At 72.7% G+C, this 57,671-nt stretch carries 46 protein-coding genes and 2 pseudogenes (2 of these 48 cut by a window edge); 22 read left to right on the forward strand and 26 right to left on the reverse strand.

All coding sequences use genetic code 11. The features are described 5' to 3' along the window. A protein-coding gene (locus Asera_RS18095; protein ID WP_157034996.1) for a hypothetical protein crosses the window boundary here: on the forward strand, window positions 1-489 show its 3' portion. Its footprint begins 150 nt before the window's first position; only the last 489 of its 639 coding nucleotides appear in the window; its start codon lies beyond the left edge, outside the window; it ends in the stop codon at window positions 487-489. A 22-nt stretch (window positions 490-511) separates the two neighbouring features. On the opposite strand, the gene lipA is transcribed toward Asera_RS18095, so the two are convergent. Next, window positions 512-1,474, reverse strand: coding sequence for a lipoyl synthase (lipA, locus tag Asera_RS18100; RefSeq protein WP_030447877.1), 963 nt, complete (start codon window positions 1,472-1,474; stop codon window positions 512-514). Between the two features lie 205 nt (window positions 1,475-1,679). Then, the gene (locus Asera_RS18105; RefSeq protein ID WP_030447878.1) at window positions 1,680-2,567 is read right to left on the reverse strand and encodes a hypothetical protein; all 888 of its coding nucleotides are present in this window, start codon (window positions 2,565-2,567) and stop codon (window positions 1,680-1,682) included. Window positions 2,568-3,053: 486 nt separating this feature from the next. Between Asera_RS18105 and aspS the strand changes: the two genes are divergently transcribed. After that, window positions 3,054-4,355, forward strand: a complete 1,302-nt coding sequence (aspS, locus tag Asera_RS18110) for an aspartate--tRNA(Asn) ligase (protein WP_030447879.1) — start codon at window positions 3,054-3,056, stop codon at window positions 4,353-4,355. A 121-nt stretch (window positions 4,356-4,476) separates the two neighbouring features. Here aspS and lipB read toward each other — a convergent pair whose 3' ends face one another. Further along, window positions 4,477-5,142 (reverse strand): lipoyl(octanoyl) transferase LipB, encoded by a 666-nt coding sequence (gene lipB, locus Asera_RS18115; RefSeq protein WP_244844199.1) that lies wholly within the window; start codon window positions 5,140-5,142, stop codon window positions 4,477-4,479. A 443-nt stretch (window positions 5,143-5,585) separates the two neighbouring features. Between lipB and Asera_RS18120 the strand changes: the two genes are divergently transcribed. Beyond that, complete coding sequence (locus Asera_RS18120; RefSeq protein ID WP_030447881.1) at window positions 5,586-6,413, forward strand: ABC transporter permease; 828 nt, start codon at window positions 5,586-5,588, stop codon at window positions 6,411-6,413. Window positions 6,414-6,420: 7 nt separating this feature from the next. Next, window positions 6,421-7,164, forward strand: a complete 744-nt coding sequence (locus tag Asera_RS18125; RefSeq protein WP_030447882.1) for an ABC transporter ATP-binding protein — start codon at window positions 6,421-6,423, stop codon at window positions 7,162-7,164. Between the two features lie 30 nt (window positions 7,165-7,194). Here the strand turns inward: Asera_RS18125 and Asera_RS18130 are convergent, their stop codons facing one another. Continuing rightward, window positions 7,195-8,757, reverse strand: a complete 1,563-nt coding sequence (locus Asera_RS18130) for a hypothetical protein (protein ID WP_051802621.1) — start codon at window positions 8,755-8,757, stop codon at window positions 7,195-7,197. 441 nt (window positions 8,758-9,198) lie between these two features. Here Asera_RS18130 and Asera_RS18135 point away from each other — a divergent pair, with 441 nt between their 5' ends. After that, on the forward strand, window positions 9,199-11,907 hold the full coding sequence (locus Asera_RS18135; RefSeq protein ID WP_084132191.1) for a glycosyltransferase: 2,709 nt from the start codon (window positions 9,199-9,201) through the stop codon (window positions 11,905-11,907). Window positions 11,908-11,934: 27 nt separating this feature from the next. Here Asera_RS18135 and Asera_RS18140 read toward each other — a convergent pair whose 3' ends face one another. Next, window positions 11,935-14,145 (reverse strand): bifunctional glycosyltransferase/CDP-glycerol:glycerophosphate glycerophosphotransferase, encoded by a 2,211-nt coding sequence (locus Asera_RS18140; RefSeq protein ID WP_051802667.1) that lies wholly within the window; start codon window positions 14,143-14,145, stop codon window positions 11,935-11,937. A gap of 22 nt (window positions 14,146-14,167) precedes the next feature. Next, window positions 14,168-16,510 (reverse strand): bifunctional glycosyltransferase/CDP-glycerol:glycerophosphate glycerophosphotransferase, encoded by a 2,343-nt coding sequence (locus tag Asera_RS18145; RefSeq protein WP_051802622.1) that lies wholly within the window; start codon window positions 16,508-16,510, stop codon window positions 14,168-14,170. A 608-nt stretch (window positions 16,511-17,118) separates the two neighbouring features. Here Asera_RS18145 and Asera_RS18150 point away from each other — a divergent pair. After that, window positions 17,119-17,262 carry a hypothetical protein gene (locus tag Asera_RS18150; protein ID WP_157034997.1) on the forward strand — a complete coding sequence of 48 codons (144 nt, stop codon included), beginning with the start codon at window positions 17,119-17,121 and terminating at the stop codon, window positions 17,260-17,262. 38 nt (window positions 17,263-17,300) lie between these two features. Beyond that, on the forward strand, window positions 17,301-18,173 hold the full coding sequence (locus tag Asera_RS18155) for a PhzF family phenazine biosynthesis protein (protein WP_030447887.1): 873 nt from the start codon (window positions 17,301-17,303) through the stop codon (window positions 18,171-18,173). A gap of 149 nt (window positions 18,174-18,322) precedes the next feature. Here Asera_RS18155 and sucB read toward each other — a convergent pair. From sucB to lpdA, 3 genes and pseudogenes are all read right to left on the reverse strand, one after another. Continuing rightward, window positions 18,323-19,840, reverse strand: a pseudogene (sucB, locus tag Asera_RS18160) (2-oxoglutarate dehydrogenase, E2 component, dihydrolipoamide succinyltransferase); the annotation flags it as partial. A 185-nt stretch (window positions 19,841-20,025) separates the two neighbouring features. After that, window positions 20,026-20,193, reverse strand: a pseudogene (locus Asera_RS33985) (biotin/lipoyl-containing protein); the annotation flags it as partial. Window positions 20,194-20,246: 53 nt separating this feature from the next. After that, window positions 20,247-21,689 carry a dihydrolipoyl dehydrogenase gene (lpdA, locus tag Asera_RS18165; RefSeq protein ID WP_035297653.1) on the reverse strand — a complete coding sequence of 481 codons (1,443 nt, stop codon included), beginning with the start codon at window positions 21,687-21,689 and terminating at the stop codon, window positions 20,247-20,249. 166 nt (window positions 21,690-21,855) lie between these two features. Here lpdA and Asera_RS18170 point away from each other — a divergent pair, with 166 nt between their 5' ends. After that, window positions 21,856-22,176 (forward strand): hypothetical protein, encoded by a 321-nt coding sequence (locus Asera_RS18170; RefSeq protein ID WP_030447890.1) that lies wholly within the window; start codon window positions 21,856-21,858, stop codon window positions 22,174-22,176. 459 nt (window positions 22,177-22,635) lie between these two features. On the opposite strand, the gene Asera_RS18175 is transcribed toward Asera_RS18170, so the two are convergent. Further along, window positions 22,636-24,126, reverse strand: a complete 1,491-nt coding sequence (locus Asera_RS18175) for a leucyl aminopeptidase (protein WP_030447891.1) — start codon at window positions 24,124-24,126, stop codon at window positions 22,636-22,638. Between the two features lie 134 nt (window positions 24,127-24,260). Here Asera_RS18175 and gcvT point away from each other — a divergent pair, with 134 nt between their 5' ends. From gcvT to Asera_RS18190, 3 genes are read left to right on the forward strand one after another with little or no spacing between them, the layout of a single operon-like run. Further along, entirely contained in the window at window positions 24,261-25,364 is a 1,104-nt protein-coding gene (gene gcvT / locus Asera_RS18180; RefSeq protein ID WP_030447892.1) for a glycine cleavage system aminomethyltransferase GcvT, read from the forward strand. Continuing rightward, window positions 25,361-25,717, forward strand: coding sequence for an MmcQ/YjbR family DNA-binding protein (locus tag Asera_RS18185; RefSeq protein WP_030447893.1), 357 nt, complete (start codon window positions 25,361-25,363; stop codon window positions 25,715-25,717). Before gcvT ends, Asera_RS18185 begins: the two co-directional genes overlap by 4 nt. A gap of 38 nt (window positions 25,718-25,755) precedes the next feature. Then, window positions 25,756-26,046 (forward strand): hypothetical protein, encoded by a 291-nt coding sequence (locus Asera_RS18190; RefSeq protein WP_030447894.1) that lies wholly within the window; start codon window positions 25,756-25,758, stop codon window positions 26,044-26,046. A 39-nt stretch (window positions 26,047-26,085) separates the two neighbouring features. Here the strand turns inward: Asera_RS18190 and Asera_RS18195 are convergent, their stop codons facing one another. Further along, the gene (locus Asera_RS18195; protein ID WP_051802624.1) at window positions 26,086-26,910 is read right to left on the reverse strand and encodes an adenosylcobinamide-GDP ribazoletransferase; all 825 of its coding nucleotides are present in this window, start codon (window positions 26,908-26,910) and stop codon (window positions 26,086-26,088) included. Further along, window positions 26,903-28,948 carry a bifunctional adenosylcobinamide kinase/adenosylcobinamide-phosphate guanylyltransferase gene (locus tag Asera_RS18200; protein WP_169745878.1) on the reverse strand — a complete coding sequence of 682 codons (2,046 nt, stop codon included), beginning with the start codon at window positions 28,946-28,948 and terminating at the stop codon, window positions 26,903-26,905. Before Asera_RS18200 ends, Asera_RS18195 begins: the two co-directional genes overlap by 8 nt. Before the next feature lie 150 nt (window positions 28,949-29,098). Between Asera_RS18200 and Asera_RS18205 the strand changes: the two genes are divergently transcribed. Continuing rightward, the gene (locus Asera_RS18205) at window positions 29,099-29,302 is read left to right on the forward strand and encodes a hypothetical protein (RefSeq protein ID WP_030447897.1); all 204 of its coding nucleotides are present in this window, start codon (window positions 29,099-29,101) and stop codon (window positions 29,300-29,302) included. A 105-nt stretch (window positions 29,303-29,407) separates the two neighbouring features. Here the strand turns inward: Asera_RS18205 and Asera_RS18210 are convergent, their stop codons facing one another. Beyond that, a complete protein-coding gene (locus tag Asera_RS18210) occupies window positions 29,408-30,406 on the reverse strand; it encodes an aldo/keto reductase family protein (protein ID WP_030447898.1) in 999 nt (332 codons plus the stop codon). A 249-nt stretch (window positions 30,407-30,655) separates the two neighbouring features. Between Asera_RS18210 and Asera_RS18215 the strand changes: the two genes are divergently transcribed. The 4 genes from Asera_RS18215 to Asera_RS18230 are packed head-to-tail and all read left to right on the forward strand — an operon-like array spanning window position 30,656 to window position 34,893. Next, window positions 30,656-31,714 (forward strand): LacI family DNA-binding transcriptional regulator, encoded by a 1,059-nt coding sequence (locus tag Asera_RS18215; RefSeq protein ID WP_030447899.1) that lies wholly within the window; start codon window positions 30,656-30,658, stop codon window positions 31,712-31,714. A gap of 49 nt (window positions 31,715-31,763) precedes the next feature. Beyond that, the gene (locus Asera_RS18220; protein ID WP_084132196.1) at window positions 31,764-33,146 is read left to right on the forward strand and encodes an extracellular solute-binding protein; all 1,383 of its coding nucleotides are present in this window, start codon (window positions 31,764-31,766) and stop codon (window positions 33,144-33,146) included. A 3-nt stretch (window positions 33,147-33,149) separates the two neighbouring features. Then, complete coding sequence (locus Asera_RS18225) at window positions 33,150-34,058, forward strand: carbohydrate ABC transporter permease (protein ID WP_211255673.1); 909 nt, start codon at window positions 33,150-33,152, stop codon at window positions 34,056-34,058. Then, a complete protein-coding gene (locus Asera_RS18230) occupies window positions 34,045-34,893 on the forward strand; it encodes a carbohydrate ABC transporter permease (RefSeq protein WP_211255674.1) in 849 nt (282 codons plus the stop codon). The genes Asera_RS18225 and Asera_RS18230 overlap by 14 nt, the downstream gene beginning before the upstream one ends. 36 nt (window positions 34,894-34,929) lie before the next feature. On the opposite strand, the gene Asera_RS18235 is transcribed toward Asera_RS18230, so the two are convergent. Further along, window positions 34,930-36,132: an RNA-guided endonuclease InsQ/TnpB family protein gene (locus tag Asera_RS18235; RefSeq protein WP_030447903.1), complete on the reverse strand. Its 1,203-nt coding sequence runs from the start codon at window positions 36,130-36,132 to the stop codon at window positions 34,930-34,932. Window positions 36,133-36,284: 152 nt separating this feature from the next. Here Asera_RS18235 and Asera_RS18240 point away from each other — a divergent pair, with 152 nt between their 5' ends. Next, the gene (locus tag Asera_RS18240; protein ID WP_030447904.1) at window positions 36,285-37,607 is read left to right on the forward strand and encodes a sulfatase family protein; all 1,323 of its coding nucleotides are present in this window, start codon (window positions 36,285-36,287) and stop codon (window positions 37,605-37,607) included. 27 nt (window positions 37,608-37,634) lie between these two features. On the opposite strand, the gene Asera_RS18245 is transcribed toward Asera_RS18240, so the two are convergent. From Asera_RS18245 to Asera_RS18260, 4 genes are all read right to left on the reverse strand, one after another. Beyond that, window positions 37,635-39,002 (reverse strand): WG repeat-containing protein, encoded by a 1,368-nt coding sequence (locus Asera_RS18245; RefSeq protein WP_157034998.1) that lies wholly within the window; start codon window positions 39,000-39,002, stop codon window positions 37,635-37,637. Between the two features lie 120 nt (window positions 39,003-39,122). Then, window positions 39,123-40,121 carry an alpha/beta hydrolase gene (locus Asera_RS18250; RefSeq protein WP_030447906.1) on the reverse strand — a complete coding sequence of 333 codons (999 nt, stop codon included), beginning with the start codon at window positions 40,119-40,121 and terminating at the stop codon, window positions 39,123-39,125. Window positions 40,122-40,277: 156 nt separating this feature from the next. Beyond that, window positions 40,278-41,054: a polysaccharide deacetylase family protein gene (locus Asera_RS18255; protein ID WP_244843933.1), complete on the reverse strand. Its 777-nt coding sequence runs from the start codon at window positions 41,052-41,054 to the stop codon at window positions 40,278-40,280. A gap of 23 nt (window positions 41,055-41,077) precedes the next feature. Then, entirely contained in the window at window positions 41,078-42,283 is a 1,206-nt protein-coding gene (locus Asera_RS18260; RefSeq protein WP_157034999.1) for an MGDG synthase family glycosyltransferase, read from the reverse strand. A 328-nt stretch (window positions 42,284-42,611) separates the two neighbouring features. Here Asera_RS18260 and Asera_RS18265 point away from each other — a divergent pair, with 328 nt between their 5' ends. Together Asera_RS18265 and Asera_RS18270 are read left to right on the forward strand one after the other, a co-directional pair. Further along, window positions 42,612-43,244 carry a DedA family protein gene (locus Asera_RS18265; RefSeq protein WP_051802629.1) on the forward strand — a complete coding sequence of 211 codons (633 nt, stop codon included), beginning with the start codon at window positions 42,612-42,614 and terminating at the stop codon, window positions 43,242-43,244. Window positions 43,245-43,368: 124 nt separating this feature from the next. Next, window positions 43,369-44,052, forward strand: a complete 684-nt coding sequence (locus tag Asera_RS18270; protein WP_244844201.1) for an HdeD family acid-resistance protein — start codon at window positions 43,369-43,371, stop codon at window positions 44,050-44,052. A gap of 163 nt (window positions 44,053-44,215) precedes the next feature. Here Asera_RS18270 and Asera_RS18275 read toward each other — a convergent pair whose 3' ends face one another. Further along, complete coding sequence (locus tag Asera_RS18275; RefSeq protein ID WP_030447911.1) at window positions 44,216-44,635, reverse strand: hypothetical protein; 420 nt, start codon at window positions 44,633-44,635, stop codon at window positions 44,216-44,218. Between the two features lie 203 nt (window positions 44,636-44,838). Between Asera_RS18275 and Asera_RS18280 the strand changes: the two genes are divergently transcribed. Together Asera_RS18280 and Asera_RS18285 are read left to right on the forward strand one after the other, a co-directional pair. Continuing rightward, entirely contained in the window at window positions 44,839-45,495 is a 657-nt protein-coding gene (locus Asera_RS18280; protein ID WP_157035000.1) for a hypothetical protein, read from the forward strand. A gap of 142 nt (window positions 45,496-45,637) precedes the next feature. After that, a complete protein-coding gene (locus Asera_RS18285; RefSeq protein ID WP_157035001.1) occupies window positions 45,638-46,264 on the forward strand; it encodes a DUF6069 family protein in 627 nt (208 codons plus the stop codon). A 233-nt stretch (window positions 46,265-46,497) separates the two neighbouring features. Here Asera_RS18285 and Asera_RS33150 read toward each other — a convergent pair whose 3' ends face one another. The 5 genes from Asera_RS33150 to Asera_RS18315 all read right to left on the reverse strand — a co-directional run bounded on the left by Asera_RS33150 (window position 46,498) and on the right by Asera_RS18315 (window position 54,791). Beyond that, entirely contained in the window at window positions 46,498-50,490 is a 3,993-nt protein-coding gene (locus Asera_RS33150; RefSeq protein ID WP_084132204.1) for a glycoside hydrolase family 2 TIM barrel-domain containing protein, read from the reverse strand. Window positions 50,491-50,985: 495 nt separating this feature from the next. Continuing rightward, window positions 50,986-51,549 (reverse strand): isochorismatase family protein, encoded by a 564-nt coding sequence (locus Asera_RS18300; protein WP_030447915.1) that lies wholly within the window; start codon window positions 51,547-51,549, stop codon window positions 50,986-50,988. A gap of 123 nt (window positions 51,550-51,672) precedes the next feature. After that, on the reverse strand, window positions 51,673-52,254 hold the full coding sequence (locus Asera_RS18305) for a ClpP family protease (RefSeq protein ID WP_030447916.1): 582 nt from the start codon (window positions 52,252-52,254) through the stop codon (window positions 51,673-51,675). A gap of 165 nt (window positions 52,255-52,419) precedes the next feature. Further along, window positions 52,420-54,471 carry a hypothetical protein gene (locus Asera_RS18310; RefSeq protein ID WP_030447917.1) on the reverse strand — a complete coding sequence of 684 codons (2,052 nt, stop codon included), beginning with the start codon at window positions 54,469-54,471 and terminating at the stop codon, window positions 52,420-52,422. After that, entirely contained in the window at window positions 54,471-54,791 is a 321-nt protein-coding gene (locus Asera_RS18315; protein ID WP_030447918.1) for a PadR family transcriptional regulator, read from the reverse strand. Before Asera_RS18315 ends, Asera_RS18310 begins: the two co-directional genes overlap by 1 nt. A 135-nt stretch (window positions 54,792-54,926) precedes the next feature. On the opposite strand from Asera_RS18315, the gene Asera_RS18320 reads away from it, so the two are divergent. After that, complete coding sequence (locus tag Asera_RS18320) at window positions 54,927-55,970, forward strand: NAD(P)-dependent alcohol dehydrogenase (protein ID WP_030447919.1); 1,044 nt, start codon at window positions 54,927-54,929, stop codon at window positions 55,968-55,970. A gap of 61 nt (window positions 55,971-56,031) precedes the next feature. Here Asera_RS18320 and Asera_RS18325 read toward each other — a convergent pair whose 3' ends face one another. Both Asera_RS18325 and Asera_RS18330 read right to left on the reverse strand, forming a co-directional pair. Beyond that, window positions 56,032-56,754 carry a maleylpyruvate isomerase N-terminal domain-containing protein gene (locus Asera_RS18325; RefSeq protein ID WP_211255675.1) on the reverse strand — a complete coding sequence of 241 codons (723 nt, stop codon included), beginning with the start codon at window positions 56,752-56,754 and terminating at the stop codon, window positions 56,032-56,034. Between the two features lie 3 nt (window positions 56,755-56,757). Beyond that, window positions 56,758-57,671, reverse strand: the final stretch of a protein-coding gene (locus Asera_RS18330; RefSeq protein ID WP_084132206.1) for a 4-alpha-glucanotransferase. The gene runs 1,105 nt beyond the window's last position; the window shows 914 of its 2,019 coding nt (coding positions 1,106-2,019); its start codon lies beyond the right edge, outside the window; it ends in the stop codon at window positions 56,758-56,760.

Raw genomic sequence — 57,671 nt, forward strand, 5'->3', positions numbered from 1 at the left:
ACCTCGTTGGGCGGCGTGACCACCTCGGCGAGCGCCGTCGGCGTCGGCGCGTTCGTGCTGGTGCAGTGCGTGATGCTGGTGCCGGCGCTGCTGGTGGCGCTGGCCGGAACGCTCGACTCGACGGTCTGCCGGGTGCTGTACGCGGTGCTCGGCGTGCTGTGGCTGATCGTGCTGACGATCGTCGAGATCGCGGCCGGCGGCGTGGCCAGCGCCAACGGGTACCAGCTGCCCACCGCCGGGATCGGTGTGTCGGTGATCGTCGGCGTGCTGCTGCTGTGCTGGTTCGTCGGGTACGCGTTCCTGCGCGGCCTGGCGCTGCGGGTCGTGTCCGGGTTGTTGCTGCTGTTCGCCGCCGGAGCGTTCACTCTCGGCGCGGTCGGCCTGGCGCGGTACTCCGGCGTGCTCGCCGCCGGGGTCGGGCTGGCCGGCTTCGGCTACCTGCTCTGCGCGATCGGGTCGTTCGCCGGCCCCCGGTACGAGTACTACTGACCGGGCGCCGGCGTCGACCCGATCAGACGGACTGGATCGCGAGCTCGGGCGGCAGCGCCTCGCCGCGCGCCGTCTTGGCCTGCCGGAACAGCCGGCCGGCGCGGTACGACGAGCGCACCAGCGGCCCGGCCAGCACGCCGGCGAAGCCGATCCGCTCGGCCTCCTCGCGCAGCGCCACGAACTCCTCCGGCTTGACCCACCGGTCGATCGGGTGGTGTCGCACCGACGGGCGCAGGTACTGGGTGATGGTGAGCAGCTCGCAACCGGCGTCGAACAGGTCCCGCATCGCCTGCACGACCTCGTCGAACTCCTCACCCATGCCGAGGATCAGGTTGGACTTGGTGACCAGGCCGTCCTCGCGCGCCTTGGTGATCACCTCCAGCGACCGCTCGTACCGGAAGCCGGGGCGGATCCGCTTGAAGATGCGCGGCACCGTCTCGATGTTGTGCGCGAGCACCTCCGGCCGGGACGAGAACACCTCGGCCAGCTGGTCGGGCTTGGCGTTGAAGTCGGGAATCAGCAGCTCGACGCCGCAGCCGGGCACGTGCTTGTGGATCTGCCGGACGGTCTCGGCGTACAGCCAGGCGCCGCCGTCGGGCAGGTCGTCGCGGGCCACGCCGGTGATCGTCGCGTACTTCAGGCCCATGGTGGCGACCGAGTCGGCCACCCGGCGCGGCTCGTCGGCGTCGAACTCGGCCGGCCGCCCGGTGTCGATCTGGCAGAAGTCGCACCGGCGGGTGCACTGGTCACCGCCGATGAGGAAGGTGGCCTCGCGGTCCTCCCAACACTCGTAGATGTTGGGGCAGCCGGCCTCCTCGCACACGGTGTGCAGGCCCTCGCGTTTCACCAGGCCCTTCAGATCCGTGTACTCGGGACCCATCTTGGCGCGCACCTTGATCCACGGCGGCTTGCGCTCGATGGGCGTTTCGGAGTTGCGGGCCTCGATGCGCAGAAGTCGTCGGCCCTCTGGCTGAACCACGGTCACGCCGGCCAGCCTAACGCCGCGAACCGGTACGCACGGCGGTCCGTGACGTCACTCACCGCACGTTACGTGAGGTGCCTCACGTCTCCGGCGGGCTGCCCGGTTTGTGACCCGCTGGTACCGGCTTCACCCGGCCCTTGCGTCCCGCTCGGCCCGTGTCGCTGCCGGCGGCCCGCGGTGCTTCGCCCGTCCGTGACCGCGGCGGCGGTCAGCCGACCCGGCGGTAGCCGCAGACGTAGCCGTGCGGCAGGTTGGCCCGGACGAACTGCCACCGGGTCTTCTTGCCGGTCAGGTCGTCGGTCGACTCGTAGTAGTCGTGCTCGCCGACCGTCCACAGCGTCGCGAGCCCCTTCGGCCGGTACACCACCGGCGACGAGGCGTCCCGGTCCGCGTACAGGGTGACGCCCTCGAGCTGACGCATGTCGCCGTCGTTCAGCGCGCACTCGCGCACCGCGCCCTTCTCCGGCGTGCTGCGCATCAGGAAGCCGTCCCGCTCGACCACCGTGTAGCTGTACGGGGTGCGGCCGCGGTCGGAGTCCGCGCAGCTGCTGTCCGGAATGCCGAGCCCCACGGTGATCGCGAACGCGTGGTCGCGGTAGGCGACCGTCCGCACGTCGGAGCCGCAGTGCTCGCCCACCACCAGCGGCTGGTCGTCCTGCACCGCGGTGCGCCTCGCGGCGTCCCAGCGCCACACGTAGTACGCGGTGTACTCGTTGACCCCGGCGGCGCAGACCAGCCCGGCCGCGGCCACCTGGCTGCCACCGCCGATGTCGCCGTACACCGGGGCACCGGCGCCGCGGCAGCTGACCGGTCCACCGTCGGGGGTGCTGCCCTTGCCCCGGCCGTCGTGCAGCGTCAGCGTCCGGTCACCGCGCTGGGTCCGGGCCCGCAGCATCGCGTTGAGCATCGGGTGGTGCCAGGCCGCCGAACCGAATTCGAACCCGCGGATCGCGTCCGGCGCCGCGCTGGGCGATCCGGGGTGCGGCGACGCCGAGGCGCCGTGCGTGGCCGGCGGGGCACCGTCCGGGCCGCAGCCGGTGACCGCCAGCGCGCCGAGCGCCAGTATCCCCGCCGCGATGCACGTCCGCCGCCGCACTCGTACCCCCGGCCGTCGATCGTCGTCGATGTGTCCGGGAAAGGTAACAGCCCGCCGGCAATCTGGTTGCCGGTACCTGGTGCGTGCGCGCTATGGTCTGCGGCAACGGCACTGACGGAGCCAAGTAGCACGTGGACCCCGGAGCCGAGAGAGCCGCCTGCTGCTGTGACGGCGGCCTCCGGACCACGCGTGAAGACCCTCCCGAGCCGCGGGGAACAACGGCGCGACCGGCCCGGTCCGGGGCTGCGCCCCAAGCCCCGCCGGCCGGCCCCCGTGATCGGGCCAGCGATGCCGGTTCGCCGGCGTCGCGCAAGGCCGCCTCGTGGCGGCGAAGGTGTGGTGGCACCGCGACCTTGCCCCATCGCCCACACCAACAGGGCTGCGACAGGCGGCGTGTTGGTCGGCGAGGCACCTCTCCACCGTTCGCACACCTCCGGGCCGCAGCCCTCGCCAGGGGTCCGCGTATCCGTACGAGGAGGTGTTGTGGTGCAACGCATTCTGTCCACCGAGCTCGCCGCGCACGCCGGCGAGCAGGTTCGGCTGGCCGGCTGGGTACACCGGCGGCGGCTGCTGAAGTCCGTGGCGTTCCTGATCCTGCGTGACCGGGCGGGCCTCGCCCAGGTCGTGGTGTCCGACCCGGCCGCGCGGCAGCGCTTGGCGCAGCTGCCGGAGGAGACGGTCGTCGAGGTGACCGGCCGCGCGGTCGCGAACCCGGACGCCCCGGGCGGGATCGAGGTCGTCGAGCCGGGCTGGGAACCGCTGTCCGAGCCGGCCGAACCGCTGCCGTTCGAGCTGTACCGGCCGGAGCTTCGGGTGAGCCTGCCGACGGTGCTCGACGCGGCGCCGTTCGCGCTGCGCAACGCGCGGCAGCGGGCGCCGATCGAGCTGGCCGCCGCCGGGGTGCGCGGGTTCCGCGCCACCCTGGACGGCCTCGGCTTCACCGAGGTGCACACGCCGAAGCTGGTCGGCTACGCGACCGAGTCGGGTGCGAACGTGTTCGGCGTCGACTACTTCGGCCGCCGGGCCTACCTGGCGCAGAGCCCGCAGTTCTACAAGCAGGCGATGGTCGGCGTGTTCGAGCGGGTGTACGAGGTGGGCCCGGTGTTCCGGGCCGAGCCGCACGACACCGCCCGGCACCTGGCCGAGTACACCTCGCTGGACGCCGAGCTGGGGTTCATCGAGGACCACCGGGACGTGATCGGCGTGATCCGGGACGTGTTCGCCGGGATGGTGGAGGCGATGGCCGGCTCGGCCGGCGGCGCGGTCGCCGCGGCCGGGATCGCCCTGCCGGAGGTACCGGCCGAGCTGCCCGTGGTGCACTTCGCCGAGGCGCTGGAGCGCATCGGCGCGGCGGCGGGGGAGGACCTGTCGGGCGAGCAGGACCTGGCGCCGGCCCACGAACGGTGGCTGTCGGCCTGGGCACAGCGCGAGCACGGCTCGGAGTGGCTGATCGTCGAGGGGTACCCGACGGCGAAGCGCGCCTTCTACACCCACCCGGACCCGGCCCGGCCCGGCTACTCGCGCGGCTTCGACCTGCTGTTTCGTGGACTGGAGCTGATCAGCGGCGCGCAGCGGCTGCACCGGTACGCCGACTACGTGGCGGCGATCACCGCCCGCGGCGAGAGCATCGAGCCGTACGCGTCGTACCTGGAGTTCTTCCGGCACGGGATGCCGCCGCACGGCGGGTTCGCGATCGGGCTGGAACGGTTCGTGGCCCGGCTCACCGGCGCCGCGAACGTGCGCGAGGTCACGCTGTTCCCGCGCGACCTCCACCGCCTCACACCCTGACGCCCGCCGCCCCCGCGGAAGTTGATCAAGGGATCCAGGCACGTTTCGCCAGGACGGCGGGAACGGATCCCTTGATCAACATCGTCGGGCGGGCGGGCGGCGGGCGGCGGGCGGGCGGCGGTTACGGGAAGAGCATGTGGACGCGGGACTCGACCATCGGGAGCACCTCGGCGACGGTCACCTCGCGGCCCAGCTCGTAGCTCAGCGAGGTCACCCCGGCGTCCCGGATGCCGCACGGCACGATCCGGTCGTACCCGGTGAGGTCGGAGTTGCAGTTGAGCGCGAAGCCGTGCTCGGTGACCCCGTGCGAGACGCGCATCCCGAGGGCGGCGATCTTGCGGGTCGGTCCGCGGTCGTCGGCGAGCACCCACACCCCGCCGCGCATGTCCTTGCGGGTGGTGATCCGGGTGGTCGGCACGCCGAACTCGGCGCACACCGACATGACGAGGTCTTCCACCCGGTGCACGAACGCGATCACGTCGACCGGGTCGGGCAGCTTGATGATCGGGTAGCCGACGAGCTGCCCGGGGCCGTGCCAGGTGATCTTGCCGCCGCGGTCGACGTCGATGACCGGGGTGCCGTCGGTCGGGCGGTCCAGCGGTTCGGTGCGCTTGCCGGCCGTGTACACGCTGGGATGCTCCAGCAGCAGCAGCGTGTCCGGGCCGGTGTCGTCGATGCGGGCCTGCTGGATGCGGCGCTGCTGGTCCCACGCGACGCGGTAGTCGACGAGGCCGGCGCGGACGATTTCCAGCCGTTCGGCGGGAGCTGCCTGCTCCCGCAGCGCGATGTCGGTCACGCTGCGAGCCTAGTCTCGCTACCCGGTACCGGCCGGGCAGTGTGCGCCAGCAGACGGGTTCCCGCCGAGGGCCTGCGGTACGTACCAGGACAGTACGGTCGAATTCGGGTCGACTGGCCGCGCCGGCCGGGTGCCGGTTAGCCTTTCCCGCTGGTGGATGCGGCCGTACGAGGCGGGTGTCGCGACGCGCCGACCCGCGATCGGGCGGCCGGCGCGTAAACGATCTTGGGCCTACGGTTGAATCATCCGCGGCGAACATGGTGCTGGCTGACCGCCCGCCGAATGGGCGCTATACGATTCTGGAACATCTCGGGCTCCGCGGTGATACTCTGCGCCGCCACCTCGGGCGCGTGATGCTCCGGGTCGACTCGATCCCCTCGCCGGCACCCCTTCGCCGGCCGACGGCCCACGGGCAGGCGAAATCGGAGGACATCTTGACGGTGGAAGTCGGAACGCTCTGGCGACAACGCAGCGTCATGGGGATGTTGGTGCGCCGGGACCTGGCGGTCAAGTACCAGTCCTCGATGCTCGGGTACCTGTGGTCGCTGATCGATCCGCTCGTGCAGGCGCTGATCTACTGGTTCATCTTCGGGGTGCTCTACCACCGCAGCGGCGACGAGAACATGCTCGGCCACGCCGGCTATCCGCTGTTCATCGTCTCCGGCATCTTCGCCTGGATGTGGATGTCGGCCGGCATCACCGAGTCGGCGCACGCGTTGAGCTCGCAGTCCCGGCTGATCACCACGATGCGGGTGCACCGGCAGATCTTCCCGATCTCGAAGGTGTTCGCCCGGTCGGTCGAGTTCCTGGTCGGCATCCCGGTGGTGCTGGTGTTCGCGCTGATCTTCCACGGCTACTTCACCTGGCGGCTGCTCGCCATCCCGCTGGCCATGGTGATCCAGGGCGTGCTGCTGATCGGGGTGGCGCTGATCCTCGCCCCGCTCAACGTGCTGTTCCGCGACGTGGAGCGGATGACCCGGCTGATCGTGCGCATCCTGATGTACTCGGCGCCGGTCATCTACCCGCTCGCCCGGGTGATCGGCGCGCCGGGAGATCCGTCCTCCCTGCCCGGCTGGTTCCAGTTCCTCTACCAGTGCAACCCGCTGGTGGGGATCATGGAGTTGCAGCACGGCGCGTGGATCGCGCCGATGTTCCCCAGCGCACAGTTGGTGATCATGTCGGCGACCGGTTCGCTGATCGTGTTCATCCTTGGCTGGTGGGTCTTCAACCGGGCCGAGTCGGCCGTGCTCAAGGAGCTGTAGGAAGACGATGAGCACCATCATCGAGGCGCACGACCTGGGCATCCGGTTCAGCAAGAACCGGAAGCGGCAGCGCAAGCTGCGGGAGATGTTCATCTTCCGTGGCAAGAACCGCGGCCCGAAGATCAGCCACGACTTCTGGGCGTTGCGGCACATCAACTTCAGCATCGAAGAGGGCGAGGCCGTCGGCCTGATCGGCGCGAACGGTACGGGCAAGTCGACCCTGCTGCGGATGATCGCCGGCGTGCTCAGCCCGGACGAGGGCTGGGTGGAGTGCCGGGGCAAGGTGGCTCCGCTGCTGGCCCTGTCCGCCGGCTTCTCCGGCGACCTGACCGGCCGGGAGAACGTGCAGATCGTCGCGGCCATGCACGGCCTGAGCCAGCAGCAGATCCGGAAGCGGTTCGACGCGATCGTCGAGTACGCCGACGTGGCCGAGTTCATCGACACGCCGATCCGGCACTACTCCTCCGGGATGAAGGTGCGGCTCGGGTTCGCCGTGCTCACCCAGCTGGAGCACCCGGTGATGCTGGTCGACGAGGCGCTCGCGGTGGGCGACCGCAAGTTCCGGGAGAAGTGCTACAAGACCATCGAGGGGATGCTCGCCGAGGGCCGCACCCTGGTGCTCGTCTCGCACTCCGACAAGGATCTGCGCCGGTTCTGCAAGCGTGGCATCTACCTGCGCAAGGGTGAGCTGATCTCCGACGGCCCGATCGAGTCGGTCCTGGACGAGTACCACGACTACGCCAAGGCCTGAGCACGCCGGCCCGGCCCCGCGCCGGCCCGGTCAGCCGATCCGGTAGAGCCCGTCGCGCGGAAACAGCAGGCTGTGCGCCACCGAGGTCAGCCGCAACCCGGCGGCGCGCAGCCGGGCCGCGTGGCTGGGGTAGGCGACCAGCCAGTGCACCCGGTAGGCGCGCAGCAGCGCGGCCCGGCGCGCCGGTGGCGTGGCCGGGTCGAGCATCGTCGCCGCATCGTCGCGGCGGCGCTCGTCGCCGGGCAGCCACGGCTCCGGATACACCGACGCCACCGGGTAGATCCGGTACGCCGGGGCCATCCGCTTGGCGTGGTAGGTGTCGGCGAGGATCCGGGTCCCGGCCGGCAGCTCCCGGGCCAGCCAGCGGTAGTCCCCCCAGCTGTGCTTGACCTGCATCCGGGTCGCGAGCGCCGCCGGGATCGGGGTGCCGAGCTCGGCCACCCCGGCCTGGGTCCAGCCGCCGACCGCGAACACCGTGACGGCCAGCGCGCCCGCGTACAGCCGGGCCGTCCGGGTGCCGCTCGACAGCACCGTGACGAGCTCGATCCCGGCCGCGATCTGGCCGGCGAGCAGGAGCATCGGCCAGGCCCGGCCCCAGGCGTACGCGCCGGTCAGCAGCCCGTAGCCGACCGGCACGGCGGACAGCAGTGCGAGCAGCACCAGCGGGTCGGTGCGGCTGCGGCGAAACCGCAGCGCCAGCGCCGGGACGCCGACGACCAGGCCGAGCCCGTACAGGTCGAACATGTTGCGGTAGAGCGGGCGGTGGATGGCGTCGAGCTGGCCGGTGTCGCCCAGCAGCGACGTGATCGAGAAGTACGGCCAGGCCGCGACGAGCACCGCGGCGCCGACCGCGGCGCCGGCCAGCGCGAGCATCCGGCGCAGGGTGAGCCGGCGCCGGTGGGCGACGAGCAGCGCGATGGCGCCGAACCCGGCGCCCAGCGCGGTGAACTGGTGGTCGAGCAGGACGTCGGCCCCGAGCACCGCGGCCACCGGGTACGGCCACCAGCCGCGGCCACCGGCGAGCGCGTACGCGAGGACACCCCACAGGTGCAGGGTGATGCCGAGCGCGAAGGTGCTCGGGTAGTAGAGGGTCTGGCCGAGCGAGGCCAGACCGTACGCGCCGGACCAGAGCAGCAGCTGGGTGCCGTTGACCAGGACGACCGCGGCAAGCGCGCACAAGGGCGCCGCGGGGGCGCGGCTGAGCCGGCGGACGAAGTGGTGCATGCCGCTCGCGACCAGCAGCGCGTTGACCACCGCACTGATCCGGAAGATCGTCCACGGGTCGAGCCCGCCGAACCGGAACCCGAGCGCCTGTAGCAGCGTGAACGGCGAGTAGTAGACGCTGCCCGGCTCCGCGACGCCGGTCATCGGGTCGGGTGGATCGTGCAGGTTGCGGCTGAACTGTTCGATGACCGCCAGATGTATCCCGGTGTCACCGCTCCACGGCGGCCGCCGCGCGACCAGCAGGCCGAACGCCGCGGCGAGGACGTACAGGGCGATCACCGGCGCGAGGGTGGCGAGCCGGCGCCCGGGTGCTGCGGTCCCATCGGCGTCCGGACGGCTGGAGACCGCTGCGGACGGCACGCCTGCCATGCGCCCTCCTCGCCGCGCCGCGGCCGTACTGCGTCGAGAGGGTGCCCGGGATGGGCCGTTCCCCGTTTCCCGCCACCTCTCGGGTCGTTTTCGAGAATGTCTCAGCGCGTGGTCGGTCAGCAGCGGAACGTGGGAATTGGCCGACGGTTGGCGGAGCTTTTGCCGGCCCCACGGGGTAGTTCACGCTCCACTGGCACCGGCCTTACCAGGGGAGGTGACTCAAAGTACTTAAATGAGTCCGTTATTGTAATCAGGTCGGTTTGCCCTGCCGGGGCGACCGGTGCCGCGGGGGTGGCATCGGGCAGCCGGCCGCCCGGTTCGCCGGGACGTGCCACGTCCGGACGTGGCTGGACGTGTAGCGACTGCAACGTGCAGAAATCGCCGAGTGACCCTGCGCAGTGGGGTGCTGCGCTCGGCCGGTGGGGCGCGGGTGGGAGAGAGATGGCGCGATCGAGGTTCAGCGCGAAGTTTCGCCGGATCCGGCACCGCATCAAGATCATCAAAGACTTCGAGTCGCACGCGCACTGGCGCGCCGCGCCGATCCAGCACGACACCGTGCTGTACGAGTCGTTCTCCGGCAACGGGATGCTGTGTAACCCGGAGGCGATCTTCACCGAACTGCTCGCCGCGCCCGACCAGCAGCACCTGCAGCACGTCTGGGCGCTGTCGGACTTCCACCGCTACCGCCAGACGATCCAGCGCTTCGCCGGCTACCCGAACGTCAGCTTCGTCAAGACCAACTCCCGCGCCTACTACCGCGCGCTCGCGACCTCGAAGTACCTGATCAACAACGCCACCTTCCCGCCACAGTTCGGCAAGCGGGACGGGCAGGTCTACCTCAACACCTGGCACGGCACGCCGCTGAAGAAGATGGGGTACGACATCGAGGGCGGTGGGCCGGAAACGCGCAACGTCATCCGCAACTTCGTGATGGCCGACTACCTGCTGTCCGGCAGCGAGTTCATGACCCAGCAGATGTACCAGACCGCGTACAAGCTGCGCGGCATCTACCGCGGATCGATCGTCCAGGAGGGCTTCCCGCGCATCGACCGGCAGTTCTGCACCCCGGAGCAGGCTCGCCGGATCCGCGGCCAGCTGCGCGATCGCGGCGTCGTGATCGACCCCGGCCAGCAGATCGTGCTGTACGCACCGACCTGGAAGGGCAACTCCTTCCACCGGCCGCAGGACGATGCGGATGAGCTGCTCGCGCGGATCAGCGAGCTCAACGCGCGGATCGACACCAGTCGTTACCGGGTGCTGCTCAAGGTGCACCAGCAGGTCTACAGGTACGCGATGGACCGACCCGAGCTGCGCGGCCTGCTGGTACCCAACGACGTGCCGGCCAACGTCGCGCTCGGCATCACCGACGTGCTCGTCACCGACTACTCCAGCATCTTCTACGACTTCCTCGCGACCGGCCGGCCGATCCTGTTCTACGCACCGGATCTCGCCGACTACGACGGCGAGCGCGGGCTCTACGTCGGTACCGAGGCGTGGCCCGGGCCGGTGACCGACCGGATCGACGAGCTCGCCGCCGCGCTCGACAGCCTGGGCACCGACCACGACGTCACCGCCGCCAGCCAGTCCCGGTACGCCAAGGCCGCCGCCGACTACGTGCCGCGCGACGACGGGGGAGCGGCCGCGCGGGTGGTCGACGTGGTGTTCCGGGGCCGCCGGGACGGCTACGACGTGCGTACCGACCTGACCGACGGGCGTGAGTCGATCCTGATCTACCTGGGCGGCATGCGGACCAACGGCATCACCACCTCGATGCTCAACCTGCTCGACAACATCGACTACGACCGGTTCGACGTGTCCGCGCTGTACAGCTACCGGCGGCGCAGCCAGGACCGGGTGAAGAACGAGGCCCAGCTCAACCCGAACGTCCGGCTGTTCCCGTACATCGGGGGCATCAACGGCAGCAAGCGGTTCACCCTCGCGCGCCGGCGGCTGCTCGCCCGGGGACTGACCGCGCCGCGGGTCGACCTTGACGCGCAGAACCGGCTGTTCGCCGACGAGTTCCGCCGGGTGTTCGGCGATGCCCGATTCGACTACGTCGTCGACTTCAGCGGGTACGGGCCGTTCTGGGACTACGTGTTCCTGACCGCGCCGGCGCGTTGCAAGTCGATCTGGATGCACAACGACATGGCCGCCGACCGGCTGCGCGAGGTGAACGGGCGCCGGCCGCTGGAGGCCGGTCTCGGCGCGGTGGCCACCACGTACCGGTACTTCGACCGGCTGGTGTCGGTGTCGCCGGCACTGGCCGCGATCAACCGGGCCAAGCTCGGCGCGATCGCTGGCAACGCCGAGTTCACCGCCGCGGTCAACACCATCAACTACCGCGCCATCCTGGCCCAGGCCGACGCCGACCTGCTGGCCGAGCTGCCGGCGCCGGAGGGCGGCGAGGCCGGCGGCGAGGAGAGCGTCGTCCCCGACATGGGCGACGACCCGGTCGTGGAGGCGAAGCGGCAGGAGTCGCGGCGGCAGGCGGCGGAGCGGCGCGCGCTGATCGAGCGCATCATCGCCCCACCACCGGGGGTCACCACGTTCGTCACCGTCGGCCGCTGCTCGCCGGAGAAGAACCACGCGCGGCTGATCCGGGCGTTCGCCCAGGTGCACGCGGAGGAACCGGCGACCCGGCTGATCCTCGTCGGCAGCGGCCCGCTGTACCACCAGCTGGAGCAGCTGGTCGGGCAGCTGGGGTTGACCGACTCGGTGATCCTGACCGGCCAGCAGAACAACCCGCACGCGATCCTGCGGCGCGGCGACTGCTTCGTGCTGTCCAGCGACTACGAGGGGCAGCCGATGGTGATCCTGGAGGCGCGGGTGCTCGGCCTGCCGGTCGTGTCGACCGACTTCGCCTCGGTCCGGGGCTCGCTGCCGGACGGCGTCGGCCTGGTGGTGCCGCGCACCGAGGACGGGCTCGCCGACGGGATGCGGGCCCAGCTGCGCGGAGCCGTACCGAATCCGCCGTTCGACTACGAGGCCTACAACGCCGAGGCGGTACAGCAGTTCTACCAGGCGATCGGCGCGGCCCGCACCCGGCCGGCGCCGCACCGTTCGACCGCGGCCGTCGCGGCCGCCACGGACGCGATCGGGGCGGCGCCCACGCGACTGCTCGGGATACCCGGCGCCGCCCGCCGGCGCTGACGCGGCGACGGCACTGCCGCGCCGCGGTCAGCGCCCGGCCCGGTCGGCGGCGGCCCCGCGCGCCCCGGCCGGCAGCTCCGGCTCCTCGCCCAACATCAGCTTGCGTACCACCCGTTCCGCCGCCCGGCCGTCGTCGAAACCGCAGAACCTGTCCCGGAACGCGGCGAGCAGCTCCCGGGTCGCCGGGGTGTCCACCGCGCCGGTGCGGAACGCCTCGACCAGCTCGGCGTAGTCGCGGGTGAACAGCCCGGGTGGCGCCGCCGCCAGGTCGAAGTAGACGCCCCGGGTGTCCCGGTAGGCGTCCCAGTCCGGCGCGTAGATCACGATCGGCCGGTCCAGCACCGCATAGTCGAACATCGCCGACGAGTAGTCGGTGACCAGCACGTCGGCGACCAGGTACAGCTCCTCGACCACCGGGTACGCCGAGACGTCCAGCACCGCGCCGTCCGGCTCGCCGCCGGTGCCCTCGGCGTAGAAGTAGTGCGCCCGGGTCAGCAGCCGGTGTCGCGGGCCGAGCGCGGCGACGAACTCGGCCGGATCGAACAGCGGCCGGTAGTCGGGCTGGAACTCGCGATGGGTCGGTGCGTACAGCACGACGGTCTCGTCCGGGCCGATGCCGAGCCGCGCGCGCAGCGCGCTGACCCGGGCCGCCGTCGCGCCGACGAGGGTGTCGTTGCGCGGGTAACCGTATTCCAGGGTGCGGAAGTCGACCGGGTACGCCTGGTGCCAGATCGTGCTGCTGTAGCCGTTGGAGCTCAGGTCGTAGTCCCAGGCCGTGCAGCGGGCCAGCAGGCTCTGCCTGGTGGCGTGCTTGCCGGCCGGTGCGAGCGGGTTCGGCCGCTCGTCCACTCCCATCGACTTCAACGGGGTGCCGTGGTGGGTCTGCAGGAACACCGTGCCCGGCCGCTTCACCAGATAGTTGCCGAAGTTGTTGTTGTTGACCAGGTATTTCGCGGTGGCCAGGGCGCGGAAGAACGCCGGCGTGTCCTGCACGACGTACTCCACGCCGGATGGCATCGACCGTGCGCCCTCCGCGGTGACCACCCACACCCCGCGCACGTCCGGCGCGAGCTCCCGGGCCTTCTCGTAGATCGCCTTCGGGTTGCAGGCGTACCCGCGGCCCCAGTACGCGCAGTAGAGCGCCAGGTGTTCGTCGACCGGGCGGCGCAGCTGCGCGTGGTAGTAGCCGCGCAGCAGGCTCTTGCCGGCCAGGCTGCGGCCGCGGTGCGCGGCCCGGCGCGCCCGGCGGACGACCCGCCGGCCGTCCCGCGCGCCGCGGTACGCCGCCCGTACCGCGGCGACCGCCGGCCACGACCCGGACACCAGCAGCCGGTACCGGACGCCGTCGCCGCCGCCCGGCGGCACGAACCCGGTCGGTTTCGATCGCCGGGCCAGCGCGGACGCCTGCCGGAAGTACTCGCGGCGGTCGGCGGCACCGAGCCGGCCGGAACCCAGCAGCACGAACAGGTGCTTGACCATCACCCGGTACAGCACCGGTACCAGCGGCGCGGCGGCCTCACCGAGCGCGGCCAGCCGGGCGAACACCAGCTCGTACTGCCGGATCAGGTCGAGGTTGCGGGCGCCGCCGGTGGCGAGGATCGACCCGCCGCGCTGCCGGTAGTGGTAGCAGACCGCGTCGGTGGCGGCGATCGAGCCGGCCGCGGCGAGCATCGGATAGCTCACCGGCAGGTCCTCGTACCACCCGGTGGGGTAGTCGATTCCGAGCCTCAGCAGGAACTCGCGCCGCACCACCCGGTTCCAGGCGGACGGGAAGACCCGGAAGACCTCCGGCCGGTCGATCGCGGTGCAGCGCTCCGGCAGCCCGGCCAGCAGGGCATCGCCCGGGTCGCGCTGGATCCGCCCGTCGGGATGGTTGATCTCGTGGCCGAGCAGCAGCACGTCCGGCTCGGTGGCCGCCAGCCGCGCGGCGACCCGGGCCAGCGACCGCTCGTCCACCCAGTCGTCGCTGTCGACGAACCACACGTAGTCACCGGTCGCCTCGGCCAACCCGGCGTTGCGGGCTCCACCCAACCCCCGGTTGGCCGGCAGGTGCAACACCCGCAGCCGCGGCTCGCGGGCCGCGTACTCGTCCAGGATGCGGCCGGAGCCGTCCGGCGAGCAGTCGTCGACGCCGATCACCTCGAGGTCGTCGAACCGCTGAGTGAACAGCGAGTCCAGGCACTCGACGAGGTAGTCCTGCACGTCGAAGGCCGGCACGACGACGCTGAGCAGGGGCACCGTGCGCACATCTCCTCCGGCGTCAGTCGCTCACGGTCTCCGGCACCGGATCGGCACGGCGCTCCTCCTCCGACATCGGCCGCTCGCCGATCGCCGCGTCGTCGACGCCGGCCTCCTCCTCGGCATCGTCGATCGCCGAGCCGTTCGGCGGCGTCGGCCGGGTCGGGATCGCGTTCGGCGCGATGACCTGCTCGCCGAGCAGGACCGACCGCACCACCCGCTCGGCGGCGTGCCCGTCGTCGATGGCGGCGAACCGGCGCCGGAACGCCGCCCGCAGCGCCGTCGTCTCGGCCGAGTCGTACGCGCCGCTGCGCAGCCCGCCGACCAGGTCGTCGGCACTGGTCACGAACAGTCCGGGCGGCTCGGCGGCGAGGTCGAAGTACACCCCGCGGGTGACCTGGTAGACCGGCCAGTCCGGGGCGTAGATCACGATCGGCCGGTCCAGCACCGCGTAGTCGAACATGGTCGAGGAGAAGTCGGTGATCAGCACGTCCGCCGCGAGGTAGAGCTCCTCCACGCTGGGGTAGGTGGAGACGTCCTGCATGTACGGCGAGGTGATCGGCCCGTGCCCCTTGAACACGCCGTTGTAGAAGTAGTGCGCCCGCACCAGCACGCGGTTTCCGGGGCCGAGCCGGTCGGCGAGCTCGGACGGGTCCAGGAACGGGTTGAGCCGGCCCTGGTAGTCGCGGTGCGTCGGCGCGTACAGGATGACCCGCTCGTCCGCCTCGATCCCCAGGCCGGCGCGGATCTCCGCGATCCGCTCCGGCGTCGCCGTGCTCAGCACGTCGTTGCGCGGGTAGCCGTACTCCAGGGTGCTGAACGAGCACGGGTAGGCGCGCCGCCACACTGCCGTGCTGTACAGGTTGGAGCTGACGTTGAGGTCCCACTTGTCGCACCGCGACATCAGCCGTTTGAGCGCGTCGCGGTGCTCGGCGGCCGGCTGGCCCAGCGCCCGCTCGTCCACGCCCATCCGCTTCAGCGGCGTGCCGTGGTGGGTCTGCACGTACACCGAGCCGGAGCGCTTGACGTACTCGTTGCCGAAGTTGTTGTTGTTGACGATGTACTTGGCCCGGGCCAGCACCGAGTAGAACGCCGGGGTGTCGAACACGACGTACGGCACACCCGCCGGCATCTCGTCCACCGACTCGGGCCGGACCGCCCACACCCCGCGCACGTCCGGGACGAGTTCGCGGGCTTTCTCGTAGATCGCCTTCGGGTTGCAGGTGTAGCCGCGGCCCCAGTTCGCGCAGTACAGCGCGAGCTTGTCGTCCAGCGGCCGGCGACGCTGCACCGCGTAGTGCGTCATGAGTGCGCGCTGACGCAGCCAACCCTTGACGCCGCCGCCGACGCGACGGGTCCTGCGGTACGCCTTGCGGGCCTTCTGCTTGACCTTCTTGTACATCCGCCAGCCGCGCCGCAGGATGACCGCCGCCGGCCAGGAGCCGCTCAGCAACAGCCGGTAGCGGATCCCGACCACACCCTCCGGCGTCGGGAAGCCGGCCGGCCGGGTGTCGCGCACCAGCGCGCCCGCCCGGGTGAAGTACTCCTGCTGGTGGCGGCCGAGTCGGCCGGAGCCGATGATGTAGAACAGGTGCCGCACCATCCGCAGGTACAGCTCGGAGGTCAGCGCTTCGGGCAGCTTGCCGAGCGCCTGCACCCGGTCCCACACCAGCCGGTACTGGTCGACCAGCTCCATGTGCCGCTCGCCGCCGCTGCGCAGGATCGAGTCGCGCCGCTGCCGGTAGTAGACGCAGGTCATGTTGAGCACCGAGATCTTCTCGGCGGCCAGCAGCAGCGGGAAGGTGACCGGGATGTCCTCGTAGTAGCCCTTGGGGAACGGGATGTCGAGCCGGGTCAGCAGCTCCCGGCGAATCACCTTGTTCCAGGCGGAGGGGAAGACGTAGACGATTCGCGGGAAGTCCTCGGCCTTGAACGGCTCCTCGGGCATCCGCCGCAGCAGCCAGTTGTACCCGTCCCGGCCGGTCGAACCGTCCCACCGCGACTTGACGTGTCCGAGCATCAGCACGTCGGGCTTCTCGGCGTCGAGCCGCCGGGCGATCGTGGCGAGGCAGTTGGGGGCGACCCAGTCGTCGCTGTCGATGAACCAGACGTACTCACCGGTGGCCTCGGCCAGTCCCGCGTTGCGCGCGCCACCCAGACCGGCGTTCTCGGCCAGGTGCACGACGCGGACCCGGGGGTCGCGCGCCGCGTACTCGTCGAGGATGGCGCCGCAGCGGTCCGGAGAGCGGTCGTCGACGCCGATCAGCTCGATGTCGGTGAAGGTCTGGTCCAGCAACGAGTCGAGGCACGGACCCAGATACGCCTCGACGTTGTATGCCGGCACGACGATGCTCAACAGTGCCAAGGGTGGGCACCTCCCAGACACGGGTTTCGGTGATGGACGGACATCGGGCCCGCGGGTCGCGTTCGGTTAGGGTCACGCTCGCGATGCCGCCGGGTCAACCGCCAAGATTAAGATACAGCGGGCGCTCCGGCCCCTCGGCCTGGGCGGTCGCGCTGCGCTGGGTGAGCTGGCGACTTCCCTACGTGGGCGTGATCGTGGACGGCGCGTCGCGGAGTGCGACGTTGGGCCCACGGGGTGCGATTCGGCCCCTCCTCACGGTTGGCTCTCCCAGCTGTTGACGCGCTCGTCGCGTCGCGGGCTCCGAACGTGACGTTGACCGTACCTTTTGTACGCGTATGCAGTTCGCGCGGGCTCACCGGATCGGCTCGGCGCCGGACGCGCACACGCGGGCCCGCAGTCCCTTCTGCGCGGGCCGTTCGGAACCGTCACCGGCCCTCCCGCCGCGCCGCCGGCCCACGATACCCAGATCCACGTCGTGTGTCCGAGCCCGCTGTCGGAGTCCGTGGCGCTCCCGCCGGTCACGGCCGGAACGTCACCTCCTCGGCGCGCGCCAGCGTCACCGCGTGACGTGCGTACCCGATCGAGCCCAGCACGCGGACTGCAGGTCGATGATCAACAACGCGCGGTCCGGCACCGGCACATCGTCGCACGCGGGTATCGGCGCCGGCTACGCGAAGTCCCGCCACCGGCCGGCCCGCTCACCGGCGGGCGCCGCCGAACTCGCCCGTACCGCCCTCGCCGCGCCCGACTGACCGCGGGGCGGCCGGCCGGTGTGGTGCAGGATGGGCGGATGGAATTCGGCTACGTGGACGTCTTCGCGACGGCGCCCTTCACCGGCAACCCCGCCACCGTCGTGCTGGACGCCGACGACGCGGACGAGGCGACCATGCGCGCGGTGGCCCGCGAGTTCAACCAGTCCGAGACCGCGTTCGTCCTGGCCGGCGCGGCGGGGGCCGACTGGCGGCTACGGGCGTTCACCCCGACCGGAGCGGAGGTGTACGGCGTCGGCCACTTCGCGCTCGGCGCCGCGGCGCTGCTCGCCGAGCGTGGCCGGCTGCCGGCCGGCCGCACCGGCTACGTGCAGCAGATCGGGACCGGCAGCTACCCGACCGAGGTGACGGCGGCCGGTGACGGCCGGGCCACGGTGACGATCGGCCAGGCGGCGCCCGAGTTCGGCGGCGTGGTCGCCGACCGTACCGCGCTGGCCGCCGCGCTCGGCCTCGATCCGGCCGACCTGGCGCCGGACGGCATCGCCGAGGTGGTGTCCACCGGCGCCGGGCATCTGCTCGTCCAGGCGGTCGACCGGGCCGCCGTCGACCGGATCCGGCCGGTACCCGAGCGGTTGCTGCCGGTGCTCGACGCGGTCGGCGGGGAGGGCTGCGCGGTGTTCAGCCTCGATCCGGCCGAGCCGGACGCGCACGCGCACCTGCGCTTCGTCAACCCGCGGATGGGCATCGACGAGGACCCGGCCACCGGTACCGCGGCCGGCCCGCTCGCGGTGGTACTGGTCCGGGACGGGCTGGTCGATCCGGCGCGCCCGGTGGTCGTCGCGCAGGGACACTCCGTCGGCCGGCCCAGCCGGCTCACGGTCCAGGTGGCCGGTGACACCGTCCGGCTCAGCGGTACCGGCCTGGTCGTCGCCGCCGGGTCGTTGCGCCGCTGACCATCGCGCTGCATCCACCCGGCGGCGGTGATCCCGCGCCGTCGACCGGTCGTGGCGAACCGAGGGCGAACGCCGCCGGGGCGGCCCGCACTGCGGCGGGCCGCCCCGGCGGCTGGATCGGGTGTCGGTTGGCTGTCCCCACCGGCCTCCTACAGGCCGAGCGAGGACTCGAAGTCGCCGGCCTCCAGCCGCTCCTTGACCGTGGCCAGGTAGCGGGCCGCGTCGGCACCGTCGACCAGCCGGTGGTCGTACGACAGGGAAAGGTAGACCATCGAGCGCGGCACGATGATCTCGCCCAGGTTCGCGTCGTCGACCACCACCGCCCGCTTCACCACGGCGCCGGCACCGAGCATCGCCACCTGCGGCTGCGGGAAGATCGGCGTGTCGAACAGGACGCCGACGCTGCCGGTGTTGGTCAGCGTGAAGGTACCGCCGGCCAGGTCGTCCGGGCTGACCGTGTTGTCGCGGGTGCGCCCGGCCAGGTCGGCGATGTGCCGGGCCAGGCCGGCCAGGTTGAGGTCACCGGCGTTGTGGATGACCGGCACGATCAGCCCACGGTTGGTGTCCACGGCGATCGCCAGGTTCTCGGTGTCGTGGTAGGTGACCGTCTTCTGCTCGGTGTCGATCGACGCGTTGAGCTTCGGGTGCTCCCGCAGCGCCTCGACCGCGGCCATCGCGAAGAACGGCAGGAACGTCAGCTTGACCCCGTGCCGCGCCAGGAACTCGTCCTTGGCCCGGGCGCGCAACTGCGCGATCCGGGTCACGTCGACCTCGATCACCGTGGTCAGCTGCGCCGCGGTCTGCAGCGACTCGACCATCCGCTTCGCGATGACCTGCCGCATCCGGGGCAGCTTCTCGGTCCGGCCGCGCAGCGGGCTCGGCGCCGCAGTGGGCGCCGCCGGTGCCGAAGCCGCCGCCGGCGCGGCCGGCTTCGCGGCCGCCCGCTTCTTCGCCTCGGCGGCGTCCAGCACGTCCTGCTTGCGGATCCGGCCACCGACACCGGTGCCGGACAGCGACCCGAGGTCGATGTCGTGCTCGGCGGCGAGCTTGCGCACCAGCGGCGTGACATAGCCGGACGGACCGTCGCCGCTCGGCTGCTGGCCGGTCGAGGCGGGCTGCTCCACCTGCGGCGATGCCGCCGGCGCGGTCTGCTGCACGGGCTCCGCGGTCTGCGCCCGCTGGACGGGCTGGCTCGGCGCGACCGGCTGGGCCGGTGCGGGCGTCGCCGCAGCGGGCTGGCCGGCCGGTTCGCTCGGCGCCGGCTGGCTAGGCGCGGGCTGGCTCGGCGCGACCGGCTGGGCCGGTGCGGGCTGGCTCGGCGCGGGCTGGCTGGGCGCTGCCGACGGCGAACCCGAACCGACGATCGCCAGGACGGTGCCGACGTCGACGGTCTCGTCCTCCTGCACCTTGATGTCCAGCACGGTGCCGGCGGCCGGCGACGGGATCTCGGTGTCGACCTTGTCGGTGGACACCTCCAGCAGCGGCTCGTCCACCTCGACGGATTCGCCGACCTGCTTCAACCACCGGGTCACGGTGCCCTCGGTGACCGACTCGCCCAGTGCCGGCATCGCCACCTCGGTGCCCTCGGCGGCGCCGCCGGTCGGCGCCGGCGCCGCGGCCGGCTGCTCGGGCTGCGCCGGTGCCGCGGCGGGCTGCGCCGGCTCGGGGGACTGCGCCGGCTCGGGGACTGCTCTGGCGCGGCGGGCTGCGCCGCCTCGGGTGCCGGCTGCTCGGACGGCGCCTGCTGCGGTTCCGCGGCCGGCTGTGCCGGAGCGGACTCGCCGTCGCCGGAGATCTGCGCCAGCTCGGCGCCCACGTCGACGGTCTCGTCCTCGGGTACGACGATGCGGGACAGCACGCCGGCGGCCGGCGACGGGATCTCGGTGTCGACCTTGTCGGTGGAGACTTCGAGCAGCGGCTCGTCGACCTCCACCCGGTCGCCCTCCTGCTTGAGCCACCGGGTGACGGTGCCCTCGGTGACGCTTTCTCCGAGCTGCGGCATGGTGACCGAGGTCGGCATGGGTAGGACTCCTCGCTTGCGATTCTTCGCTGGGGCGTCGAACTCGGGCGCGCTCAGCTGTGGACGTGCAACGGCTTGCCGGCGAGCGCCATGTGTGCCTCGCCGAGCGCCTCGTTCTGGGTCGGGTGCATGTGGACGAACGGAGCGACGTCGGACGGGAACGCCTCCCAGTTGTAGATCAACTGTGCCTCACCGATCAGCTCACCGACCCGGGAACCCACCATGTGGATACCCACGACCGGCCCGTCGCTGGCCCGGACCAGTTTGACGAAGCCCTGGGTCTTGAGGATCTGGCTCTTGCCGTTGGCGCCCAGGTTGTAGGTGAGAGTCTCCACCCCGTCGGCCCCGTACCGCTCGCGGGCTGCGGTTTCGGTGAGCCCCACCGAGGCGACCTCCGGTTCGCAGTAGGTGACCCGCGGGATGCCGGTCTCGTCGATCGGCCGCGGAGCGAGGCCGGCGATGTCCTCGGCGACGAAGATGCCCTGCTGGAAACCCCGGTGCGCGAGCTGCAGGCCGGGCACGATGTCGCCCACCGCGTACACCCCGGGCAGGTTGGTGCGCAGCCGCTCGTCGGTGGGCACGTACCCGCGGTCCATGGTCAGACCGAGCTGCTCGAACCCGAGGTCGGCGGTGACCGGGCCGCGCCCCACCGCGACCAGCAACACGTCCGCGTCGAACGTCGTGCCGCCCTCGACGCTGACCCGCACGCCGTCGGTGGTCTTCTCGACTCCGGTGAACGGGCTGCCGGTGACGTAGCCGATGCCACGGCGGCGGAACGCGCGCTCGACCGCCTTCGACACGTCCTCGTCCTCGGCCGCGACCAGCCGGGGCAGCGCCTCGACGATCGTCACGTCGACCCCGAACGAGCGCCAGGCGCTGGCGAACTCGACCCCGATCACGCCGCCGCCCAGGATCACCGCCCGCTCCGGCAGCCGGTCCAGCGACAGCGCGTGCTCGGAGGTGATCACCCGATCGCCGTCCACGGCGAGCCCGGGCAGCGACTTCGAGTACGACCCGGTCGCGAGCACCACGTGCCGGCCGGTGACGCGCCGGCCGTCGACGTCCACGGTGTCCGGGGCGACCAGCCGGCCGGTGCCCTCGATCGTGGTGATGCCGCCGCGCGCGGCCAGCGTCGACTGCAATCCCTTGTACAGCCGGGTGACGACACCGTCCTTGTACTTGTTGACGCCGGCCATGTCGATGCCGTCCAGGCTGGCCCGCACGCCGAACTGGGCCGCCTCGCGGGCGGCGTCGGCGACCTCGCCGGCGTGCAGCAGCGCCTTGGTCGGGATGCAGCCGCGGTGCAGGCAGGTGCCGCCGACCTTGTCCTGCTCGACGACCGCGACGGTCAGCCCGAGGCTGCCGGCGCGCAGCGCGGTCGCGTACCCGCCGCTGCCGCCACCGAGGACGACCACGTCATAGCTGTCGGTTGCCTCGCTCACGTCATCTCCCGCCTCACCGTGCCGCAACGTTGCGTGCCCCGGCCATCTTGGCATCCGGACACGAACGCCCGTTCATGAGTCTCGTCATAGCGGTCGGCTCGACCCCGATGGGGTTGTTCCGGCCGGTATGCGGTGTTGTCGACGTGCGGCGAGCGCTGGGCCGTTCGCTGGCCGTACGCTGTGCGGCGACCGTGCTGGGTACGGCGAAGGAGGAGGAACGGTGGGACGGTTCGGGCGGCGCGTTCAGCGCGGTCGCGGAGTACGGGCCGAGCGGGCCGCGGATCCGGCGGACGTGGCGCACCTGGAACGGTTCGTGGCCAGTCGCATCGGCGTCGAGGCATACCTGGAGCCGGCGACGTTGATGACCGGGCAGACGGTGATCCTGATCGGGCACGACGGTGAGTGGACCCGCCGGCGCCTCACCCATCCCGCCGCCCTCGCCTTCGGCCGCCGCGTCGGCATCCCCGTGTACGACGTCGGCAAGCTCGGCTACCCCCAACGCATGCGCGACTACAACGCCCGCCAACGCACCTCCCACTGAACCTGGTGAGTCACCTCTCTGCGCCGAGGTGAACCCGAAGCGCCGGCCCCGCTCAGCGTGCGTTCGGAGTGCTGGCGCAAAGGCCAGAACCGGGGAACCGGCCCGGCCTTCCCACCACGACAACGCCCGCCTCGCAACGCATCGAGTCGCCTCGCGTCCGGGCGGCACGCGGGTGGGGGTTGGTTTGGTGTGGCGGGCTTGGCGGCGATGGGTAGGCCGTACCGACACCCTGTAGTTCCGAGGCGGGCCAGGCGGGGTCAGGATCTCGTCTCTGGTTTTCCGGTGGGGGATTGTCAAGGGGGCGGCTGCCCCCTTGATGGGGAGGGGTGTGGGGAGGGGCGAAGCCCGCTCCCCACGGTTCCCCCACGAGGGGTGAAAAGAGAAAACAGAGGTGGCCTTTACCCCAGCACCCCCGGCAGCGCTTCGGGAGCACCTCAGCGCAAGAGGTGGACCCCCGCCTCAGCCGTTCTCAGCGACGTCGCCGACCAGCTCGACCAACGTACGAAGCGGAACGGCGGTGGCGCCCTTCGGCAGGTAGCCGTACTCCTCGGACTCGTGGTACGCGGGCCCGGCCACGTCCAGGTGCGCCCAGTCGACGCCGTCGGCGACGAACCGGGAGAGGAAGTAGCCGCCCTGCAGCATGTGGCCGGAGCGGTCCATCCCGGTGGCGACCTGGGACAGGTCCGCGACGTCGGAGGTCATCAGCTTGGCGATCTCCTCCGGCAGCGGCATCGGCCACATCGGCTCGCCGACCCGCTCGCCGGCCGCGCGTACCCGCTCGTGCAGCGACTCGGAGCCCATCACGCCGCCGATCCGGTTGCCCAGCGAGGTGACCTGGCCGCCGGTGAGGGTGGAGGTCTCGAACAGGTAGTCGGGGTCGTCCTCGCAGGCCCGGGCGATCGCGTCGGCGAGCACCATCCGGCCCTCGGCGTCGGTGTTGAGCACCTCGACCTTCGTCCCGGAGTACATGGTGACGACGTCGCCCGGCCGGTACGCGGAGCCGGACGGCATGTTCTCCGCCATCGGCAGGTACGCGACGACCTCGACCTTGGGCTTGAGCGCGGCGATGGCGAGCATGGCGCCGGCGACCGCGGCGGCGCCGGCCATGTCGCTCTTCATCTCCCACATGCCCTTGGGCGGCTTGATCGACAGGCCGCCGGTGTCGAACGTGATGCCCTTGCCGACCAGCGCCACCTTCGCCGTGGCCTTGCCGCGCGGCGAGTACGCCAGCCGGACCAGCCGGGGCGGCTTGGCGGAGCCGAGCCCGACCGCGAGGATGCCACCGTAGCCGCCCTTGCGCAGCGCCTTCTCGTCGAGTACCTCGACCGCGAGGCCGGCCTTGGTGGCCGCCTTCGCCACCGTGTCGGCGAACGCCGGCGGGTGCAGGTCGTTGCCGGGGGTGTTGACGCAGTCGCGGGTGAAGGTGGCCGCGTCGGCGAGCGCGGTGGCCCGCTTCAGCTCCGCCCGCGCCGCCTTGTCCTTCGCGTCCGGCACGAGCAGCACGATCTTCGCCACCGGTGCCCGGTCGGCGCCGGACGCCGCGCGGTAGCGGGTGAACCGGTACCCGCCGAGGGCGGCGCCCTCCGCGGCCGGCCGCAGCGCCGGCAGTGCCAGCGCGACGGTGGCCGACCCGGCCAGGGCGCGGGCCGCGGCACCGGCGGCCCGGCGTACCGCCTCGTCGTCGGCGGCGTCGGCCGGGCCCAGCCCGACCGCGGCGACCAGCGGCGCCGGCACCGTACCGAGGCTGGCCAGCCGCGTCACCTCGCCGACCGCACCGGTGGCGCCGAGCAGGACCAGCGTGTCGACCAGCCGGTGGTCGAAGGCGGCGTCCAGCTCCACCGCGCCGGGCGCCAGCGTCGGCGCGCCGGCGGCCGACTGGTACAGCCCGACGACGACGGCGTCGGTGGACAGACTGGCAGGGTTGGTGTCGGCGAGAGCAAGCGAACTCACGCGAAGCCTCCGTAACGGTCACAGGGGTGACCACGTCGTTGTGGCGGTACCCGGATCGCGGTGCGTCGTGACGCCGTCGCGGCCGGGCCGGAGTCGATGCTAGAGGTCGACGGCCGGCGGGTAGGTTGCCACCCATGACCGACCTCAAGCATTCTCCGTTGCACGACCGGCACCGGGCGCTCGGTGCGAAGTTCGCAGCGTTCGGTGGCTGGGAGATGCCCCTGGAGTACGCCGGTGGCGGCGTGCTGGCCGAGCACAATGCGGTGCGCAACACGGTCGGCGTGTTCGACGTGTCGCATCTGGGCAAGGCGACGGTGCGCGGCGCCGGGGCGGTCGAGTTCGTCAACTCCTGCCTGGCCGGCGATCTGGACAAGATCACCGCCGGCCAGGCGCAGTACACGTTGTGCTGTGACGACGCGACGGGGGGAGTGGTCGACGACCTGATCGCGTACCGGTTCGCCGACGACGACGTGTTCCTCATCCCGAACGCGGCGAACACGGCCGAGGTGGTGCGCCGGCTGGCCGCCGCGGCGCCGGACGGCATCGAGGTCACCAACCGGCATGAGGACTACGCGATCATCGCGGTCCAGGGCCCGATGTCGGCCGACCTGCTCGCCCGGCTCGGCGCGCCGACCCGGCACGGGTACATGAGCTTCGAGCAGGGCACGATCGGCGGCCGGCCGCTGGTCGTCTGCCGCACCGGCTACACCGGCGAGCACGGGTACGAGCTGGTCGTCGAGGCGCACTACGCGGGTGCGGTGTGGGATGCGCTGGTGGAGGAGGGTGCCGACCTCGCGGTCCGGCCGGCCGGGCTCGCCGCGCGCGACACGCTGCGTACCGAGATGGGGTACCCGCTGCACGGGCAGGACCTGTCCATGCAGATCAGCCCGGTGCAGGCGCGGGCCGGCTGGGCGGTCGGCTGGAAGAAGCCGGCGTTCTGGGGGCGGGACAAGCTGCTCGCGGAGAAGGAGGCGGGCCCGGCCCGGCGGTTGTGGGGGCTGTCGGCCGCGGGCAAGGGCATCCCGCGCCCCGGCATGGCCGTGTACGTGGGGGAGCAGCAGGTCGGTGTGGTCACCTCGGGCACGTTCTCCCCGACGTTGAAGCGCGGGATCGGCCTGGCGCTGCTGGACACCGCCGCCGGGCTGGACTCCGGTGCCGAGGTGGAGGTGGACGTCCGCGGCCGGCGGGCGCCGATGAAGGTGGTCAAACCGCCATTCGTGCCGTCCTCGGTGAAATGATGGCCGGTGCCACGTTCGAGCAGGTCCGTGGGATCGCGCTCGGGCTGCCCGGCGCCGAGGAGGTCAGTACCTGGGGCACCGAAACGGTGTTCCAGGTCGGCGGAAAGATGTTCGCGGTGGCCGCACCGGACGAACCGCACGCCACGGTCAAGTCGACCCCGGACGAGCAGGCGTCGCTGGTGGCGCGCGACCCCGACACGTACGCGGTGGCGCCGACGACCGGCCGGTTCGGCTGGGTACGGGTCGAGCTGGCCCGGGTGGACCCCGCCGCGCTGCGGGCGCTGCTGGTCGCGGCCTGGCGGGCGGCCGCCCCGCGCCGCCTGACCACCGGCTACGACACCGAACCGACCTGACCCGTTGCCTGCGGAAGCAGCGGGAGAAGGCGGAGCGGGTGTTGCGGCGCGACAGCGCCGGTCTGGGCGCGGCGATCGACGCGGTCGACCTGGCCGCGCTTGCCGGCCAGCTGCGCGACGGCGCGTACGACCGTAACGGTGCGGCGCTCAGCGCCGCGTTCAGTGCCGCGTTCGACGAGCTGTTCGAGGTGGTCACGGCGGACGACTTCCCGGCCGGTCACGCCGGGTACGGCTGGGCCGTGATCGGCAGCAACCCGTTCCAGGTGGTCCTCAACGACGGTGCGTACAACCTCACCACCCGCGCCGAGGTGTGGTGGCGCGCCGACTGACCGAACCGAGCCGGGCCGGATCGGTGTGCAGCCGTGGGGTCAGCAGCTGAGCACGGCGAGGGCGACCGTCCCGGCCAGCTCGACGCAGGCGCCGAGCACGTCACCGGTGATGCCACCGAGCCGGCGGGTGACGTGCCGGACCAGCAGCAGCGCGGCGGCCAGGCCGAGCACCACCGCGAGCGGACCGAGCCACGGCCGGGTTGGGTCGGCGGCCAGGCCGATCGCGGCCAGCGGCACCGCGCCCACCGCCACCAGCCACGCCGGTACGGTGCCGGCGACCAGGGCGCCGAGCCCCTCCGGCCGGGCCGCCGGGACGCCGCGGCGGCAGGCCGCCGTTACCGCGAGCCGGCCGGTACCGGCCGCCACCAGCAGCGTGGCGAGCAGCGCCAGCGGTGGCCGGTCGCCGACCGCCACCACCGCCGCGACCTGCCCGGCCAGGGCCAGGACCAGCGCCACCACGCCGAACGGCCCGATGTCGGAGCGTTTCATGATGGCGAGCGCACGGTCCCGGTCGGCGTAGGAGCCGAGCGCGTCGACGGTGTCGGCCAGCCCGTCGAGATGCAGCGCGCGGGTCGCGAGCACGGCGCCGAGCACCACCGCCACCGCGAGCACGCCGACCGGTGCGCCGGCCAGCCGGAGCAGCAGTGCGAGCCCGGTCAGTACCGCACCGAGCGCCGCGCCCACCGTCGGCGCCAGCGCCATCGCGCCGCGCGCCGTCGCGCGGTCCACCCGGCCGACCGGTACCGGCAGCACCGTGAACGTGCTCACCGACAGGCGGGCCGCGGCGAGCAGCACGGCGCCGCTCGGCCCGCCGCCTGCCGGATCCGGCGGCGCGGTCGGATCGTGCGGGGTCGGATCAGGCATGTACCGCTTCGGCGGCGCCCGGCTCGCGCAGGGTGGCGGCGAGCGCGAGCGCCGGTTGCAGCACGCCGACCGCGGTCAGCGCGGTGCAGCCGTCGCCGAGGCCCAGGCCGAGGTCCAGCACGGTGTCGAAACCGAGCAGGTCGGCGACGGTACGCACCGCGGGGGAGCGGCCGTGGTCGGGGATCAGGCACCACCACGGCGAGCTCGGCGCGATGTCGCGCGCCAGCACCATCGCGGTCGCCGCCGCCGGGTTGTCGACCACCACCGGTACGTGCCGGACCGCCGCGCCGATGATCAGCCCGGTCAGCGCCGCGAGGTCCGGCCCGCCGAGCATCGCCAGCAGCGACCGGCTGTCGCGGGACCGCAGCCGGACCCGGTGCAGCGCGTCCCGCGCGGCGACACAGCGCTCGATCCAGGCCGCGTCGTCGACCCGGCCGGACTCGCCCACCACCCGGCCGAGCAGGCTGGCCGGCTCGTTGCCGGTCGCCGCCGCGAGCACCGCCGCCGACACCGTCTGCACCCCGGCCCCGCAGGCCGCCGGTACGAGCAGCTGCACGCCCTCGTCGGCGGCCCGCTCGGCGAGCGAGCGACCCAGCTCGAACGCCGCGTCGACCTGCTCGGCGGTCAGCACGTCGGTGGTCTCCATCGCCGGCACCGCCTCGGCTTCGGCGGGCAGGTCCGCCACGGTCACCGCGGCGCCGACCCGGTCGGCGAGCCGGGCCAGCGGTGCCGTACCGGCGCGGACCCGGTCGATCGTGCGCTGCGCCGGCGGGTCACCGGCCCGGGCGCCGCCGTCGTGGTCGGCGCCGACGACGACCACCCGGATCGAGTCCCACTCGCCGGCCAGGTCGCCGGCGCCGAGCGCCCAGGCGACCGGCTCGGTCAGCGCGCCGAGCCCGGCACCACCGGTGGCGAGCGCGGTCAGCCGCTCCTCGGCGGCGTTGATGGCGATCCGGTCCGGCGGCCGGATGCCGATGATGTCGTCGTCCAGCTCGGCCGGCCCGGCGTCGACCGGCTCCGGCATGTCGGCGCTGTCCGGCGCCGCGGCCGGCGTCGATGCCGAGCCGACCGGTTCGGTCCGAGCCTTGGCGGTGGCCGCGGCCGGTGCCGCCGAGGTCGCCGGGACGGCCGCGGCGGCGTCACCGTCGGCGGGCAGCCACAGGGTACGGCCGGCGACGACCAGCGCGACTCGGTCGCTGACGTCGGCGACCGCCCGGTTGATCGCGCCGAGCAGGTCGGCGAAGTGCCGCCCGGTCCGTGACGCGGGCACCACGGTCAGGCCGACCTCCGGGCTGACCAGGACGAGAGTGGCGGCCGGGCTCGCCGCGACCGCCGCGGCCAGCCGCGCCGGCGCGTCCGCGAGCACGGTCGTACCGGCGGCGCCGGTCTCGACCGCCCCGGTGCCGGTGGCGACCGGCTCAGCCGGCGCATCGCTGCCGGTCGCCGGCGCCGCGGCGTCCGACCCCGGGCCCGCACCCGCCGTACCGGTGCCCGTCGCCGGCTCCGTGCCGGACGCACTGCCGGTCCCCGTCGCCGGGACGGCGTCGTCGTCGCCCGTCGCCGGGACGGCCTTGTCGGTACCGCTCGCCGGGTCGGCGTCGCCACCGGTACCGGTCGCCGGGTCGGCGTCGGTCGTGGCGCGGGCGGTGGCGCTACTGCGCTTGCGGGTCGCCGCCGAGGTGCGCTTGGTGGGGCGCTTCGGCTTCGCCGGTGCGTCGTCGACGATGCCGGCCGCCTCGAGCAGCAGCCCGGCCCAGCCGCCGAGATCGTCGACCAGCACCGCGGCGCCGGCCGGTGCGTCGGCGAGCGCCTCGATCAGCGCGTCCGGGCCGGTGGAGCAGTCGACGGTCTGCCAGGCGTCGCCGCGGCGCTCGCGGTGTGCGGCGATCCGGCGCTGCCAGTCCGGGTCGTCGGGATTCTCCCGGCCGGTGGCCAGATAGCGTCGCTCGCCGGATGCGTCGGCCAGCATCCGTTCGGCCAGGCTCGACTTGCCGGAGCTGATCCCGCCCAGTACCAGTACCCGCTGCTCGGTGGTCACGGGAGACATCTTGACCCATGAATGGCTGCCACCGCGCGCCGGCCCGCTGCCGTCGTCGCCGCGGGACCGTACTCTTACGGAAGATTCCGGCGGCGACCCGGCGGAGTCACGCGCAGACCAGCGGCAGTCCAGTGACGAGGAGCGTGGCCGATGGCATGGATGTGGCGGTACCTGGACCAGGCCGGTGAGCCCGTCGAGGGGCCGACCGAGGTCTTCGGCAGCCAGTCGGACGCCGAGTCGTGGCTCGGCCAGTGCTGGCGTGAGCTGTCCGAGAAGGGTGTCACCACCGTCCGGCTGGTCGAGGACGACCGCCAGGAGTACGAGATGAGCCTGCGCCCGACCGGCGCGAACTGACCGCCGAGACGGCTGCGCCGCCGTGCCGGGGCACGGCGGCGCAGGCGGTGATTCTCGGCGCGGCGCTCGCGATGGGGGCGGCGGCCGCGGTGGTCCGGCCGGGGCTCAGGGACGAGACGCCGGGCTCTGGGTGCGGGCCGGGTCGCGCTCGATCACCGGGTCGAGGATCTCGTCGATCTTGGCGAGCAGACCCTTGTCCAGCTTGACGCCGGCGGCCTTGACGTTGTCGCGCACCTGCTCGGGCCGCGAGGCGCCGACGATCGCGCTGGCCACGTTCGGGTTCTGCAGCACCCAGGCGACGGCGAGCTGCGCCAGGCTGAGTCCGGCTTCGGCCGCGACCGGCTCCAGCTGCTCGACCCGGGACAGCACGTCGTCGCGCATCCAGCGGGAGATCATGTCTTTCCCGCCCTTGTCGTCGGTCGCCCGGGAGCCGGCCGGCGGCTGCTGACCCACCTTGTACTTGCCGGTCAGCACGCCCTGCGCGATCGGGGAGAAGACGATCTGGCTGAGTCCGAGGTCCTCACAGGTCGGTACGACCTCGGACTCGATCACCCGCCAGATCGCGTTGTACTGCGGCTGGTTGGACACCAGCGGGATGCGCAGCTCGGCGGCGAGCTTCGCCGCGGCGCGGATCTCCTCGGCCCGCCACTCGGACACGCCGATGTAGAGCGCCTTGCCGGACCGCACCACGTCCGCGAACGCGGTCATGGTCTCTTCCAGCGGCGTGTCGTAGTCGTACCGGTGGGCCTGGTACAGGTCGACGTGGTCGGTGCCGAGCCGGCGCAGCGAGCCGTTGATCGACTCCAGGATGTGCTTGCGCGACAGGCCGCGGTCGTTCTTGCCGGGCCCGGTCGGCCAGTAGACCTTGGTGAAGATCTCCAGCCCCTCGCGCCGCTCGCCGGCGAGCGCCTTGCCGAGCACGGTCTCGGCCCGGGTACCGGCGTACACGTCGGCGGTGTCGAAGGTGGTGATGCCCTCGTCGAGTGCGGCCCGCACGCAGGCGAGGGCGGCGTCCTCCTCGACCTGGGAGCCGTGCGTGAGCCAGTTGCCGTACGAGATCTCGGAAACGATCAGGCCGGATCGGCCAAGGTGTCGGAACTCCATGAACCCGACCCTATCGCCGTCGTGCTGCCGGCTCAGGCGGTCGTGACCGTTCCCATCGCCGCGGCCGCCGCCCCCCGTTTGGTTCGACGCCCGTCGTATGATGCGCGCACCGCATCCCCCTTTCCGGTCTCGCTTCCGGCCCGCCGACGCGGGGAGAGTTCCCTATGAAACAAGTAGGGTATTGACTCCCGGGCGGCGAGTGGGTAATCGTGTAACCAGCCATCGCGGACCAACCGGCGAGGGGGTGCGATGTCGGAGAAGACGGGCCGCGCGCCCACCCAGCGCGACGTCGCCGCCGCGGCCGGTGTCTCGACCGCGACGGTGTCGTACATCCTCAGCGGCCGGCGCGACCGCGTCACGCCGGTGACACCGGAGACCCGGGACAGGGTGCTGCGGGCGGTGGAGCAGCTCGGCTACCGGCTCGACCACTCCGCGAGGTCACTGCGGCGCCGGCGCACCGAACTGGTCTGCGTGGTGTACCGGATGCCGGACAGCCCGTGGGTCGAACGGCTCGCCGAGCAGGTGCAGGCGATCGGCGCACGGTCCGGCTACTCGATGATCGCGCTCCCGCTGCCGTCGAGCCCGCCGGCCGGGCCGGAGCAGGTGCCGCAGCCGTCGGCGCTGCGGGTGCTGCGGGAGCGGTACGTGGACGGGGCGATCGTTGCGAACGGCACCCTGATCGAGCCGGACGAGCTGCGCCGGCTCGCCGCGGGCGGCCTGTCGCTGGTGGTGTTCCACGACGCGTTGCCGCCGGCCGGGTTCGACGTGGTCGACCTGGCCCAGCGGGCCGCGCTGACCGATCTGGTCGCCCACCTGCTCGACCGGGGGCACACCCGGATCGGGTACCTCGCCCACGATGTGGAGCTCGCCGCGCCGGACGACGAGGTGCAGTCGCTGAAGTACCGGACGGTCGCGGCGGCGCTCGCCGCGGCCGGTGCACCGCTGGACCCGCGCCTGGTCGTGCCCGGCGCGGACGTGCGGGAACGCGCGTACGTCGAGACGCAGCGGTTGCTGCGCAACGAAAGGCCGCCGACCGCGCTGATCTCCTCTTCCGACCGCGGCGCGATCGACGCCATCTGGGCCGCCCGTGACCTGGGCGCCTCGGTGCCGGGCGACCTCGCGATCGCCGGCATCGGCAACGGTACCGAGGGGTCGGCCATCCGGCCGGCACTGACCACCGTCGGGCTGCCGAGGCTCGACTTCACCGTCCCGGTGACCCGGCTGTTCGAGCGCATCACGGCGCCGGACGAACTGCCGGGCGACCGGATACCCCAGCCGTGGCAGCTGATCGTGCGGGAGTCGACCTGACCCCACGGCCGATCGCACCGCCCGGCGCACCGGACGAAGGAGTCACACGATGAGTGAGCGGCATCGAGCAGAGCACGCCACCGCGGCCCCGGCACCGACCGGGCCGGAGCATTCGTGGCACGCCGGGAGTCCCGACTCCGCGGGGCCGGGCCGCGCGGCGGGCTGGACCCGGCGTGGCGTGCTCGGGTCCGCGGCGGCGCTGGGCGCCGGCGCGCTGACGGCGTGCGGCGGCAACGCACCGAGCGACCGCGGCGGCGGCAGCGGGGACAGGACCTTCACGCTGTACTGGAACGCCGGGCACGGCTACGCCGCCTACACGAAGCTGATCGAGAAGTTCGAGTCCGACCACGGGATCACGGTCAACTGGCAGAAGTTCCAGTGGCCGGACCTGCAGACCAAGCTGGCCGCGGACATGCAGTCGGGCCAGGTGGCGGACCTGGTCGAGGACGACGGCAGCGGCTGGCCGCTGTCCTACGCCGCGACCGGCGACGCGTACCCGCTGGACGAGTTCATCGCCGCCGACGGCGAGAAGATCGGCTACCCGAACGACTGGCAGGCCAACGCGCTGCGCAACAGCCGGTACCAGGGCAAGACGTACGGCATCCCGTTGCACCTGACCTGCAACCTGCTGTTCTACAACAAGACCATGTTCGCCGCCGCCGGCATCGAGGCGCCACCGTCCACCTGGGACGAGTTCCTCGCCGTGGCGCGCAAGCTGACCAGGGGCGACCAGTACGGCGTGGCGCTCAACTCCGACCCCGGCTACCTGTCCCCGTGGATGCTGCAGAACGGCGTGCAGTACTGGGATCCGTCGACCAGGAAGGTCATGACACCGGTACCGAAGGCGATCGAGGCGATGCGCTTCCAGCACGACCTGATCTACCGGTACAAGGTGTCGCCGGCGCCGTCGGCGACCGCCGACTACGAGGGCCCGGAGAAGCTGTTCGTGGCCAAGCGGGCCGCGATGATGATCAGCGGGCCGTGGGACTTCGTGCCGATCAAGAAGACCGCGCCGGACCTGGACTACGGCCTCGCGCTGCCGCTCAAGCGGGACGTGCGGGCCACCAACTTCGCCGGCAGCGGCGTGTTCATCCCGGCCAAGGCCAGGCACAAGGACCTCGCCTGGGACCTGATCAAGCGGCTCACCTCGCTCAGCGTGGAGAACGCGGTGACCCGGGAGACCGGCGTGACGATGCCGCGCAAGACCTGGGCGAAGCAGTCCTGGGTGCAGCAGGACAAGCAGGTCGGCGCGGTGGCCCGGGCACTGGCGTACGGGACGAGCTGGCCGAACGGGATCGACGCCACCGGCAAGGCGCCGCAGCTGGACGACGCGCTGCGCTCGGCGTACCAGTCGACCATCGTCAAGAACGGTGACCCGGCCGCCGCGGTGCGCAACTTCCGGGCCGCCGCGGCCAAGCTCGTCGGGGGCTGAGCCGTGGTCGCCACCGTCGAGCGCGCCCCCGCCCTGGCGCCGGTACGTCGGCGCGCGCCGATGCGGCGCCGGCAGGCCCGCACCGCGCTCGCCTTCCTCGCCCCGGCGCTGCTGTTCTTCGCGCTGCTGTTCTTCTACCCGCTGCTGCGGGAGCTGTACACCAGCCTGTTCAGCGGCCCCCGGGCCGACGTGTACGCCGGGGTCGGCAACTACACCAAGGCGTTCGGCGATCCGGTGGCGCGGCACGCGTTCTGGGTGACCGTCCAGTACGGGCTCGGGGTCGTGGTCGGTGCGATCGCGCTGGGGCTGGTGCTCGCGGTCATCCTGAACCAGCGGATGCGGGGCCGGTCGGTGTTCCGCGGCATCCTGCTGGTGCCGTACCTGACCTCGATCGCGATCGTGGGGCTGTTGTGGCGCAACATCCTCGACCCGGACACCGGCATTCTCAACCGGGTGCTGCACAGCCTCGGCCTGCCGACCCAGAACCTGCTCGCGCAGCACCCGCTGGCCACCCTGGTGGGGGTCGCGATCTGGCAGCAGGTCGGCTACACCACGGTGCTGTTCCTGGCCGGCCTGCAGGGCATCCCGGAGCTGTACTACGAGGCGGCGGAGGTGGACGGTGCCTCGGTGTGGCGCCGGTTCCGGCACGTGACGCTGCCGCTGCTGGCGCCGACCACGCTGTTCGTGTCGGTGATCGGCGTCATCTCGGCGATGCAGGAGTTCGCGCTGCCCTACCTGGTCACCCAGGGCGGCCCGGACAACGCCAGCGACCTGTACGTGTACCAGGTGTGGAAGACCGCGTTCGGCTTCCGCGACTTCGGGTACGCCTCGGCGCTGTCCTACCTGCTGCTGATCGTGATCCTGGTGCTGTCGCTCGTCCAGCTCAAGGTGGGTTCTCGTGGCGAGTCCTGAGCGCAACCGCAACGACCGGCTGTTCCCGGGCGCCCGCGGTGTCGGCTACGCCGTGGTGCTGGTGGTCTGCGTGCTGACGGTGATCCCGCTGGCGTACATGATCTCGCTGTCGCTACAGTCCGACGGCGAGATCCTGGCCGGCAACCCGGTGCTGTGGCCGGCACACCTGCACTTCGACAACTACCAGCGGCTGTTCGACGAGGTGCCGTACGCGCGGTTCTTCGTCAACAGCGTCGTGATGGCCGGCACGATCACCGTCGCCCATCTGGTCCTCGACCCGCTCGCCGGGTACGCCTTCGCCAAGTTCTCCTTCCCGTTCAAGCGGACGCTGTTCATCGCGGTGCTGGCCACGCTGATGGTGCCGTTCTTCGTGCGGATGATCCCGGTGTACGTGCTGTTCTCGCAGCTGGGCTGGCTCAACAGCTACCAGGGGCTGGTCGTGCCGTTCCTGTGCGACGCCTACGGCATCTTCCTGATGCGGCAGTTCCTCGCCGCGCTGCCGGACGAGCTGATCGACGCCGGCCGCGCCGACGGCGCCGGCGAGCTGCGCATCTTCGTGAGAATCGTGCTGCCGCAGGCGAAGCCGGCGCTCGCGGTGCTGGCGCTGTTCACCTTCGTGTTCCAGTGGAACAACTTCCTGTGGCCGCTGCTGGCCACCTCCACCACCGACATGCGCACGATGCCGGTCGGGCTGACCATGTTCAACCAGGAGTTCTTCACCCAGTGGAACCTGACCGCGGCCGGTGCCGTGGTGCTGTTCGTGCCCACCGCGGTGCTGTTCTTCTTCACCCAGCGATACCTCGTCCGCGGTGTCGCCCTGACCGGACTGAAGTGAGGCTCGTTGACTTCTCTCCCTCCGAAGGAGGGATTCTTACGGCTCACGCCGTGAGACTTTCTGCTTCGTCGCCGACTGCCTGCCCGGAGAACTCCGTTGAGGTGTTACGCCAGCTCCACAGACAGAAACCGCCAGCCCGGCGGCCAGAAGATTGTTCGCCGCGTTCACGTCCCGGTCATGGGTCGCTCCGCAGCACGGGCGCGTCCAGGTGCGGACGTTCAGTGGCATCTTCTCGTTGAGATGCCCGCATCCCGGCTTGGAACGCAGTTTGGAGGAGGGGAACCACCGGTCCACGGCGACCACTTTCCGCCCGTACCAGGTGGCCTTGTACTCCAGCATGCCCCGGAACTCGGCCCACGCCGCATCACTAATGGCGCGGGCCAGGGAATGGTTTGTGACCATGTTGCGTACGGTCAGGTCCTCGATCACGAGCGTTTGGTTTTCGCGCACGAGCTTCGAGGTGAGTTTGTGCAGGCCGTCCCGGCGCCGGTCGGCAATACGGGTGTAGATCTTGGCCACCTTGCGCCGGGCCTTGCTCCGGTTCGCCGATCCGTTTGCCTTGTGGGAAAGCGTCCGCTGCGCCTTGACGAGACGTTCGCGCTCCCTGCGCTCATGTCGGGGATTGCTGATCTTCTCCCCGGTGGAGAGGGTGAGCAGATGAGTCAGCCCGACATCGATGGGGACTGCCGCCTCAACAACGGGCAGCGACTTGACGGTCGGGTCCTCGCACAGCAGGGACACGAACCACCGCCCGGCCGCATCCTGCGACACCGTCACCGTGGACGGCGAAGCGCCATCGGGAAGAGGCCTGGACCAACGGATATCCAGCGGTTCGGACATCTTCGCCAGCGTGAGCTGCCCGTCACGGTACCGGAATCCAGAAGTGGTGTATTCAGCGGACTTGCGAGACTTGCGCTTGGATTTGAAGCGCGGGTACTTGGCGCGCTTGGTGAAAAAGTTGGTGAACGCCACCTGCAGGTGCCGCAGCGTCTGCTGGAGCGGAACCGACGACACACCGTTCAGGTAAGACAGTTCCTCGGTCTTCTTCCAGGTGGTCAGCATCGCCGAGGTCTGGTTGTAGTTAACCCGCTCCTGCCGTGTCCACGCTTCGGTTCGGGCGGCGAGTGCCATGTTGTAGACCTTGCGCACACACCCGAAGGTGCGCGACAGCTCGGCTGCCTGTGCATCGGTCGGATAGAAGCGGTACTTGAACGCCCGCTTCACACGATCCGTGGTCATGCCCACAAATTAGCGTTGCTACTGGTGAGAATCAAACCCACTGGCCAGGATGCTGTGATCCACTCTGCGAGGCGCTTCCAGGCCCGCCCTGCTCCGCAATGGCTTTGCTTGCTCCCCCGGCTGAAGCCGGGAGTACCCACGAAGGAGATCTGATGACCAACGTCGTGGTGTTCCTGACCGACCAGCAGCGGTGGGACACGATGGGCCTGCACGGCAACCCGCTGGAGCTGACGCCCAACCTCGACCGGTTCGCCGAGCGCGGCACCTTCTGCGAGTACGCGTTCACCAACCAGCCGGTGTGCGCGCCGACCCGGGCCTGCCTGCAGACCGGCCGGTGGCCCACCCAGACCGGGGTGTACCGCAACGAGATCCCGCTACCCGCCGACGCCGACACCATCGCACGCCGGTTCGCCGCCGGCGGGTACGAGACCGCGTACGTGGGCAAGTGGCACCTGGCGGAGATGGACGACGCACCGGTGCCGCGAGAGCTGCGCGGCGGGTACGAGCACTGGTTCGCCGCCGACGCGGTCGAGCTGATGTCGGACGCCTACGACGCCAAGCTGTACGACGGTGACGGGGTGCTGCACGAGCTGCCCGGGTACCGGTCGGACGCGTTCGTGGACGCCGCGATCCGCTGGCTGTCCCGCCCGCACGACCGGCCGTTCCTGCTGTTCGTGTCGGTGATCGAGCCGCACCACCAGAACAGCCGGGACGCCTACCCGGCCCCGGACGGCTACCGCGAGCGGTACGAGAACCGTTGGATGCCAGCCGATCTCGCCGCGCTCGGCGGGTCGGCCCAGCAGCACCTGGGCGGCTACTGGGGCATGGTCAAGCGGGTCGACGAGGGTTTCGGCCGACTGCTGGACGCGCTGCGCAGCCTCGGCCGGCTCGACGACACGGTCGTCTGCTACACCACCGACCACGGCTGCCACTTCAAGACCCGCAACGGCGAGTACAAGCGGTCGGCGCACGACGCCTCGATCCGGATCCCGCTGGCGTTCAACGGGCCCGGCTTCGTCGCGGGCGGCCGGCGACCGGAGCTGGTGAGCCTGCTCGACGTCGCACCGACCCTGCTGGACGCGGCCGGGCTGCCGCACGACGACCTGCCCGGCCGGTCGGTCCGCGACGCGGTGCGCGGCGCCACCGACTGGCCCGAGGAGGTGTACGTGCAGATCTCCGAATCCCAGGTGGGCCGGGCGATCCGGACCCGTCGTTACACCTACGGAGTGACCGCGCCGGACGCGGACGGCTGGCACCAGCCGACCGCCACCCGCTACGTCGAGGACGTCCTGTACGACAACGTGTCCGACCCGCATCAGCTGGCCAACCTGGCCGGCCTCGCCTCCCATCGCGGGCTCGCCGACCGGCTCCGCGACCGGCTGCTGGCCCGACTCGCCGCTGCCGGTGAGCCCCCCGCCACGATCGAGCCGGCCCCGCCGCGCCCCGCCGGCCAACGCCGCGAGTACCCCCTCTGACCCCACCACCGCGCGGGTCGGGGTGGGTCAGAGGACGGCGCGGGAGTCGCGCAGCCGGCTGTCGATGTCGCGCAGGATGCCCTCGCGGGTCTCGTGGTGCGGCTCGATCAGCAGGCTGCCGTCCCGCTTCAGCGCGCCCCAGCTGCCGGGCTCACCGGGTACCTTGTCGGCGTCGGACGGGTGCGGGTACACCGAGTCGTCCAGCTTGATCAGGAACCCGACCGGGTGGATGTTGACGTCGGCGTAGCACGCCGGGACGATCAGCCGGCCGGTGGTGTCGAGCACGCCGCGGCGGCCGATCCGGTCGACCACCGCGAGCCGTTCGGCGGTGAAACCGAGGATGTGCCGGCCGTCCGCGGTCGCGGTCAGCACCTGGTCGTAGTCGAACGGGATCGCGACCTCGCCGTACCGGTCGATGGCGCCGAAGACGCCGTCACCGCGGCGCAGCAGCGACAGGCCGAACCGGAACGGCCGCGGATCGAGGTAACCGTCGGCCGGCACCGCGACCTCGCCGTCCACGGTGATCGCCTGCCAGCTGTCCGGCTCGTCGGTGGGCTGGACCCAGGCCAGCCCCTCGCTGAACGGGGCCGCCTCGCGCAGCCGCAACGGCCGGGACAGCGGCTCGCCGCGCTGGTCGATCACCTCCCAGCCGAGCGCGCCGGCCCGCCGCACCCACGCCTTCCCGTCGTGGAACGGCTTCGCCTCGTCGAACAGCGGCCCGATCACCTGCTCGCCGGCCGGATCCCGGTAGCTCCACCGCCCGGTGGACTTGTCCCGCACGCAGACCGGCACCGGCTCCTGGCCGAGCAGCTCCGGCCTGGTGCGCCGGTAGGGCCCCCAGCCGCCCAGCGTGGCGTGCGTCAGCACCGCCTCCAGCGCGACCTCGACCGTCTGGACGAACTCCGAGCCGGCGTCCGGCCGCAGCGCGAGCGCCTTCTCGAAGTGCTCGCACGCCTCGATGTTGCGGCCCTGCTCGAAGCAGCAGGTACCGGTCTGCAGGTGGATCGCGGCCCGCAGCCGGTCGGGCAGATCGTCGGAGGCGGCCAGCGCGTACTCCCGGTCGGCGGCGGCGTGCTGCCCGGCCGCCTGGTACGCGTGCGCGAGCCGGGTCCGGGCGATCGCGGTGCGGCGCATGCTGCCGGTCAGCTCGGCCGCCTCCACCGCGCGCTTGCCGTCCTCCAGCGCCGCATCCAGCTCGCCGAGCAGCCGGTGCGCGACCGATCGCAGCCCGTACTGCCGGGACCGCGCGGCGTCGCTGCCGGGCAGGGCGAGCTGGCTGGTGAGTGCCGCGCGGGCAGCGTCGATCGACTCCCGGTCGTCGATCGACTCGCGCAGCGTCTCCGGGTCGAGGCGCCACGGGAGGGCCGAGAGCACGGCCTCCGGGTCTGCCGTCACGGACACATCGTGCCGGATCGATGCCTGCGCCGTGCACCCGCACCACGCCGAGACCGGCCGCCAGCTCGTCTTTTGTCCGGCTCGGCACTCGGGGTAGCTGCGCAGGTCACGGTCAGTTTCCTAAGCGGCGACGGCGGGACGGTGCAGGGCGCCGAGCAGCATCGGCAGCGACCGGTGCAGCTCGCGCTGCCAGTACGGCCAGGAGTGGGTGCCGGGCCCGTAGAAGTCGGTGACCAGGTGCCGGGCGTGCAGTGCGGTGAGCCGGGCGGCGAGGTGGTGGTTCTCGGCGTCGAACAGCGTCTCGTACGCGCTGGTCGCCCCCGGCTTGTCGTAGGGCCCGGCGGTGCCGTCACCCGACGACAGGAACACCGGGATCCGGCGCAGCGCGTTCGCCAGGTAGTACGGGTCGTGCGCGGCCCAGATGTCGCGCTGCGCGACCGGGTCGCCCCACAGCGCCAGCGGGTCGGCGCCCTGGCCGGCGCTGATCTGCAGCACGTTCTCCGGGCCGCCGGGGGAGTAGAGCGGGTCGACCACGCCGGAGTACGACGCGGCGGCGCGGAACATGCCCGGATGCCGGCCGGCGTACGACAGGGCGCCGAAGCCGCCCATCGACAGCCCGGCGATCACCCGGTCGCTGCTCGCCCCGTAGCCGCGCTCGACGATCTGGCGCACCTCGCGGAGGTGGAAGGTCTCCCAGGCCGGGGTGCCGCCGGCGCCGTTGTTCCACCAGTTCGAGTACCAGCCGGTGACGCCGGCCTCCGGCATGGCGACCAGCACGTGTCGCAGCTCCGGGATGCTCGCGACATCGGTCAGCGCGGTCCAGCTGGTGTAGTCGCCGCAGCAGCCGTGCAGCAGCCACAGCGTGGGCCAGTGCCGGTGGCTCGCCGCCGACCAGCCGTCCGGGGTCAGCAGCCGGACCGGCGCCGTGGTGCCCAGCGCCGGCGACGAGATCGTCAGGTCCAGTTGCCGGTCGGCCACCTCGTGCTCGGCGACGACCCGGGCGCCGTCGCCGGCGACCGCCGCGCGTTCCGGTGCCGCCGCAGCCGGCGCGGCGCCCACCAGCAGGGCGGCGACGACGGCCAGGGAGGCCAGGATGGCGGACCAACGGCGGGCAAGCATGCGACCACCTCGCAACGCGCGTGGACGGCATCGGCGGGGCGACCGACACCGGTACTTGCCACTTTCTACCGCATTTTCCTAGGTTCGCGACAGCATAGGCCGGTCACGTGTTCCTGTCGGTACCGTCCGCTTCGGTACCGTCCGCTCCGGTACCGGTCACCGAGGGTCGACCAGGCCGTGCTCGTGCAGCGGGCCGACCTTCCACCCGGCGTCGTGGCACAGGTCGAGGATGGTCGGGACCGCGGCGAGCGTCGCCCGCCACGACTCGGGCGCGGCCGTGGCGCTCGCGGTGTCGTGCAGCAGGATCGTGCCGCCGCCGCGCAGGTCGGCGGCCACGGTCCGGTACACCGAGGAGCCGGTGGCGCGCGCCGTCCAGTCCCTACCCCAGGCGGTCCACAGCACGGTACGCATCCCCAGCCGGTGCGCCGCGGCCCACGCCGCGCTGCTGAGCACCCCGTACGGCGGGCGGAAGAACCGGGGCGCCGTGCCGGCGGCGGTCGCGACCAGGTCGTGCGCCCGGGCCAGGTGGTCGGCGACCCGGCGCGGCGGGTACCGCAGCAGCAGCTTGTGCTGCAGGCCGTGCACCGCGAGTTCGTGGCCGGCCGCGGCGATCTCGGCGGCGAGCCGCGGGTGGCGCGCGACGTTCGCGCCGACCAGGAAGAACGTCGCGGTGACCCCCCGGTCGGCGAGCAGTTGCAGCACCTTCGGGGTCGAGACCGGGTCCGGCCCGTCGTCGAAGGTGAGCGCGACGTGGTCGCCGCGGCCGGTGCCGGCCAGCGCCGGCGCGAACATCCGCCGCGGCCCGGCCAGCGCGAGTACCGCGGGCGCCGCGTGCAGCGCGGCCGCCCCGGCGAGTGCGACGGCGGCCGTACCGGCGACCCGCCGGCCGGCGCGCCCGCGTCGTGCCGGCAGACCGGTCGCGGATCGGGACACCGTGCCGCTGCTACCTCGCCCGGTCATGCGATCCGCCGCAGCGCCGAGGCGGGCGCGGCCACCGCCGCGAGCTCCGCGATCACCGTCGCCGGGTCCGCCTTGGCCGGCTCGGTCGCCGGGCGGCGCGGCTCGTGCAGCGCCGCGGCCAGCTCGTTCGCGTCGCGCACCCAGTACGCCAGACCCGCCGCGTCGAACGCCTCGGCGTTGGTACGGCCGTGCCCCGGCAACGGCCGGTGGATCAGCACCGGCACGCCCAGCTCGGTCGCCTCCACCGAGGTGATGCCGCCGCCGTTGGTGACCACCGCGTCGCAGGCGCGCATCAGCGTGGCCATCTCGTCCACCCAGCCCAGGGTGATGCCCACCCCCGCGGCGGACAGCTCGGCCCGCAACGCCTCGTTCGTCGCGCAGACCACCACCGGTACCGCCGTACCGGTCGCCGCGATCTCCCGCGCGGTGCGGGCGACGTCGCCCACCGCCCAGGCACCGCCGGCGACGAGCGCCAGCCGGCCGGTGGCGGGCAGCCCGAGCCGGCGCCTGGCCGCCGCCTGGCTCGGCTGCGCGCCGGACCGGAACTGGCTGCGTACCGCCGCGTCCACCCGGCGCACCCGCCGGGCACCGAGCGCAGTGATCTGCTCGGCGGTGACCCGGTGCGCGGCGAGGTAGCAGTCGCAGCCGCGATCCATCCACAGTGGATGGACCGACACGTCGGTCAGGTAGGTCAGCACCGGTGCGGCGAGCCAGCCCCGCCGCCGCAACCGGCCCAGTACCAGGGTGGCGAGCGGGTAGGTGGACAGCACCGCCGCCGCGCCCGCGGTCCGGCGGCGCAGCGCGCGGCCGGTCAGCACGAAGCACAGCACCGACACCAGCCAGCAGACCGGCCGGGCCCGCAGCAGCGCGCAGACCATTCCCCAGCTGGCCGGCAGCACCGACAGCTGGCCGGCGTACAGCAGGCGCAGCAGGGCACCGGTACGGCCTGGGAACTGGTCCATGAAGTCGTGCGTGTCGACGGTGAATCCGCTCGCCCGCAGCCGGCGGCCGAGCTCGTCGGCGCAGGCGTTGTGGCCGCCGCCGATGCCGGCCGACACGATGACGATCCGGGCGCCGGAGTCGGCGCCGCTGCACGGCGCCGGCGGGGTGGCGGTCCGGCGGCGCCGCGGCAGCCGGGCGAGACGCGCGCCTCCCCGGTTACCGGGGCGGGAGTGGGCAGGCAACGTTGCCGCGCTGGGCATCTGGGGACTCCAAGACGAGGTCGAAACGGTGACCAAGAAGTCCTGGCAGGAAGGGCTGCCAGGACCTCCGGACCGGACATCCGGCTCTCATCACGCTCTCAGGTTCGGCGGCCCGCGGACATGCTGGCTTCCCCTGATCTTGGCCTGGTGCTACCCCGAGTCCGATCACCCCGGCTAGCCCTGAGTGGGGTCCGGGTTGACGCCCCTGACATGCGCAGACACCCGTACCTGGCGCCTCAGGGGAGCCCGGGGGAGTTGCCCGGATGCTTCTCGGGTGTCCGATCGGTGAGGCTGCTGCCATGATCGACTCTGTGGCCCCGGCCTCGTCGTGCACCTGCTGACCCGCTGGGTACTGAGCCTGCCGCCGTACCTGATGTGCGCGGTGCCGGCGCTGGTGGTGCTGGCCGAACCGGCGCTGCTGGCCGGCGTCGTCCTGCCCAGCGTCGGATCGATGCTGCTGCTCGGCTTCCTGGCGCATGCCGGCGCGGTGCCGCTGGTGCCGGCGATGGCGTGTGGCGTCGCCGGCGCGACCATCGGCGACTCGCTGGGGTACCTGGCGGGCCGCCGCTGGTCGCGCCGGCGGGACCGGCTGCGCGGTCTGGTCGGCGCCCGGCGGTGGGACCGTGCCGAGTCGTTCGTGCTGCGGTTCGGCGGGCTCGCGGTGGTGGCGGCGCGGTTCCTGACCGGACTGCGCACCCTGGTGCCGCGGCTCGGTGGGCTGTCCGGCATGCCGTACCGCCGGTTCCTCGCGTTCAGCGGGCCGGCCGGCGCGGTGTGGGGCGCCGGCTTCGTCGCGGTCGGCTACCTGGCCGGCGCCTCGTACCGCCGGGTGGCGGGCCTGCTCGGTACCGGCGGGGCGGTGGCGCTCGGCGTGCTGGCGCTCGCCGCGCTGGCCGCGCTGGTGGCACTGCGGGTGCGGCGGTGGCGTCGCGCCGCGGTGCCGGACATCCCACCAGGGTGACCGGTTCCCCCGTTTTCCCGTGTTGTGCCTCGGCTGCGGGATACCGTCCAGTTCAGACGGACGGTGCGCCGCGGCCACCGCGCGGCACCCGGCCGTACGACGGGAGGGGGCCGCCGTGTCGACGATGCAGCGCAACCGGCAGCGCCGGGAGGCGGTCGGTCCGTGGTGGCTGTTCCTCGTCACCGGCATCGCCTGGGCCCTGCTCGCGCTCGCCGTGCTGCAGTTCAGCCTGGCCAGTGTCGCCGCGATCGCGGTGCTGTTCGGCGCGGTGCTGCTCGCCGCCGGCCTGAACGAGTTCCTGGTCGCCGCGCTGCACCGGCACTGGCGGTGGGTACACGTGGCGCTCGGCGTGCTGTTCGTCGCCGGCGCGGTCGCCGCGTTCGTCTGGCCGGGGCCGACCTTCGTCGCGCTGTCGCGCATCCTCGCCTGGTTCCTGCTGTTCAAGGGCGTCTTCGACGTGATCGACTCGCTCGCGGTGCGGGTCGAGCTGTGGTGGCTGCGGCTGATCGCCGGCGCGCTGGAGATCGCGCTGGCGTTCTGGGCGGTCAGCTACACCGGCCGGTCCGCGCTGCTGCTGGTGGCCTGGGTCGGGATCGGGGCGATGATGCGCGGCATCACCGAGATCGTGTTCGCCTTCGACGTGCGGGCCGCGCTGACCGCCGGCACGCCGGTGCCGGAATCGCCGCAACAGCAACCGTCCTGGCCGGTGAACCGGCCACCGGCGGGTACCCGGCCGACCGGCCACACCGCGGCCGACCAGCCGCTCCCGGGCAACGAGAACCGGCCGGAGCAACACCCCACGCCGTGACCGGCCGGACGTCCCCGCCGGTGCGCCGGTGCGCGGGCGCCGCCGGGCCGGCCGGGGACGGCGATCAGGCCGGGACGGCGGGCCGGCCGGGGACGGCGATCAGGCCGGGACGGCGGTCCGGCGGGACGGGGTCAGGCCGGGACGGCGGTCCGGCGGGACGGGGTCAGGCGGGGAGCGGGTGGGCGAGACGGTCTCGCTCGGCGGCGGTCAGCGGCACCGACAGCCGGCGCCCGTGATGCAGCCCGGCCAGCCAGACCAGCCGGTTGCCGGCCCCGGCCAGCCCGACGATCGCGGCCGAACCCGGTGCCAGACTTCCGGCGGTACGACGCACCGTCGCGTCGGTGAGCCCGAGTTGCGGCGGCCGGCGGATCGGCATCGGGTGCAGCGCCGACGAGACCGGCACCACGAACAGCGCGCCGACCACCATCGCCCAGTCGATGCCGTCGCGCTCGTCGCGGTCGATCCGTACCCGCCGGTCGTCATCGACCCACACCAGGGCCGCATCGACCTGCCGGGGCCGTCGCCGCCACACCGCACGCGCATCGTCGTACCGGTCGAACCAGAGGACCGTCAACTGCGCCATGGCCACCCCATCTCGCCGCGGCCGGGCCCCAGCGACTGTTGGGAACCGACGGAAGCGTACCCATCGATGCGGCTCGATCGGATGAGAATCGTTGCGGGCCAACCGATCGGGTGCCGGTACCGGTGACCGCGCGGATCGCGGTGCCTACCGTCGGACGGGTACGGCACCGGTGCTGCGGTGCCGGACACCCGGGGGAGGCGGCGATGGGTGGTGCGATCCTCGCGGTACTGCCCTTCGCGCCCGGACTGCTGCTGTCCCCGTTGCCGCCGGTCGCGGCGAGCATGCTGGCCATCGCCGACGACGGGCGTCGCCGCGCGCGGCTGTTCATCCTCTACTGGTGGTGCGCGGTACTGCTGGGCTGCCTCGCCGCCGGCCTGGCGCTGCGGCTGTCGACCCCCGGTGTCCGGCTGCCGGACCACGCCGACCGGCTGGCCAGCCTGCTGCTCGCGGTGGCGCTGGTGGCTCTCGCGCTGGTGCGCGGGTCCGGGCTGGTCGGGTGCCGCTGCCGCAGCACCTGGCGATCGCCGGCGTGGCTGTGGCGGATCGGTACGCTGCCGACCAACCGGGCCGGGCCGTTCGCGGTGCGGGTGCTCTACACCGATCCGCTGCACCTGCTCGTTCTCACCGCCGCGGCGGTGGCGCTGGCCGCCACACCGGGCGGCTTGTCGGCGCAGCTCGCCGCGGCGGCGCTGCTGGCGCTCGCCGGTACGCTCGGTGTCGCGTTCCCGCTGATCGTCTCGTACGCCGCGGGCTGGTCCGGGTCGGTGCGGCTGCACGCGCTGCGCAGCACGCCGATCCGCGCGTACCACGGGGTCGGCTTCTGGCTGTCCGTCGGCTATGCGGCGTTCCTGCTCACCTGACCGACGCCGACCACGCACCGTGTTCGACCGATCGGCGCGTTCGCCTGCGCCGGGCGCAAACCCTCCACGATGCTGAAGTGGTGCCTGCCCGGGCGCTCGCGGCGCATCCGCCGCGGCGCCCCTCACACCGGGGGTGAGCGACGTGACCTGGTACGGATCGGCCAAGCCGCACCGGCCGGAGGATCCCACCACACCGATGCCGGGGACCGGCGCCGGCCCGGCCGGTACCGGCGGGCGCGCCAGCAGCTCCGGACACGACTTCGGACCGCCGATGCCGCAGGCGCCCGGCGACTACGCGCCGGCATCCAGCCGTCGATCGACCAAGCCGCGGGTGAACGCGGCGCGGCTGTGGACCGGCGGACTGGTCAGCGCGCTGATCGCGGCGGGCCTGGCGATCGTGGCGTACCTGGTGATCCACGGCATCTTCAACCTGCCGATGCTCGGCGTGCGGCCCGACGGCGGCGCGGTGTCCGCCACCATGGGCGGCTACGCCGTCGGCGCCGGCGTCGCCGCGCTGCTCGCGACCGCGGTGATGCACCTGCTGATGCTCGGCACCCCGCGGCCGTTCTTCTACTTCGGCTGGATCGGCGGGCTGTGCACCGTGATCGCGGTGCTGATCCCGCTGATCACCACCCAGCACTGGGACGTCAAGGGCGCCACCGCGGCGGCCAACCTGGTCCTCGGCATCGCGATCACCGTGCTGGTGCAGGGCACCGCGCACACCGCGATCCAGTACCCGAACCGGCAGCCGTACCCGCCGGCCGGCTGACCGCGCGATGCCGGCGCGGCGGCCGAAGGGTACCGCTGCGGCGTTTCACGCCGATCCGTACCGCTGCGGCGTTTCACGCCGACCGGGTACCGCAGCGGCGTCTCGCGCCGACCACGACCGTCGACCCGCCGGAGCCCGACGGGCGCCGCACCGCAACCCCGGCCCGGGCCCGACGCCGCGCGGGGAACGCGCCGGCCGGCCGCCACGGGGGCGGTCCGGCCGGCGGGCCACGGTCACGGCATGGCGGCCGGGCGACGCGCGAGGGTCGGTGCGTCCGCGACGTGCCGCAGCGGGCGCAGCCGGTACGACCAGGCGTAGTCCCGGTCGGCGAACAGCTTGTACTCGTCGTGCGTCTGCGCGCCCCAGCTGTTGTCCCCGCCGACGCCCATCTGCCGGTGGTTGAGCCGCAGCATCACCGCGTCGCGCGGGGTCAGCTGGTAGCTGTGCCGGGCCCCGGCGGACAGGTCCTCTGGCGTGTAGCGCAGCGCGGAGAACTCCAGCAGCGGGTCGCCGACGGCGAGCAGTCCGGCGCCGTTCCGGTTGGTCAGCGCCACCCAGCGCACGTCGGTCCGATTGCCGTTCTCCTGCGGCCGGACGTACTCGGTCCAGAGCGAGTCCACGCTGGACGAGTAGCGGCCGACCTCCGAACCGGACTTGCGATCCCAGTAGTTCTCGCCGGGCCCGCGGCCGACGTAGTCGACGTTCGACAGTCCCCGCGGCACCGTGAGCATGGTCCCGACGACCGGGATGTACGGCAGGCTCGCGGCGCCCGGATGCAGGGTGTTGTCGACCGCGATCTCGCCGCTGCCGAACACCGTGTACGTGGTGGTGTAGTCCGAGCGGGTGCTCGTGGGCAGCGTGCCGGTCACGGCGATCCGGACCGCCTGGTCGGCTGGCCGGCTCACCGTCACCCCGGTGACGGTGCGGTCCGCGCCGGCACGCCGCCAGGTGCCGTTGCGCGATGGCTGCCCGTTGCCGTTGTCGTTGTCGGTGGGGCCACGCCAGAACTCCGGCGCCGGGCCGCCGGTGACCAGCTCGATCCCGTTCGCCCGGTACGAGCTGAGCACGCCGGAGCTCTTGTCCACGCTCAGTCGGAACCCGTCGCCGGTGACCGTCACCGAATCGGCGCCCTCGTCGACGGTCAGCTTCGGCAGCGTCGACACCGGCACCGGGGTGACCGCCGGGCTGCCGAAGTCGACCGGCAGCTGCTGCGCTGCCACTTCGAATCCGGGCCCGGCCCAGGCGGTGTGGCCGCGGGTGGTGAACCACACGCGCAGGAAGTACTCGCTGCCCGGTGCCGGGTGTGCCGGCGCCGTCAGCGGCAGCGTGATCGTCGTGCTCGCGAGCGGCGCCAGGTCGAGCTGGCCGGCGGACAGTCGCCCGTGCTGGATCACCCGGCCGTCCACGGCCAGGCTCCAGTGCCCGTCGTAGGCGTCGACGTTGGTGAACAGCATCTCGTTGGTCAGCCGTACCTCGCCGCGCGCCAGGCCGTCGGTCGCCGCCACCAGAATCTGTTGGTACACCTTCTTGACCTCGACCGCCTTGCCGTTCGGCTTGCGGCTGGCCGGCAGGATGCCGTTCGCGCAGAAGTTGCCGTCGTTGGGGTTGTCGCCCCAGTCGCCGCCGTAGGCGAGGTAGGTCTTCTCGGCCGGCTGCTGCTCGGTGTAGCCGGCGGTCGCCGCGTCGAACCACAGCCGCACGTCCGGGTCGTCCACGCCGCGGCCGGTGTCGGCCAGCTCCTCGGCGCTCAGCGCCCGGGCGTACACCCGTGCCGCGCGGATCGTCCCGGCGAAGATGCGCTCGTCGTGGTCCGCGTCCGCCCCGATCGCGATCGGCGCGGCGATCACGTCCGGTACCGCGGTGGTGGTGCGGGTGGCGGCCGCCACCCCGTCCAGGTAGACGGTGAGCGTGCCGGCGGCGTGGTCGAACACGCCGGCGACGTGGTGCTCGGTGCCCACCCAACCGTCCGGCAGGTCGGTGGTCGCGGCGATCCAGCTGGACCCGGCGTGGATGAAGAACTCGATCGTCTCGTCGGTCTGCTTCAGCGAGTAGGCGGTGTCACCCTTGGCCACGAGCGGCTGGTGGCCGCCCGGTGCGGTCGCGGTGATCCATGCCTCGGTGGTCAGCGAGCCGGTCAGGTCGAGCCCCGGATCGGTGTCGAACACCGCGCCGCCGGACAACCCGTCGTCGGCGTCGAAGCTCGCCGCCGGGGCGAGTTCGCTGCTCAGCTTGGCCGGGCCCGTCTCGGTGACCTGCCGGCGCTTCGGGGTCGGCCAGGTCAACGCCTGGTCCACGAAGTCCCAGATGAACCCGCCCTGCAGCACGTCGTGGGCGCGGATGACGTCCCAGTAGTCGGCCAGGTTGCCGGTCGAGTTGCCCATCGAGTGCGCGTACTCGCACATGATGTACGGCCGGGTGTCGTTGCTGTCCGCGGCCCGGTCGGCGATCCGCGCCGGGCTCTCGTACATGTGCGAGCGCATGTCGGAGACCTCGACGCGGTTGTCGCCCTCGTAGTGGATCAGCCGGGTGGTGTCGTACGAGCGGATCCAGTCGTGCATCGCGACGAAGTTGGAGCCGCCGCCCGCCTCGTTGCCCAGCGACCAGATGACCACGCAGGCGTGGTTCTTGTCCCGGTGCACCATGTGCTGTGCGCGGGCGACCACCGCGGCAGCCCAGTCCGGCTTGGAGTCGGGGAACTGGTCGCGCACCCCGTGCGTCTCCAGGTTCGTCTCGTCCAGCACGTAGAGGCCGTACTCGTCGGCCAGCTCGTACCACAGCGGGTTGTTCGGGTAGTGCGAGGTGCGGTGCGCGTTGATGTTCATCCGCTTCATCAGGGTGATGTCGCCGACCAGATCCTCGCGGGTGAGCGCGGCGCCGCGGTCCGGCACGATCTCGTGCCGGTTCGTGCCACGGATCGAGATCGGCTTGCCGTTGATGCACATCAGCCCGTCGACCATGGCGAACTCGCGGAACCCGATCCGGCTGGACAGCGTCTCGATCACCCGGCCGTGCGGGTCACGCAGCACCAGCACTGCGGTGTACAGGTTCGGGTGCTCGGCCGACCACAGCTTCGGCTTCGACACCGCCTTCGCGTCGCGCACCGTCACGTCCGTGCCGGCGGGCTGCGAGCCGATGTCCACCGACTGGCGCAGCGGCGCCGCCCACACCGGCCGGCGGTGCGCGTCGTACAGCTGGGTCTCGACCGTGTACGTGCCGGTCGCCGCGTCGCCGTAGTTGCGCACGCTCGCGGTCACGTCCAGCTCGCCCGCGGTGTAGCCGGCCGACAGCGGCGTGCGCAGCCAGAAGTCCCGCAGGTGCACCGTCGGCGTGGCGAACAGGTACACCGAGCGGAAGATCCCGGACAGCCGGATCATGTCCTGGTCTTCCATCCAGTCACCGTCGGAGAACCGGTACACCTCGACCGCGACCTGGTTGCGCCCCTCGACCAGGTAGGGCGTGACGTCGAACTCGCTCGGCACGAACGAGTCCTCCCGGTACCCCACCTTGGTGCCGTTGATCCACAGGTAGAACGCCGACTTGACCCCCTCGAAGTGCAGGAAGATCCGCCGGCCCGACCAGTTGCCGGGCAGTGTGAAGCTGCGACGGTACTGGCCGACCGGGTTGAACTTCGTCGGCGCCGCCGGCGGCTGGGCGTTCTCGTTCTTCCCGTTCGCACCCCACCACGGATACGTGATGTTGACGTAGATCGGGTGGTCGTAGCCGTGCAGCTGCCAGTCGGACGGCACCGGGATCGTCGGCCAGTCGCGGTCGTCGAAGTCGGTGCGGTGGAAGTCGGTGATCCGCGCGTCCGGCGTGTCGGCGTGCGCGAACTTCCAGTCGCCGTCGAGGTTCTGGCGCCACGGCGAGTTGCGGCGGTCGGCGTCCAACGCCTGGCCGAGCCCCGCGTACGGCATCAGCGTGGCGTGCGGCGGTTCCGAGTTCACGTCGAAGATGCCGATGTTGTTGTTCCACTCGGGGAACCCGTTGGGCGGGTCGGTCCACGCCGGCGTCGGGGTGTCCGGTGAGGTCGCGGGCGCGGCGTGGGCCGCGCCCGGTGCGGCGACCGACGGCAGCGCGGCCGCGCCGAGGGCGACGGCGCCGCCGGTGAGCAGGGTCCGGCGGCGGATCGGTACGGGAGGCGACGCGTGCTCGGCTGTCGCGGACTCGGGCGTGGGGGACTGAGCTGCGGGGGGCTGGGCTGCGGGGGGCTGGTGTGCGGAGGACATGCCTGGGGGACTCCGTTCCTCGAACGGCCGTCGTGACCGGGATCTGGCCCGACGGGGGATCGGTGGAGCTGCCCGCACCGCCGGCTGGGGCGACGGTCCGGCATGGCCCTTATTCGTACTGGTGGACCGACTTCGATGTCAATATTTGTCGAAGCGCTTTTGGTTGTGTGTGTCTGTGTCGCGACTCCTGACATCCCGGTATGAGCTGGTTCAGGCGGAATATCGGAGTGGCCCGGTGCTGGACCGACCGGCGCAACCGGAGGAGGCGGGCACGCGAGGCCGCGCCGCGTCCGGTCGTGGTGACCACGCCGCGCGCACTGCTGCGCCGGCGCACGGTGCACACGGTCGCGTGCCGGCGCGGTACTACCCGGCGGGGCGGCATGACCAGGCCCGGGGGGCGGCGCGGTCGAGCCCGGGGGAGGCGTAGCGGGGCCACCTGCCGGCGGTGTGGGGTCGGCGGACCGGGGCGGCGGAGGTCGCGCCGCCGGGTGTGGGTCAGGCCGGCGCGCCGAAATCGACGTCGGCGGTCTCCACCGTGCCGGCGGTGCGGCCCGGCGCGGCGTGGTTCGACCAGTACAGATTGGTGTGCGCGATGACCAGCTCCGGTGCCGGCGCGCCCCACTCGCTCAGGTCTTCGGTGGTGTGCGCGTCGCTGACCAGGGTCGCGTCGTACCCCCGGACGACGGCGCCGTGCAGCGTCGAGCGGATGCACTCGTCGGTCTGCGCGCCGGCCACGAACACCCGTCCCACGCGCAGGCCGGCCAGCACGTCCTCCAGCGTGGTCTGCTCGAACGCGTCCGCGTACCGCTTCTCGACCAGATGCTCGGTCTCGTCGCGGGCCAGCTCTGGCACGAACTGCCAGCTGTCGCTGCCCCGGACCAGCCGCTCGTCGTCGGAGTGCTGCATCCACACCACCGGAGTGCCGCCGCGGCGGGCCCGATCGAGCAGCCGGCCGACGTTCGCGAGCACGGCGTCGCGCTGGTAGGTGCCCTCGACGACGCCGTTCTGCACGTCCAGGACCAGCAGCGCGGTGTTCGGCCGGTTGTCCAGCGTGGTCATGTCCTCACCTCGACCCAGAGACGTCGCGTCGGGTCACTGTAAGGCCGGGCACCGACATCGCGCTGCCGTCCGACCTGGTTCGGGCCGATCGTGGCCCCGCCGGACGGCAGCGGACGACGTCGATCAGGGGGTCGGCATCGTGGCGAGGACGCGGTCGACCATGCCGTACTCCCGGGCCTCGTCGGCGGTGAACCAGCGGTCGCGGTCGGCGTCCTCGGCGATGCGCTCCACCGGCTGGCCGGTGTGCCGAGCGATGACCTCCTGGTTCTCCCGCTTCATCGCCATCATGTTCTCCGCCTGGATGGCCACGTCGGCCGCGGTGCCGCCGACCCCGCCGGAGATCTGGTGCATCATCACCCGGGCGTGCGGCAATGCGAACCGCTTGCCCGGTGCCCCGGCGCACAGCAGGGTCTGCGCCATCGACGCCGCCATGCCCATCGCGTAGGTGGCCACATCGGCACGAATCAGCTGCATCGTGTCGTACACCGCCATGCCCGCGGTCACCGAGCCACCCGGTGAGTTGATGTACAGGTGGATGTCGCGGTCGGAATTCTCGGCGTCCAGCAGCAACAGCTGGCCGCAGATCATGTTCGCGTTCTCCTGCTTGACCTCGTCACCGAGGAAGATGATCCGGTTGCGCAGCAGCCGCTGGAACAGCTCGCCGTCGATGCCGGTGCCGGGCGTCTCGGCGGACCGCCCGTGCATGCCGAGGTCGACCATCTCGTACCACCTGCTCCTTCTGCCCTGACCTGATCACGTGACGCTTCGACCCTACGGGCCGCGGTGCGGTGGCGTCCGCAGTGTTCGCCCACGGCCGATTTTGCTGAGAGCGAAGCTGCCATCCGGCCCGCCCGGCGCCGCTCTCACCGATCACCCGGTGTTGGGCCGGCTCGCCGCGCCGGTCGGCGCCGTGGCGGGCGGCGACGGCACCCCCGCCGGTGCGGTCGCGGGAGGCCGGTACCAGGGCCGCAACGCGGCGGCCAGCGCCACGCCGAGCAGCAGCGCGCCGGGGACGGCCGGCGCCGAATCGACCGCGTCGGCACCCGCAGGCATCGTGACCAGGTCGATCATGATGCTGGGCAGCGGGCCGACGGCCGCGGCACCGACCCCGAGCGGGATCGTGGCCGCGGCGAGTGCCCACCGGCGCCACGGTCGCGGGTGGGCCAGCAACACCGCGAGTACGGCGAGGCCAGGCCCGGTCAGCCGCAGCCACTGGGGCACCGCCCCGCCACCGACCCCGAGCAGGCCCCAGGCGCCGAACAGCGCGGCGGCCGCCAGCACGACCAGCAGGCGGACCGCGCGGTTCCAGCCCGCCGCCAGCCCGATGCAGTAGGCCGCCAGGGCTCCCAGCGCGATGCCGAACGCCGTGCACACGACCGTCAGCGGCAGCGAATGCGGCGCCGGCAACGCCGGGTCGAACCGGGTCAGCACGGCGGGCAGGCAGGTCGAGGTCACCACGGCGACCACCACCGGCACGTTCCGGTGGCGGCTCGGCTCGCCCCTCGGCACCCGGCGTTGCACCAGCAGGGCCAGCCCGAAGAGGCCGAGGCTCACCGTTGCGGCCAGCAGGCCGGCCGGTCCGGCGCCGGGCCAGTGCAGGGACGCCGCATCGACGACCAGTGCCGCGGGCACGGCGGCCAGCACCGGCCAGGCCGGGCCGCGTCGTCGCGTTGCCAGCAGCACGCCGAAGCCGGTCACGACGATCGCGAGCTGGCGCAGCTCGTACATCCCGACCAGCAGGACCGCCCGGTCGTCGGCGTCGCGGTGCTCGCCCAGCCACTCCGCGAGCGGTCGGATCGCACCGGTGCCCCACCCCGTCACCAGCGACCAGAGCGCGGCACCGACCACGGCAGCGGCCCAGCCCGCGACCCGGGACGTACCCGCGTGCCAGCCTGCCGGGCTCTCGCCGGTCAGCCGGCGTGCCGGGGCGTTGGCTGCGGTCGGGAGCGGTGGGGCGTCGCCGGCCGCCGCGGCCGTTTGCCCCCGCACCGCCGCTGCCTCGCCGTGGCCGGCCACGCTGCGCGCGGCGGCTGTCGAGTAGGGCAGGCCGAGCGCGGTGGCGGCGAGCAACAAGGCCGGCATCGAGCCGACCACGCCGGTCAGCGACGGGACCCAGCCCGGCCCGGGAGCATCGAGGGCGAACCGGGAATGGGCCAACAGCGCGGCGGGCAACCAGAGCGGCATCGCGGCGAGCGCGCCCGGCACCCGGATCAGCGCGGGCAGGGCCGCCACCGACACGCCGACCGCGGTGGCGAGGTAACCGCCGGCCGTCGCGGCCAGCCGGCGGCGCCACGGTGTCCGGCGGCCCCGGCTGCAGAGCAGCACGGTCAACGGCACCAGCAGAACGCCCCAGCCGAGCACTCCGGCCAGCCGGTGATCGCTCGGCGCGGAGCGGCCGGACCAGGCCAGCACCAGCGCGCAGCCGAGGACCAGCGGCGCCAGGGTGACCAGCACGGTCAGCACGGTCCGGTAAGGCCCGGCGGGGGCTCGGGTCACCGGCCGGGCGCGCCCCAGGGCCCGCCCGGCGACGACGAGCAGCAGCAGCGAGCCCGCCAGCAGGACGGCGCCGGTGGCCGCCGCCACCCCGCGCCCGGCGGGGACCAGGCCCGTCAGGAACCGTGCCTGCAACGAGATCAGCAGCGTGGCGAACGCCGGCAGCAGCATCAGCGTCAGCACCGGAACGACCGCGGCCCACCGGCCGGCCCACCGCTCCTGGACCGTCACGTCGCCGGCGGCGGGGATGCGCGCGACGGCGAGGCTCGCCGCGAACCTCAGCCGGCCGGCGGGGTCCGCGGCGGACAGCTCGGCACACCACTCGCGGTACGGATCGGGATGGCCGGCGGCCGCCCACCGGCCGGCGGCGAACCGCAGCAGCAGGTCGATGCCGCGGTCGCGCCGGGCCGGCCCGTTCGACCCGGGCATCAGGCCAGGCCCGTCGCGGGATTGCCGGTGATGCCGAGCGAGCGCCGCAGTGCGGCGAGCGCGGATCGGGCGGAGGCGGCGCCGTCGGGGGTCAGCCGGTAGTAGCGCCGGGGTGGCCGGCCCAGCTCGCTGGGGTCGGCGGTCTCCCACTCCGCCGCCACCCAGCCGGCCTGCTGCAGCCGGGTCAGGATCGGATAGAGAGTCCCGCTGGGCTGGCCGGTGGCGTGCATCAGCTCCAGCCCGTAGCGCGGACTGCCCGGCTCGGCGAGGAACACGGTGAGCACGGCGGCGACCGACGTGGTGATGCGAAGCTGGGCCATGCCGGAAACCTACATAGCCCCTTCCCGGCCCGGCAAGGGCACCGGCGTGTCGCAGACCGGTCCGGACCGGCACAATCGCAGCAAGGCCCGACGCGCGGTGGCGATTCGGGCCGGCGACGAGAAGGCGAGGGGCCGATGACCGACGTGCGTACCGCGGGAACGCTGCCGACCACCATGCGCGCCAGCGTGCTGTACGGGGTGGGTGAGCTCGGCGTGGAGGAACGGCCGGTGCCGGTGCCCGCCCCCGACGAGGTGCTGGTCGAGGTGGGCTCGGTCGGGGTGTGCGGCTCCGACGTGCATTACTACCAGCACGGCCGGATCGGCGACTTCGTGGTGCGGGCCCCGCTGGTGTTGGGGCACGAGGCGGGCGGCCGGGTCGTCGGCCTCGGCGCGGGCGTGCCGCAGCAGCGGCTCGGCCAGCGGGTCTCGCTGGAGCCCGGGATCCCGTGCCGGCGCTGCGACCAGTGCCGGCACGGCCGGTACAACCTCTGCCCGGACGTGCGGTTCTTCGCCACCCCGCCGGTCGACGGTGCGTTCTGCCAGTACGTCGCGGTGCCCGCGGACTTCGCGTACCCGGTGCCGGAGGCGGTCTCGGACGACGCGGCCGGCCTGCTGGAGCCGCTGTCGGTGGGCATCTGGTCCTGCCGCAAGGCGGGCGTCGGACCGGGCAGCCGGGTGCTGATCGCCGGTGCCGGGCCGATCGGGCTGGTGACCGCGCAGGTGGCGGCCGCGTTCGGGGCGATCGAGGTGATCGCGACCGACGTGGCGGCGCCGCGCCTGGACGCGGCCCGGCGCCTCGGCGCCACCGGTACCGTCCCGGCCGGTACGGTGCTGGCCGACGGCGACGCGGTCGACGCGTTCATCGACTGCTCCGGCGCCGCGCCGGCGGTCGACGCCGGGATCCGGTCGGTACGGCCGGCCGGCTCGGTGGTGCTGGTCGGGATGGGCGCGGACGCGATACCGGTACCGGTGCCGGTGATCCAGGGCCGGGAGCTGCGGCTGACCGGAACGTTCCGGTACGCGAACACCTGGCCGCTCGCGATCGCGCTCGCAGCGGCCGGCCGGGTCGACCTGGACGCGCTGGTCACCGGCCACTTCGGGCTGGACGACGTCAGCGCCGCGCTGGCCGCCTCGGCGGACCCGACCGCGATCAAGGCGATCGTCACCCCGCAGCGCTGACCGGTCGCCGGTCAGGCCAGATCAAGGCGATCGTCACCCCGCAGCGCCGACCGGTCGGCGGTCAGGCCAGGCAGGCGAGGGCGGTGCGCAGTGCCGCGGGCAGCGGATGGTCGGCGGGCAGCCGGTCCACGGTCGCCTCGACGAACTCGGCCGGCGACAGCTGGGCGGTGACCGCCCCGGTGCCGTCGGCCTCCACGTACCAGCGGTTGTCGGCCTCCCGGACCAGCACCGGCCGGTCCTGCTCGGCGAGGGCGAACGCGCCGAACCGGGCCCGCCAGTCGGTGCGCTCCGGCTCGTCGACCGGCGGCGTCCGGCAGCCGACGTCGTCGGCGTGCGTGGCCAGCTCCGATGCGAGGTGCATCGCCTGCAGCCCCACCGGGTACGGGCCGGCCTGGGTCGGCAGCAGCGCGTCGGCGCCGCGGGCCCGCAGCTCGCCGCGGGTCCGGCCGTTCGCCGCGCGCCACTCCGACAGCACCGTCTCCACCGGTACGTCCCGGCGTTCGTCGACGGTCCACTGGTTGAAGCCGTCCAGCCCGTCCACCCCGGCCTCGGTGAGCAGCCGGTTGAGTCCGGCCAGGTCATCGTCCAGGCAGGCGTGGTTGTACAGCTCCTCGCCGGCCAGGTGGGCCAGCACGTCCCGGACCGACCAGCCGGCGCAGCGTGACGGCCGGTCCCAGTCGGCGCCGGCGAGCCCGGCGAAGTGCTCGTCCAGCCGGCGGGCCTCCCCGTCGTACAGCGCGAACGGATCGAGATCGGCCAGCGCACCGGCCATTGCGTGGTCCACGGGTCAGTCCTCCCTGGTTCGGTTGTCCGGCACCGCATCCGGCGCCGGCATCGCGGGCGCCGGCCGGGCGTCCGCGCCGGCCGGGTCGTCCGGCAGCGGCGCGGTGGTGGCCGGACGCAGCAGGGCGGCGACCCGGCGCAACCGGAGATCGCCGACCAGCTCGGTCACCGTGGCTGGCAGCGGGATGCGCCAGTTCGGGTACCGGTCGGTGGTGCCCGGCAGGTTCGGTGCGCGCAGCTCGCCGAGCACGTCGGCCGGCGCGACCACCTTGATCCGGCACGGCGTGCGGTGCAGCAGCGTGTGCATCGCGAGGATGGCGTCGTCCAGGTCGGCGCCCGGTGCGAGCAGCCCGCGCCGGGTCAGGTGCGCCAGCAGCGTGGTGCGTTCGGCGTCGGCGGCGTGCCGGGCCGCGGCCGGATCGGCGAGCAGCCCGAGCCGTTCGCGTACCCGCACGGCCTCGCCGGTGAGGAACCCGGCGGCGGTGGGCAGGTCGTGGGTGGAGATGCTCGCCATCGCGCGCTCCGGCCACGCCTCGGGCGGCAGCGGCCGGCCGTCGTCGTCGCGGGCGAACCAGAGCACCTCGCAGCCGAGCATCCCGCGCTGCGCCAGGGCGGCGGTCACCGCGGGCTCGACCGTACCGAGGTCCTCACCCACCACGACCGCGTTCGCCCGGTACGCGGCGAGGGTCAGCGCACCGAGCATCGCCGCCGCGTCGTAGCGCACGTACGTACCGTCCGCGGGCGAGCCGCCGCGCGGGATCCACCACAGCCGGAACAGCCCGGCGACGTGGTCGACGCGCAGCCCGCCGCCGTGCGCGAGCAGCGCGTCGAGCATCTGCCGGTACGGCCGGTAGCCGACCTCGGCGAGTCGGTCCGGCCGCCAGGGCGGAAAACCCCAGTCCTGCCCGGCTGCGGTGA

The sequence above is a fragment of the Actinocatenispora sera genome (assembly GCF_018324685.1).
Taxonomy (GTDB): domain Bacteria; phylum Actinomycetota; class Actinomycetes; order Mycobacteriales; family Micromonosporaceae; genus Actinocatenispora; species Actinocatenispora sera.

Bases quoted from the DNA above. Each gene is read 5' to 3' on its own strand.
- Asera_RS18195 (WP_051802624.1), bottom strand. From the start codon at position 26,910: ATGCCTGATCCGACCCCGCACGATCCGACCGCGCCGCCGGATCCGGCA.
- Asera_RS18305 (WP_030447916.1), bottom strand. From the start codon at position 52,254: ATGCACGGGCGGTCCGCCGAGACGCCCGGCACCGGCATCGACGGCGAG.
- Asera_RS18260 (WP_157034999.1), bottom strand. From the start codon at position 42,283: ATGCCCAGCGCGGCAACGTTGCCTGCCCACTCCCGCCCCGGTAACCGG.
- Asera_RS18275 (WP_030447911.1), bottom strand. From the start codon at position 44,635: ATGGCGCAGTTGACGGTCCTCTGGTTCGACCGGTACGACGATGCGCGT.
- Asera_RS18250 (WP_030447906.1), bottom strand. From the start codon at position 40,121: ATGCTTGCCCGCCGTTGGTCCGCCATCCTGGCCTCCCTGGCCGTCGTC.
- gcvT (WP_030447892.1), top strand. From the start codon at position 24,261: ATGACCGACCTCAAGCATTCTCCGTTGCACGACCGGCACCGGGCGCTC.
- Asera_RS18320 (WP_030447919.1), top strand. From the start codon at position 54,927: ATGACCGACGTGCGTACCGCGGGAACGCTGCCGACCACCATGCGCGCC.
- Asera_RS18310 (WP_030447917.1), bottom strand. From the start codon at position 54,471: ATGCCCGGGTCGAACGGGCCGGCCCGGCGCGACCGCGGCATCGACCTG.
- lpdA (WP_035297653.1), bottom strand. From the start codon at position 21,689: ATGCCAAGATGGCCGGGGCACGCAACGTTGCGGCACGGTGAGGCGGGA.
- Asera_RS18240 (WP_030447904.1), top strand. From the start codon at position 36,285: ATGACCAACGTCGTGGTGTTCCTGACCGACCAGCAGCGGTGGGACACG.
- Asera_RS18315 (WP_030447918.1), bottom strand. From the start codon at position 54,791: ATGGCCCAGCTTCGCATCACCACGTCGGTCGCCGCCGTGCTCACCGTG.
- Asera_RS18185 (WP_030447893.1), top strand. From the start codon at position 25,361: ATGATGGCCGGTGCCACGTTCGAGCAGGTCCGTGGGATCGCGCTCGGG.
- Asera_RS18210 (WP_030447898.1), bottom strand. From the start codon at position 30,406: ATGGAGTTCCGACACCTTGGCCGATCCGGCCTGATCGTTTCCGAGATC.
- Asera_RS18125 (WP_030447882.1), top strand. From the start codon at position 6,421: ATGAGCACCATCATCGAGGCGCACGACCTGGGCATCCGGTTCAGCAAG.
- Asera_RS18205 (WP_030447897.1), top strand. From the start codon at position 29,099: ATGGCATGGATGTGGCGGTACCTGGACCAGGCCGGTGAGCCCGTCGAG.
- Asera_RS18155 (WP_030447887.1), top strand. From the start codon at position 17,301: ATGGAATTCGGCTACGTGGACGTCTTCGCGACGGCGCCCTTCACCGGC.
- Asera_RS18280 (WP_157035000.1), top strand. From the start codon at position 44,839: ATGGGTGGTGCGATCCTCGCGGTACTGCCCTTCGCGCCCGGACTGCTG.
- Asera_RS18135 (WP_084132191.1), top strand. From the start codon at position 9,199: ATGGCGCGATCGAGGTTCAGCGCGAAGTTTCGCCGGATCCGGCACCGC.
- Asera_RS18270 (WP_244844201.1), top strand. From the start codon at position 43,369: ATGCAGCGCAACCGGCAGCGCCGGGAGGCGGTCGGTCCGTGGTGGCTG.
- Asera_RS18220 (WP_084132196.1), top strand. From the start codon at position 31,764: ATGAGTGAGCGGCATCGAGCAGAGCACGCCACCGCGGCCCCGGCACCG.
- Asera_RS18150 (WP_157034997.1), top strand. From the start codon at position 17,119: ATGATCAACAACGCGCGGTCCGGCACCGGCACATCGTCGCACGCGGGT.
- Asera_RS18130 (WP_051802621.1), bottom strand. From the start codon at position 8,757: ATGGCAGGCGTGCCGTCCGCAGCGGTCTCCAGCCGTCCGGACGCCGAT.
- Asera_RS33150 (WP_084132204.1), bottom strand. From the start codon at position 50,490: ATGTCCTCCGCACACCAGCCCCCCGCAGCCCAGCCCCCCGCAGCTCAG.
- Asera_RS18235 (WP_030447903.1), bottom strand. From the start codon at position 36,132: ATGACCACGGATCGTGTGAAGCGGGCGTTCAAGTACCGCTTCTATCCG.
- Asera_RS18300 (WP_030447915.1), bottom strand. From the start codon at position 51,549: ATGACCACGCTGGACAACCGGCCGAACACCGCGCTGCTGGTCCTGGAC.
- Asera_RS18215 (WP_030447899.1), top strand. From the start codon at position 30,656: ATGTCGGAGAAGACGGGCCGCGCGCCCACCCAGCGCGACGTCGCCGCC.